The sequence below is a fragment of the Rickettsia montanensis str. OSU 85-930 genome (assembly GCF_000284175.1).
Classification (GTDB): Bacteria; Pseudomonadota; Alphaproteobacteria; order Rickettsiales; family Rickettsiaceae; genus Rickettsia; species Rickettsia rickettsii.
Genome location: NC_017043.1, coordinates 1,094,096 through 1,151,766, shown reverse-complemented (window position 1 = coordinate 1,151,766; position 57,671 = coordinate 1,094,096). Strand labels below are relative to the sequence as shown.

Here is a 57,671-nt window from a genome sequence, read left to right as displayed (position 1 = left end):
GCTATATATGCAATTGTTGTCTCGGCTATTTTACTAAATTCACTATTATTCATGATAACATCCCTTAAGTAAATAAAAATATACGCAAATCAACTTCAAAAAGAGCAAGGAGTCTATAAGGCAAGGAGCGGAGCATATACTTAATACGTGAGCACCACAGCTCTTATAAGACGACGTAGCCAATTTTTGAAGTTCATCGAGTAGATGGTTTTTCAGGATCAATTGCCGGCTCAGGTACTTTAATCAAACTTTTTCGATAAGTTTCAACGAATCTATTATGATCATTAAGATTGTTAGAAAAATTATGCCCGCCTTTACCGTCAACTACAAAAAATAATGCATCCGTTTTAGCAGATTTTACCACTGCTTCTAAAGATTTTAACGACGGACAAGAAATCGGACCGGGTGGTAAACCTTTTATATAATAAGTATTATAGGGTAGTTCTTGCAATAAATCTTTTTTTGTTAAAGCTCTTGCTAATTTAAATTTTCCTTCAGTCAAAGCATATATAGTAGTCGAATCGGCTTGTAGCTTCATATTTTTCTTTAAACGATTAATGAATACTGCTGCTATAATAGGCTTTTCTGCATTTGAGCCGGCTTCTTTTTCAATTATTGAAGCTAGCGTTAATACCTCAAGTCTAGTTTTTAATGGAGAATCCGGTGCAAGATTTTGCATTACTTTATCTAAATTAGCAGACATTAAATTTCTCATGTGATCAATTATCTGCTCTTTTTGATCACCATAAGAAAAAAAATACGTGGAAGGCATTAAAAAACCTTCAGGTATTATCCCTTTTATTTCTCCAAGTAATCGACTTTCTTCATTAATTTTCTTTATAACTTCACTAACTACCGTACCTTCCGGGACAACTATCTTATGTATTATAGATTTACCGCTTGCTAATATTCTTAAAGTTTGCAGAGGCGATATATTACGAGTAAACACATATTCACCGCTTTTAAGAGGTCTTTTTATAGAATAAATTTTAGCAATTACCTTAAAAATTCTTGGATATTTGATTACTTCATTAGAATAAAGTTTTGTAACTATTTGATTTACGGATAATTTAGGTTCAATAATTATCGTTTTATTTTGAGTAAGATTACCCGGCACAAAAATATAAAATATACTAAAATTCAGTAAAGTAATAAATATAGTTAGAGATACTATAACTAAAAAAAGTGTAGTTTTTAATAGGTTGTTTAACATAATAACTATTATTTTTATAAGGCTTAGAAATATTGATAAAACAATACCACAAAATATGGTTTTTTCTTGACATTTGAAATAACATATAGTAAAACTAACTTTTTTTTTGCTAAATCAATCAATAGTTTGAATATTTGGTAATTAAAATATTAAAATTAGATGACTAATGAGCAACAAATTAATAACGCAAACCAATTTACTATAACAATAGTATACTCCTGTAAAATGAAAAGTTAGAATTTTTATTACAAACAAAAAATATAAATCTTTATTCATAGTTCATATTACTATACCGGCGTTAATACTGATCTTATAATGGGCATTATATATTATGATACAAGATCACAATACCGATCTAAAACACGAAGAACATACTGAAAGGTTAAAAGCTTTACAAAATAAGTTAGGAAACTTATCCGGTTTCTTGACAACAATGCGTTCTGATAACAATGAGGAATACAAAAAAATTTCCAATGATTTAAAAATTTTAATGAAACAAATTAATACTATAAGAAAAAACATGGAAATATATTTTGTTATTATATTAATATTAATGTTTATTATAATTCAGAAAATGTTGTGGACCACCAGTTTCAAGTATTAATCTTTCTCTTTTAATAACTTTATTTTAGGTTCTAAGAACTCCTGTTTAATAATTTCTGCAGCTATATAAGAAGGTACAGCGTCATCTTGATCACCTGATACAAGCAAATTTTCCAAGCTAAGCTCATCGTGTCTAAATCTTTCTGAATTTAGCTGTAATCGGTTTGATTTAAATCCTAATTGCTGCAAAATTTTTTGGCTTTCTATTACCTGCTCATAAGCTTTTTTAGAATTAAATAATAACTCTTGAAGCTTATTACTAATAAGATTAGCTCGGCAATTAAATTGGACAAATTCCGGAATTATTTCTTTATCGGCTATAATATTTATCAACGTAACATATTTTATTTTTATCAATAGCCTGATAATAAAAAAGCTTATAAGACTAACTTTATAAGCCACAATCATAGGAGTACCGGAAGCTGCTATCTCTAAAGTATTAGTACCGGATTTTGCTAAAGCTACATCCGCAACAGCATAAGTTTTAAGTCTCTCACTTGAAAATAAATAATTAAACTTAACATCTTCTAGAAACGGTTTTATTATTGCCTCATGAGCAGGATGTACAAGAGTAAATATAACTTTAAGATTATTACAACTCTTGAATATTTCTTCAATAGAAGAAACAAAAACCGATAAATGCCTTAGAATCTCACCCTTTCTACTACCAAGAGTAACACACAAAACTCTCTCATTCTCATCTATTTTAAACTCTTCACGTAAAGCTATTTTATCACTATAAAACTCTTGCTCCATAATCGGATGACCTATATATCTACAATCAAGACCAACTTTAGTAAAATATGGAGGTTCAAACGGTAGTAAAGCAAATAAACAATCATAAATTTTAGCGTATTTTACTGCCCTACCCTCTTTATATGCCCAAACTGACGGTGCAACGATATGAATCATTTTCAGCTTTGGTAAAAGTTTCCTTACTCGCTTTGCCACACGATAAGTAAACCCTGGTGAATCTATGGTAATTAATAAATCAGCTTTACTATTTATTATATCCTCCACAGTTTTATCAATTAATTTTTTAAGCTTAAAAATATGAGGCAAAATTTCTACAAAACCCATTAAATTTATGGAAGTAATAGGAAATAAGCTTTTAAAGCTACCGGCTTCCTCCATATATTTGCCGCCAACACCAACAAACTGTACAGCATCATTCACAAAGCTTGATACAGGTGAATTTAGTTGTACTCCTGTATTGTTTTTTAAATGCCGCATTATACGACCACCTACAAAGTCTCCTGACACCTCACCAGCTATAAAGTAAATTTTTGTCATTAAAGATAGTTATTTTTTAAGGTTCTCAATTTCTGTTTGTAATCGCTCTATTTCTTTTATAGATACTTCAGTAATCTCATGTATTTCTTCTATCGAGTTTTGTTCATTAACATCTTTTTTGCTATTTTTATACTTTTTGTAACTTCGCCTTCTTGTATACCTTCTTGTTTACTTTTTTCCTTCCCTCTTCTATTCCTTTTGCCATATCTTGCTCTCTACCTTTTTCTTCAGCAGAAACTATATAATCACGCTCTTTATAGCTTTTATTCATATAGGCACGATAAATTATTTGCTCTTTAGGAGTAATCTTAAGTATATCAAGACGTCTTGCTACTTTCTTCATATATGGTGATTTAAAATCTTTCTTAACTTCAGAATGTTTTACTACATATAGCCATTCATCCAATTCATCTCTTATAACATCATTAAATAATGGTACTGATATTACAACATATTCTGGAAATACATTATATAAATCAAATATTTTACCTCTCATATCTCCCAAAGAAAATTTCATAGGGTGTTTTTTATCAACTTCTCTAAAAATAGTCTTACCGTGATATAAAGGTGCTTTCATATTATCAAAAGGAAAATACAATAAATTAATATGAAATATTTTTTTATAGTAGAATAATCCTCGCTCTTAAAAATACTATCAACTATTAATCTACTAGAATTAAAACAAGCTTTATGCATAAAAAGGTTTGTATAGGATTTATCTATTTCTACTACTATATTTATGCCCTTATTCATCTTCCACAATGACATCTGCTACGCTAGATTTTAAGCTATCATTTTCTTTATTACTGCCACTTTTTAGTAGGGCTTTTATTTTAACAGAACTATAACCAGCATCTTTAAGAATAGCCGAAATAAATCCCTCGACTATTTCATAATCCCCTTTATTTTTTAACAAATATTTTATAGCGTAATCAAAACTTATTATATTATAGTACTCATATCTTTTATCCTTAAATATATTGCAAAAAATGAAGACAGTATACGAAGATCAACTTCAAAAAGAGCAAGGAGTCCACAAGGCGAGGAACGCAGCGTATATTTAACACGTGAATGCCGAAGCTCTTGTAGGACGACGTAGCATTTTTGAAGTTGATCTTCGTATACATATTATTAAATTCCATTTTACGGTAACTCAAAACTTCCGCAATATGCACTTTCAAGACCTTATCAACATTCTCAAAATCGGCAATCGTGCGCGCTACTCTAAGTATTCGGTTATAAGCACGCAATTGATAAACGAAATTTATTTGCCTCTTCATTCAGTAAACCTTTACCTTCATCCGCAGGCATAGCGTAATCTATTAACAACTGCCCATCTAATCTGTTATTTGTTTTAATATTATAGCCCTCATATCTCTTTTCTTGAATTAAACGTACTTTCTCGACTCTTGCAGCTATATATTCAGATTCTTCCTCAGAGTTATCTACAATCAAGTCATAATTATAAACATTAATACTAGATACTTCTATAGGCAAATCAAATCTATCCATAATAGGTCCAGATACTTTCATTTGATAGTCGCTAGCACATATAAGAATCGCCTCAATAATCGCGTTTACAAGGATTCATAGCTGCTATTAACTGGAAATTTGCTGGATATTTTATATGAGCATTTGATCGTGAGATTAGTATTTCACCGTTTTCAATAGGCTGTCTTCATGCATCAATAACATGCTGTGGAAATTCAGGTAGTTCATCTAAAAATAATACTTCGTTATGAGCTAGCGTAATTTCCCTAGGTTTTACTTTTTTTCCGACACCGCCACCGACCATAGCGGCCAGTGAGCATGAATAATGTGGAGTTCTGCACGGCCTTGCTTTGGTAAGTTTACCGTCTAAAAATTTTCCTGCAATACTCGTAATCGTGCTACATTCTAAAATTTCTTTTGTAGACATTTTAGGTAGTATACCGGGAAGACAGGCAGTAAGTCTTGATTTACCGGTTCCGGGAGGACCGAACATTAAAAGGTTATGCCCACCTGATGCTACAATTTCTAAAGCTCGTTTAGCAATTTTTTGACCTTTTATATCTTTTAAATCGGGATAATTTATCGGCTCATCTTGTAGCTTAGCTTCCGGAGGAGTTAAAACTTGTGAACCTTTAAAATGATTTACTAGTTCAATTAAATTACCTGCAACAAGTATATTATCATTACCTGATCAAGCAACTTCCGAGCTGTTTTTACTTGAACAAATAAGACCTTTACCTCTAACAGAAGCCCCAATCGCTGCAGGTAAAGCTCCGCTTACCGGTAAGATTGAACCGTCTAATGATAGCTCTCCTATTATCAAATATTCCGCAATTTCAAGTTCAGGTAAAATATTCATTGCGGTAAGTATCGCACAAGCAATCGCAAGATCGAAGTGGCTTCCTTCTTTTACTAAATCTGCCGGAGCTAAATTTATTAAAATCTTTTTAGTAGGTAGTGCAAGCCCTATAGAAGGTAACGCTGCTTTAACTCGTTCTTTTGATTCAGCTATAGTTTTATCGGCAAGTCCTACTATAGTAAAAGCAGGGATACCCAGTGATATTTGTACCTGCACGTCAACATCGATAATATCAATTCTATTAAACGTTAGACTTGCTATATGCATTATCATGAAATCTTTCTTAAAATGCTATTTTGCTAGGTTGTAGATGTTATTGCATGGATACTACTAAATCGTCATTGCGAGCAGCCATAGGCTGCGTGGCAATCTCATGAAATAATAACAAAATCCTGAGATTGCTTCGTCAATTACTGACGTAATTTCCTCGTAATGATGAAAAATAACAATCTTATCTCAACCATTGATCGAAAAACATACTATAGAACAAACTTAGCTAAGTCAAGATTAGTTATTATTTTTGATAATTGATTTTCTACGAATTTATTATCGATAGTTATTTTTTTGCCTTTCATTTCACTAGCTTCAAAGCTTATATCCTCAAGCAAATTTTCAAGTATAGTATGCAGCCTTCTAGCCCCTATATCTTCGACTTCTAAATTAACAGTGATCGCATAATCCGCTATCTTCTCAATAGCAGAAGCATCAAATTCAAGACGCACGTCTTCAGTACCTATTAACGCCGAATATTGTTTTATTAAACTAGTTTCAGGCTCAAGCAATATTTTAATCATATCATCTTTGGTAAGCGAATTTAATTCTACTCTAATCGGTAACCTTCCTTGTAACTCCGGTAATAAATCAGAAGGTTTGGCAATATGGAAAGCACCGGAAGCAATAAATAATATATGATCGGTTTTAACCGGTCCATATTTAGTATTAATCGTCGTGCCCTCTATCAAAGGTAGCAAATCTCTTTGCACTCCCTCTCTACTTATTTCGGCATTTTTTGCCCCGGAACTACCAGTCGAAGCTATTTTATCAATTTCGTCAATAAAAACTATACCGTCATTTTCAGCTAAATTTATAGCTTGCTGAATAATTTTTTCTTGGTCTATTAATTTTTCTGATTCTTCAGGTATAATAATAGCCATAGCATCTTTAACTAGCATTTTTTTTGTTTTAGTCTTGCTGCTGCCAAGGGCTCGTCCAATCATATCGCCAAGATTAAGAACGCCCATAGATGCTCCCGGCATGCCCGGTATTTCAAAACTTCCACAGCCGACAGGTGTAGTATCAGCTACGCTAATTTCAATTTCCGTATCATCAAGTTCGCCGTTTAAAATTTTTTCTTTGAACTTTTCTCTAGTCTCACTACTAGAAGTTTTACCTACTAAACTATCTAATATTCTCTCTATCGCTTTTTCACGGGCACTAATATCTACTTTCGTTTTTGCTAAAGTTTTTTCAGTATTAACGGCTATTTCGACTAAATCACGAATTATTGATTCTACATCACGCCCTACATATCCAACTTCGGTAAATTTAGTTGCTTCAATTTTATAGAAAGGAGAACTAGTCAGCTTTGCAAGGCGTCTTGCTATTTCCGTTTTCCCGACACCGGTTGAACCAATCATTAAAATATTTTTCGGTACTATTTCATTACGTAAATTACCTTCTACTCTTTTACGACGACAACGATTTCTAAGTGCAATAGCAACGGCTTTTTTGGCCTTTTCTTGACCTACGATAAATCTATTAAGTTCATTCACTATTTGAGAAGGGGTAAGCCCCATAGGGTCTTTTTTATAAGTAGTTTTAGTAGCTTTCATACAACTTTTTCCATTATAATATTATGATTAGAAAATACACACAAATCTGCGGCTATATTCATAGATTTTAAAGCAATTTCTTCAGCAGTTAAATTATTCTCGTAAGACATTAGAGCGCGAGCGGCAGATAGTGCAAATAAACCACCTGAACCTATTGCTGCAACATTATTTTCAGGCTCTACGACATCACCGTTACCGGTTAAAATTAATATATGACTACGATCAGCAACAATCATCATTGCTTCCAAACGTCTCAAATATTTATCGCTACGCCAATCTTTTGCAAGCTCAACTGCACTTCTAAGTAAATTATGCTTATGTTGCTCTATCTTTACTGCAAGTTTTTCAAATAACGCAAGACCGTCAGCCGTAGAACCCGCAAAACCAGCAATAATTTTATTATTTGCTATAGTCCGAAGTTTTCGTGCTGTAGATTTTAGTACGGTATTACCATGCGAGACTTGTCCATCTGCTGCTATAATTATTTCTTCGTTCTTTTTTAAACAAAGTATTGTTGTGCCGTGTAAGGTTAAATTATCTGACATAATATAAAATTTATTGATATTAAGTTGTTAATTAAGTACTATTAGAATTACTGTTAAGACGAAGTTTAATTTGGAAAAGAGCAAGGAGTCTGTAAGCCGAGGAGCGGAGCGTATATTAATACGTGAGCATCCGAGGACTTACCAAGACGACTTAGCCAATTTTCCAAATTAAACGAGTATACTTGACTAATCCAATTTAATTAATTATTGTCCCTTGAATTTTCAAGGCTTAAACTTAAATAATGAATATATACGCAATATACATTAACTTCACACAAAAAAATAATAATTTTATTGTTATTGAAGAAGGTTTTTCATGGACAGCGGCTCTTTTAAGTATATTTTGGGCATTATACCATAAAATGTGGTTAGTTGTTGCTATTGCCGTAATAGCAAATATAATCGTTACGGCGATTAATATCGAAGAGTTAAAGTTTATATTTAAGATAGCCTTAATATTAGGCTTCGGCTTTTTTGCTTCAGATATTAGAGAAGATTATTTAAAAAGAAATAATTACCGACTAGAAGATATAATAATTGCCAACTCTAGAATTGAAGCTGAATTAAAATTTCTAAAACGTAGTATGCTTGTTTAACAGAAACGTAGTTTCATAAATATTAAATCGTCATTGCGAGCAGTCGTAGACTGCACGGTAATCCAGAAAAAAAATTAAAGAAATGCTAAAATTAGCATTTCTTACTGGGTTGCTTCGTCAAAACTTACATTTTTTACTCGTAATGATGGAAAATCAAGCCATGCAATAAAGCTTTTAACATGAATAAAATGATGTATAACAAAGAAAATGTTTTTGCAAAAATCATAGGTAAAAACCTTCCGGCAGAAATAATTTATGAAGACGAACAAATTTTAGCATTCAAAGATATAGCACCCGTAGCACCTGTACATATTATCGTTATACCTAAAAACGAATATATAGATTATGCCGATTTCATTTCTAAAGCTTCTACAGACGAAATAAAACATTTCTTTGCTAAAATTTCTGATATAGCAAATGAAGCGGGTTTAGATAAAGACGGTTATCGTTTAATAACTAATAAAGGCGAGAAATCGGGACAAACTATTTTTCATTTCCATTTCCATATTATCGGAGGTGAAAAACTCATCGGATTAATAAATAATGACTAAAAAATACAATATTGCAGTAATCGGAGCTACAGGAAATGTAGGGCGTGAAACTCTAAATATTCTAGCTGAGCGTAATTTCCCCATTAATAAAGTTTATGCTATAGCTTCAGATAGCTCTCTAGGGCGGGAAGTAAGCTTTGGAGAAAAAATACTACAAATTAATAGTTTAAAAAGTTTACATTTTGACGATATCGATATTGCTTTTTTTTGTGCAGGTTCAGAAGTTTCAAAAGAATTTATACCAAAAGCTACTGCTAGTAATTGTGTAGTTATCGACAAATCCTCACTTTTTAGAGTTGATAATCAAGTGCCGTTAATTGTACCTGAGGTTAATTTATCAACACTTAAAGAGTTTAATACTAAAAATATCATAGCTAACCCTAACTGTATCGTCATTCCGCTTGCAGTAGCATTAAAACCGCTAGATAATGAAATAAAGATTAAAAGAGTAGTGATATCTACTTATCAATCAGTATCAGGAGCAGGTAAAGCAGGAATGGACGAACTCTACGACCAAACAAAATCTAAATATATTTTTGGAGAGAATGATCCTAAGAAATTTCCAAAACAGATTGCATTTAATCTTTTTCCTCATATAGGTGATTTAAATAAAGATGGCTATACAAGTGAAGAAGCAAAAATTGCTTCTGAACTAAACAAAATTATAGGTAATCACTTTAAAGCTAGCGTTACTTCTGTTAGAGTACCGGTATTTATCGGTCATTCTATATCGGTTAACATAGAATTTAACGACAAAATTGATGCCAAAGAAGTCGAAGAAATATTACAAGATGCCGATGGAATTGTTACAATTTCTAATAATAATGACCTTGCGTATATCTCACCCGTTGAAGTAGTAGGCGAAGATGCCGTATATGTCTCCCGAATTAGAAATGACGTAAGTAAAGATAATACGATAAATTTATGGATCACATGTGATAACTTACGTAAAGGAGCAGCTTTAAACAGTGTTCAAATTGCTGAAGAATTAATTAATAATTATTTATAATATAACTAAATATGAATAATAAAAATAATAATCTAAATAAAAAAAACCCGCTAGTAATAGCATTAGGCGAATGTAGAACAGCTTTTTGGATAGTCTTTTGGTTTGCTTTTGTAATCAACTTACTAATGTTAATTACTCCTCTTTACTCACTACAAGTTCTTGATAGAGTCCTTGGAAGCGGTAATCTACAAACATTATTATTTTTATCAATAATAATCGCATATATTTATTTTGTTTACGGATTATTACAAATTGCTCGTTCTTTTACACTTATAAAGGTAGGAGAATGGCTTGATAGAACAGTAGCTCCCGTAATTTTTGCTTCTTCAATTTCTGCAGCTGCAACACGAGCAAATATGGGTTCTAGCCAATTATTACGTGATTTTCAAACCGTCAAAACATTCCTAACAAGTACCGGAATTAATACTTTATTCGATGCCCCTTGGAGCCTTATCTATATTGCGGTTATTTTTTCAATTCATCCATATATCGGTCTTATTACCGTTTTTGGTGCAATTATAATAGTTTCAACCGCTTTCTTTAACGCTGCAGCTACTAATAAAACACTCGGTGAAGCTACCGAATTTTCGATAAAAGGTATGACACAAGCCGATATTGCAAACAGAAATGCAGAAGCAATTGAAGCAATGGGAATGATGAAGAATGTTACAAAAAATTGGCATAAATTTAACATATTAGCACTTGATAAGCAATCGGTTGCTAGCTATCGTAACGGTGTTATTTCTAACTTTTCAAGGTTTATCCGTAATATAATGCAAATGGCTGTTACCGGAGTCGGTGCTTACATTGTTGTAAAATCTCACAGTGCAGATATGACTCCCGGTAATATGATTATGAGTTCTATCATAGTCGGTAGAGCTCTTGCTCCTTTCGATAATGCTATTGACTTATGGAAAAGTATTAGCGGTGCTATTAAATCATACAAAAACATTAATAATTTATTTAACACTTATTCTTCTAGAGACGAAACGATGCCAATTCCGAACGTTGATGGTCATCTTACTGTTGAAAATATTTATTATGCTCACCCTATACCGAAACATTTACCGCAACCTCCCGTACCGAAATATATCTTAAAAGGCGTTAGTTTTGCAGTACAACCGGGCGAAATTTTAGCAATTATCGGTCCTTCGGCTACAGGAAAATCAACTTTAGCTAAAATCATAGTCGGGGTATGGAAAGAATCATCAGGTTCCGTACGTTTAGATAGTGCTGAAATTTATCGTTGGAATAGAGAAGATTTCGGTAGACATGTCGGCTATCTTCCTCAAGGAATAGAACTTTTTAGCGGTAGTATTAAACAAAATATAGCTAGAATGGAAGAAGATGCCGATCCGCAAAAAGTTATTGAAGCAGCTAAAATAGCCGGAGCTCATGAAATGATATTAAGATTTCCTAACGGTTATGATTCTGATATCGGTCCTGCAGGCTCTAATCTATCAGGTGGTCAAAGACAGCGCATCGGGCTTGCGAGAGCTTTTTACGGTAATCCAAAACTCATCATTTTAGATGAGCCTAATGCTAATTTAGATGAGGCAGGTGAAGTTGCCCTTGCAAGTGCCTTAAAACAAGCAAAACTTAAAGGAATAGCAGTTCTTGTAATTTCACATAGACCATCCGTATTATCCGTTGTTGATAAAATTCTAATATTACAGGATGGAGCCATTGCAGTTTACGGAACGGAAGAAGAGATTCAAAAACACTTTAAAACTTTAAAAAGCGGTACAATTCATATTAATAACTAAAGTGTCATATCGTGACTTGATTGGCATTGTTGCGTGGCTTCCAAATCATCATTGCGAACGAACGTTAGTGAGCGTGGCAATCTCATGAATTCTATCGAGATTACTTCGTCAATTACTACGTCATGTCCTCGCAATGACGCAAAATACAAACAATGCTGACTAAATATAATAATGATTAAATATTATGCAGGACTTAAAACACAATAAACCTCAAATTACTCCGGAACAATTAAAACAATTATTGTCCTTAAGAGAAGATGCGTTAAACCTTAAAGGTCAAAGTTCTAAACGTAAAGCTTTAATAAATACTACATTAAAGAAAACCTCTCATGCTATAGAATTCTTATTAGTAAAACTTGATAGGTTTGTTAATTTTATTACCAAGAAAACCGATAAAGATCGTAATAACGTAGCCCAAGCTGCAAGGTCACCTATACTTTTCGGTATTTATGTTATGATCTTTTTAGTATTAATAGGCGGATTATGGGCGGCTCTTGCTCCGCTTGATAGTGGTGCTGTAGCTGTCGGTATCGTAATGCCAAGCACAAATAAAAAAACGATTCAACATCATGAAGGCGGAATAATCAATGCCATTTATGTGAAGCAAGGTGATAAAGTCAAAGAAGGCGATAAATTAATAGAGCTTGAAGAAACTAGAATAAAAAGCGAACATGAAAATATTCTTGGTCAGTACCGTAATTTTTTAGCAACTGAAAATCGTTTAATTGCCGAACGTGATAATTTAGAACAAATCGAATTCTCTGATTTTCTAATACAGGATATCAATTTACCGGAAGTAGCTAAAATAATTCATACGCAGGAAAATTTATTTAGATCTAGAAAAGAAGTATATAACTCAGAGAAAGATGCATTACATCAAAATATTGCTCAACTTGAGAAAAAAATTGAAGGTTTAGAAGCAAAAAAAGTTGCCGCCTCCAAAACTGCTGAAGTTTATCAAGACCGTTTAAAAGCTTTAAGAACGTTAAAAGAAAAAGGCTTTGTACAAAAAGCAGCCTTATTAGACCAAGAGGCAAAAGTTGCCGCTTCAAAAAGCGATGTTGCAACAACTGAAGCCGAAATAGCAGGAATACGCCATGCTATTACCGAAACTCAAATTAAAATTATAAATCAACAAAATAAATACACTGAACGGACTTTAACAGAGCTTCGTGAAGCTCAAGTACAAACCGCATCTCTTAAAGAAAAATATAATGCCCTGACGGATTCGCTTAATCGTGTGATAATCAGATCACCTGTTGACGGTATAGTTAATAATTTAAAATATCATACAATAGGCGGTGTTATAAGTCACGGACAACCTATTATGGAAATTTCGCCAACTAATGACCCATTAATAATAGAAGCAAGGGTATCTCAAAAAAACATTGACTCAGTACATGAGGGATTAGTTGCAAAAATACGTTTCAGTGCATTTAAATCAAGAACAACTCCAACATTTACCGGTAAAGTAGTAAGCATATCTCCCGATATCGTACAAGATGAAAGACAGCATCCGGGACAACAGCAAGATAATTATTATGTTGCAAGAGTTGAAATCGATATGGATGAATTTAACAAAGTTGCTAAGGTTAAAAATCTTGAATTACACCCCGGTATGCAAGCTGAGGTACAAATCGTAACAGGTACTAGAACACTACTTAGATATTTACTTGATCCCGTTACTGATACTGCATTTAAAGCTTTCAGAGAAAAATAGATAATTTGAAAATTTTAAGTTAGATAACTTTACGGAACCTAAATATTTTAACAATATTTATTAAAAATTCTTAATCCTTTATTGACTTTGAACCAAAAGAAGTATAGCTTATTTTGTAATCCAATTATATGTAAAGGTTATGTTAGGCTACGAGAAGGAACAAAGAAGTTTAAATACAGAACAAAAACAAGCAGTCGGATTACTTTCTATAGGTACATTTCTAGAGTATTTTGACCTTATGCTTTATGTGCATATGGCGGTGCTTTTAAATAATTTATTTTTTCCGGAATATGATCCTTTCACTTTTTCGTTGCTTACTGCCTTTTCTTTCTGTTCTACCTATTTGCTAAGACCTATAGGAGCATTAATATTTGGGTATATAGGCGATCATTTTGGACGTAAGATTGTAGTTGTTTTAACTACCCTATTAATGGCTATTACTTGTGTGATTATAGGCAGCATGCCAACATATGCACAGATAGGTATAACAGCCTCTTGGGTTCTTACTATATGTCGTATAATTCAAGGTATGTCAGCAACTGCAGAAGCACGAGGTGCAGAGCTGTACTTAACCGAAAATTCATCTCCTCCTATACAATATCCATTAGTCACAATTATAACTGTATTTTCTGCCGTAGGCACTACGGTAGCACTAGGTATTGCATCAATTTTTACTAATCAAAATATTTATCACCATGAATCAAGTTGGCGTATAGCCTTTTTCGTTGGTGCAACTATCGCTTTTGTAGGTACTATTGCAAGGACTAGTTTAAAAGAAGCAGATGCATTTTCAAATAAAAGAAACAAATTAAAACTAAGACTTCAAGAAAATAATATTATGCTTGAAGAAATTGACAAAGATATTCTAGATCAAAAAGTTCCAAACACCACTTCTATTTGGTATTTCTTTATCCAGTGTGCTAGACCACCGTGTTTTTATTTCGTATATATATATTGCGGTGATATATTAAAAAGAGAATGCGGATTTACTCCAAGTCAAATTATAAATCAAAATTTTTGGGTATCTATAATAGATTTACTCGGTATTATCGGTCTTGCATTTATTAGCTATAAAATCCATCCTTTAAAAATCCTAAAGGTAAAATTATATCTATTTTTTACCTCTCTCATTTTTTTTCCTATAATGTTAAATTATAACCCTACTCCTTTATATATTTTTATTTTTCAATGTTTAGCTGCATTATTCGTATTTGATCACGTACCAGCAGCTCCTATATTTTATAAATATTTTCCGGTTTTTAAGAGATTTACATATACTAGTATGCTAAGTGCAATAGCAAAATTATTTACTTATATTATAACGTCATTTGGTTTAGTTTATATTACCAATTATCTAGGATATTGGGGATTATTTTTAATTTTCATTCCGGTAGGTATAACTTTCTTTATGGGAGTAACTTATTTTGAGAAAATGGAAACGAATCGAAATTTATAATTTTATTAAAAGTAGAATTTATATTAAACTTTAAATTATTTTTATGACATTCAGCATATATCAGCTCTGAAACTGAAGGTATTTCAAGTATTTCACTTAACACTAAAAAGCTTTTTAATGTCTCTTTAATTATTTTATGAGCTTTTTCAGGCGATTTTGCTTCCAAAGTTTGTAAATTATGTATTCTATCAAAAAGTTTTATAAGAGCAGTATCGTATCTTTTTTGTTTAATTAATAAAATAAGACTTTTCTCACTACTTATTTTTCCCCAAGGTTTAATTCTAGTTAGACCTGTTACATGCCTTGCTACTTCTGCATCAAAAATATTGCTAATCATTTCTTCAGTAAGTGCAGTATCTTCAATAGTGTCATGAAGTAATGCAGCTTGTAGCATTCTAAAAGTAAAGAGTTTAGGCACTTCTTTTGCTACAAATTCCGCTACCATAATTGTTACTGCGATTGGATGAGAATAATAAGGGTCACCTGATTGACGCATTTGCTCACCATGATATTTACGAGCATAATAAATACCTTTTTTAACTTCTCTAATATCGATAGGTTGTTTTACTTGGGTATTTAAAAATAAAAGCCTTTCGATTAATTTATCTGAATATTTACAGCTTTCAAAATTTTTTTCCCAATATTCTATATCCTTCATCAAATCGCCCCATTCTATATATATTATTTTATTGTTTTTTTTATGATTATATTTTATATTTTCTTTTTAAAATCCAATTATTATTTATTAAAAATCTCTATATTTAATAATTTTTCTATTTTTAATGCTAAAAAATAACTATATATTAAAAATAGTTTTTTACAAAGGTTTATATGTCATCCTTAACTATCACCTACATTTTTCTCATTACAAAAATATTTCTTTTTCGTCTGTATGGCTGAGGAAGTATTCTTTCGAAGTTTTTACAAAGAACATTACAAAATCTTTTACCAAAACAGCAGATTTTAGCTGTTATTATAGCATCTTTAATATTTGGGATCGCACATTTTTCAAGGCGGACTAATATATATATAATATAGCTTTAAGCACTATATGCGGTTTTTTTCTATGGTTATGCATATATTATGCTCTATGATAGTTCATTTCGGTCTAAATTTATGCCATGTATTATTATTTACTTATCCTACTCTTAAAACTTTGTGAAATAAATGTAATTTTAATAGACAAAGTTATAGAGTTTTTTTATTTACAAATAGTAAACATAATAACTAAGTTTTATGAACAAAGACATCCCTACGGATTTTATTACCTTCAGAATATGAGTTAGCAAGCTCAGTAATGCTGCTTTGACCCTATTTTTAATAGAAGCAACCTTATTATTCTTGTTTGGTTATTGCTGCTACTGTTGTTTCAATAATGAGCAAAAAGATATGGGGCTTGAATTAATCGGTGATCACCACGAACATGATAAATAATATTTTTTAATTATTGCATGGTTCTTAATTTCATTCCTGCGAAAGGCCTGCCTACGTGACTCGAAAATAGTCATTGCGAGGAAATTGCATAGCAATTGACTAAGCAATCTCAGGAGTTTGTTATTATTTCATGAGATTGCCACGCAGTCTACGACTGCTCGCAATGACGGGGTGGTATCCACGCAGGCAATGCCCAACCTACAATTTACTTGGATCAAAGCTAAAATTAATCTCTTTCCAATGGTTAAAGCGTGCAGAGTCAAGGTTTTCGATAGGGCTTGCTTGCCATACCGCTCTAATTGCATTATCCGCCAAAGCTTCACAAACACTAGCCGGAATATTAGGACAGATTTTTTCGTTAACCTTTACCTGCTCAACATTACCTGCTTTATCTAGCGTAATACTAATAATGACTTTTACCTTATTATTACCTCTAACTCCTGCCGGTACATTACTCCAATGTCTTTCAATTTGTCTTTTTATCAAAGATGTTTCACTATCGGAAAGAGGCAGCCCATCCGTATAAACCCCTTTAGCTTCTTTTGCATTATCAGCTTTTTTTGACCTTTGATGCTTATTGGATTTTACATTATCCCCTTCCGAAGATTGCTCTAAATTCCTCAGCAAAGAATCAAGCTCATCGGTTTTAGGTTCTTTTTTCTTCACCTCTTTATGTTTCTCAGCCGGTTTCTTTCCCTCTTTCTTTTCTTCGGGCTTCTTCTTTTCTTCTGCTTGTTTTTTTTCTTCTTCTTTAGGTTTTTCTTCCTTTACTTCTTCTTTCTTCTCAGGTAACGCTTCTTTTGCTTCTTCAGACTTTGGTTCTTCTATAGGTTTTTTCTCTTCTATTTTAGGCTTTTCTTCCATTGTTTTAGCCTCAGGCTCTTTTGCTTTTTCTTCTTTAGGCAAATCTTGCGGTTCTTCTTTTGGCTTACTCTGCTCAGATTTTTTAACGTCTTCGTTTTCTATAGGGGCTTCTTTTTGCTTTGTCTGAGTGATAATATTTGATTTATCGCTAACAGGTAACATTTCAAAAGTTATAGTTTGCTCTTCCGGTAATTTTTCAAAAAGTGACGGCATACCGAATAGAAAAAAATATAAAAGAAGTAAGTGCAGAACAACAGAGAAGCTAAGGAAAACCGTAAAATTATCCTTATTTTGATTACTTTTCATTATTTTTAATATTTGAAATAAGAGCTACACGAGAAAAGCCAGCAGCATGAATTTCGGCAACTATCTCTACTACCTGTCCATAAGAAACATTTCTATCGCCTCTTACAAAAATTCTAGCATCCTTTTTTTCTTTAGTGATATTTGCAAGCTTGTCGGTTAAATGCATTCTTTCTATTGGAATTTCAAGTAAGAAAATTTTGCCTTTATTATTGATAGTAACAACCAAAGGCTCATCCTGACCTGAAATCGGTTTTGAATTTGTCTCAGGCAAATCCACGTTTACTCCTGAAACAAGCATTGGAGAAGTAATCATGAAAATAATTAATAGCACAAGCATCACATCAACAAGCGGCGTAACGTTAATTTCGCTAACTACCGCTCTTTTACTTTTTCTATTACTTCCGGCAAGCTTTATAGCCATTACATTTTTTCCTGATCAATTGCCTTAGAAAGTATAGAGTTTAACTCACTAATAAAATCTTCAATCTTATTATTGATAAGAGTAATACGGGAAATCAGATAATTATAAAAAATTACTGCCGGAATAGCTGCAAATAAGCCTATCGCAGTTGCAAGTAACGCCTCGGCAATTCCTGGAGCTACTACGGCAAGAGAAGTATTTTTTGAAGTAGCAATCGATTGGAAGCTATGCATAATCCCCCAAACGGTACCGAATAAACCTACGAAAGGAGCACTTGATCCAACAGTTGCCAAGAAGCTTAAATTTTTCTCGAGCTTTGCGACTTCCCTATTTTGAGCTAAGTACATTGCCCCCGTTATACGCTCTTTATGGTTGTTTTTTAAGCCTTCAGAAAGCCCTTTAGTGCTTAAGCTTTTACACTCATCCATAGCTAAGACAAAAATTAAAGCTAGCGGATTATTAACCGACCTCTTTATGCTTTCATATAATCGCTCTAATACTCCACCGGACCAAAACACATTTTCAAATGCCCGCATGCTTTTCTGCACTTGCACTAGCTTAAATATTTTATCCAAAATAATAGCCCATGACCAAATAGAGGCAATAAGCAACATCAGCATAACTGACTTACCGATAATGTCGGAGGAGCTTATTAAAGAAAAAATCGATAAATGATCTTGCGTAACGACTTCTAAACCGTCGCTAATATTAGTATCGGCACTCATTGAATATATATCATTTAAATTATTCTAAAATTAAATAATATATTCATATTTTATTTTTGTCATTAGGTTATGTGAAAAATTTTAGTAATTAATTTAGTATGGCTTTTGAAAAACACTTCAGTGTCATACCGTGGCTTGACCACGGTATCCAGAAAACAACTAAAAATACTAAATAATATTAGTATTTTTAACTGGATTCCGTGAATAAATAACGAGGTGACACATATTTTTAAACCATTAATTTAATATCTCTTGACCTACGTTCATTGTTCATATAAAATGCCGCTCTTAAATTTAACTTAAAGTTGTATGTAAAATTAATTCAATATTTAAAGAAACTTGAATCTATAGCTTTTGGCCCATGGCTTAATAAATACAAACAATTATTTACCTCAGACGAATCAGAAATTGAGCTGTTTGATATAATCATCCAAGCTCAAGAAAATAAAAAACATTTTAATAAAGAGTTATTTATATTATCTAATAACGTTATTGAAAGAGAGAAAATAGAAGAGATAAAGCAATCAGAAGTTGTTATTATTTTTTCTTCGGACTATAGAGCAAATTTATATTCTATATTTACTTGATTAACTAACTTTCAGTTGGAACAATATGCTAGATTTATATTAAATCTTCCAAAGAATTATAAGGACTATGAAGACTATTTTTTACAAGAAAAACAACAAGACGGATATTCAAAAATCAAAGCTTTTAATTTTAATAATGTTCAAGATAAGAAATTCTTAGCGAGAAAATATTTCAATTTATCAAAGCACGAACCATCAAATAATTCCCATTGTTTCAAGAAAATACTTTAAAATTGCAAAAATACTTAGAATATCCTTATGAATATAATACTGCAATTGATAAATCTAAATTTCTAGGTTCTGTAGATAGCTATTATAATTATTCTTGTGATAATATATAAAAATTATATATTAATAAAATAATCATTTATTAAGAAAATTAATATGCTGAAATCAGAAAATATACAAAAATCCGATAAAGCTCCTAAAGTTATACGTAAAGACACTTTTTTTAGACCTTATGGCCTTCCATCTTACTCTATTTACTATATGGATGACGGCACAACTATATATCGTGAATCTGAATCACCTCATCATTATGATAAAGTTAAAATGATAGGTCATGATACCGGATATTTTCATAAATATTTTACTGGATTTGGGTTTGAATAGACATTACTTAGAAAGAATTGCTTTGTGAGTTAATTTAGCCTCTCGATGTCATTCCTAGCTAGAAGCAGGAATCCAGTAATAAAAAGTTCATACACTGTAAGTTTTTAATAATAATTCTATGTAAAATTTTAAACCTTTCCTATCACATTGTAGCAGTTCTTAAGCCCAACTAATACTAAATTATATTCATGAAAAATGCAGAACCTTCAATTACTTTTAAGCTTGATATTACCACGGTTTATAACACCCCCAATATATTATCAGAAAGTAACATAAGAAATTTTAGAAAAAACTTTTCCGGTCTTGATGTAGTAGAAATGGATAAAAACTTTTCATCTATACCAACTGTTGGTGCCGCTATAGAAGTAATGCATTATATATTTGTAGTGAAAAATCTACAGTAAGTAGCAAGAAAGCTACAGAAATTAAGCATTCACTAATACATAAATTAATGCCTAATTATCCATATGAAAGTTACACAAATCATGAATTGTTGAAAAATTATGAAATAATACAGAGACCAGGCTTTTTTGAATATCAATTAGATGGTGAACTCATAAAATGGATGCCGGATAAAATCATTTCTATACCACCTGATACGCTAACCAAAATTCAAATAATGAGTCTTGCCTTTCAATGTAGTATATTAAATAGACACAATGATGCTGCTAAAGAGATATTTAAATGTATAATTGCAGCAATAAATCTATATTTTAATTACTTTGCAAAAGAAGTTGAACAATATAGCAAATGTGCAGAATATCTACTCCCCGTGCTAAAGCTTATTGAACCGGAATCTAAGCTTAAAATTACCCAAGCACTAGTACCGTATATAAAATCCAGCTTAGATTTGTCAGGTCAATTCTCTGATTTATTAATGGAAAATAAAAATTTTGAAGAGGCAAAAGCTTTACTTGAAGAATCTATTTTTTCGTTAAATACTAATACTGAAAATCAGGTTTTAGCCCAGTGGTATTATAGAACAGGTCGTGTTTATGAAGAAACCGGAAGCTATGATATGTCCACTAAATGTTATGAACATGCTTTTGTGCCTCTACCCACACATCCAACAGCAGCCTATCATTTATGGTCTAATTATAGAATACAAGACGAATGTGATAAAGCTAATGACTTAATACAATATGTGCCGGTAGAATATATAAAATACATTCTAGAAATGTTAACTAATCCATATGAAATTTCTTATAAGACGTTAGATGTAATTAAAAAAATACCTTAGTTCCTTTCTATTCATCAATATCTGATGGCTGTGAATACATGGCTTTTTATAACAGAATTTCTAATAAAAAAAAATTAACAAAAACCAGCAATCAATATTAACCGAAAAACTAAAAGCAATTAGTGATACCCCACACAACATACTTCTAGCATTCTCACTTGCCCTATGTAGTAAGCAATTTAAAACGGCTTCTGATCTTTTAAATAAGATACCTGAGCATAAAATAAATTTGTATGAAAAGGCTATTATAAATATTATAAAACTTCGGAGTTACGTGGACCCAAATTATACGTTACCTCAAAATAATACTCTAACGTCCAATGAAAAAGCAGAGGTTCTTAACGCCGTTAATACCGGTTTAATAGCAGATAACGAGACTAAATTAACTTCTGAAAAATCTGAAAAGATTTTCTAAAATGTTGAAAATGCTCTGCAAAATGATTCTTGCAATGAAAACACCTTAGAAATTGGAGTAGTTACCGCCTTATTAAATAATAACCCAAAAAAGTACAAGAATATGCAAGTAAATTAAGTCAAAAAAACAAGAAGGGATTATTGCAAGCTATTCCCCAGATAATAAGCAAATAGAAAACTTAGAACAATTAACCCTTCAACAATATTATCAACTAAAAAAGAAACATGAATTTTATCTAGCCATTCAAAAGATTACCAACTGCAATAATAATTCTTGGAATATTCCTAAAGAAGGTCAAATTAAAATTGATAATCAGGAAGTAACAAAAGGTACGGCTAAATTTCTTGACAAATATAGAGGATTTGATTGTTACGGTACAATGTCTAAAAAAATCTATAATACCTTTGATAAAAGTAAAGTTACCTCTTTTGTTTCTGCTTTAAAAAAAGGCACAATATATCACAAACACGGAGTAAACGGAGTTAAACTTATTAAGGAAAATGCTTTTAAAGCTAAGTGGGACTGTGATGACCGATTATGTACGAATATATTATATTTTAATGAACAAGGGTTATTATTAAATGTTGATGAGTATGGTAACCATGCTGAAGTAAAAAAGTTTATTAGCGATCATCATTTGGAGTTTTATAATGTGGAGTGATTAACTTTAAGATGCTGCTTTGTTGTATGACTCGATTTTTATCGTCATTGCGAGGAAATTGCATAGCAATTGACGAAGCAATCTCAGGATATTTGACGAGATTGCTACGCAGCCTATGGCTGCTCGCAATGACGTGGTGGTATCCACGCAACAACGCCGCCTCGCAATGACGACATCTATATTTAATGAGCAATGCCTAAAACTTAGGATAATTTTGTAGTAGAACTTAAATAATCGTTGCCGTATTTCTCAATATAATCATCATGTTTACCTTTAAAATCAACAATCTTTTTCCTATAGGAAAGAGCAATAATTCCGATCGTACGTTACTAATATTACCGTACCATCAAAATCAATTAGAGATTTTTTAAGAGCTTCTCTTGACTCTATATCAAGATGATTTGTCAGTTCATCAAGAACCAAAATATTACTTTTTTCTAGCATCATTTTAGCAAGTAATAATCTTGCCACCTCACCGCCGCTTAAACTTAAAATATTTTTATTTACTTCATCACTGCGAAATAATACTTGTCCGAGCGTATTGCTAATTGTATTTTCCGTTTTTTTTCAGATTGCTTTTTAAGCCAATCAATAATACTAATAATAATACTAATATTTTCATTAAGTAGCTCATGATGGTCTTGAGCGAAATAAGATATTTGCGATTCATATCCCCACTCATAGCTACCTTGATCTGCTGATATTTTATTCATTAAGATTTTTAATAAAGTAGATTTACCGATATCGTTTGCACCAATAATAATAATTTTTTCTCCTCATGATACGTTAAAACTAACTTTATTTAATATTTGCTTATTCTCAAAATCTTTAGTCATTTGATCAATTTTTAATACTAATTTTCCTGAATTGCTTAGCTGCTTAAATCTAAATAACGGACTAATGCTTGAAGATTTCTGTATATCCGGTAATTCTATTTTCGCTAACTGCTTTTCTCGGGAGGCACTTTGCCTTGCTCTCGTCCCTGCTCTAAATTTATCAACCCAAGCCTGCATATTTTCTATTTTCTTTTCTAAGAAATTTCGCTCGCTTAGCTTCTGAGCAGCTATTATCTGCTTTTCTTGCACAAAATATAAAAATTAATATTCCTTTAAAAGAGTTTTTTAAATAATTCTCAAGCCAATATATTGAAATAATATCAAGATGGTTTGTCGGTTCGTCGAGTAGTAAAATATCGGGATTATTAAATAGACTTTGTACGAGTAATACACGAAGCTTATAACCTTCTGACAACGCAGAAAGCGGCTCATAATGGTATTTTTCGGCTATTCCAAGACCTACAAGCAAGCTAGCTGCAAAAATTTCAGCAGTATAACCGTCATTATCGTATATTACCTGTTCAAGTTCACAAAACTTATACCCATCTTCACCGCTACATTCCTGCCGATTTAATATCTCTTCTTTTTCCTGTAAAGCTTTCCATAACTCCTTATTCCCTGCTATTACCGTATCTATAATTTTAGTATTTTCATAAAGAAACTGATCTTGTTTTAAACAGCCTATTTTGGAGTTTTCTGGTATGTTAATCTCACCGAAAGCTGGCTCTTCTTCCTTAGTTAAGACTTTGAAAAAAGTTGTTTGACCTGCTCCGTTGGCACCTACTAAACCATATCGTTTATTGTGTTTAATATGCAAATTTACATCAGTAAATAGTATTCTTGTACCATAACTCAGGCTAAATCGTTTATAATAATCATATTTTTAGATATCGTGGTTAAATGGTGTTATTGTATAGACACCTAATCGCCATTGTGAACAACTGCAGATCTTGTTGCATGACTCGTTTTATGTCATTCCAGCGAAGACGTTATTGCGTAGATACCGCCCCGTCATTGCGAGCAGTCGTAGACTGCGTGGCAGTCCAAAACAATAATAAAAAAATTCTGTAAATCAGAATTTTTTACTAGATTGCTTCATCAAAACTTACAGTTTTTCCTTGCAATGACGACCTGCAGTATCCACACAACAAGACCTATGCAGGCATAACATAAGAGCCATGCAGGCAATGCCGAGCTTGTGGCAAGATTCATAAATGCTTATTACTTAAAGCTAGTTTTGATGGATACCATGGAAGGTTCACAGTATAACAATAAAAAATCTTATTTCTTCAATAGCTCAAGAGCTTTTGCAAAATCTACTATATATTCTTCTTCTTTTTTTAAGTCTTTGATTTTTAAGTTATTATTCGCCTGCTCTTCATCACCTATAAAAATAATAAATTTAGCATTTTCATTAAAAATGCGTTGCATTCTTTTAGCTATTTTACCTAGTGGTTCTATGATAGTAGCAATATTTTCTGTTCGCAGTTTATCTACAATTTCTAAAGCATAGCAAATATTATTTTTGCCTATAGGTAATACAAGTACCGGCTTAACTTCAGATATATTATATTCCCGCATTAAAGCAATTCGCTCAATACCGGCAGCAAAACCGATAGCCGGCACATCATCGTTATTACCCATGATTTTAGCAAGCCCGTCATAACGTCCACCGGCTAGAATAGTAGATTGGCTCCCTAGCTTTTTTGTAGTGAATTCAAAAGCAGTATGGCAATAATAATCAAGCCCTCTAACCAAGCGTGGATTTATGCTATATTTCACGCCTAAAATATCTAGATACTTTATTAACTCCTCAAAATATTCTTTGGATTCATCAGTGTAATATTCAGATAAAACCGGTGCGTTTGCTATTATTTTCTGATCGGTCTCACTTTTAGAATCAAGTATCCGCATTGGATTTTTGGATAATCTTATTTTGCTTTCTTCTGATAATTGATCTTTAAAATCATTGAGATATTCTACTAATTTTTGCTGATAAACACTTCTTGATTCATTACATCCAAGAGAGTTAAGCTCTAAGGTAGTATCCTGCTCTATTTCGAGTGCTTTTAATATATCAACGGCTAACTTCAAAGTGTCAGCATCAGTAACTGCTCCTTTAGCACCGATATACTCATAATTTAGTTGGTGAAATTGTCTTTGACGCCCTGCTTGCGGTCTATCATAACGAAAAACAGGACCGGTAGAGAAAAACTTTAATGGTAATTTATGTTGTAATCCGTTTGAGATGAGGCTTCTTATAATACATGCTGTAAATTCAGGTCGTAATGCTACGGAATCATTGCTTTTATCTAAAAAACTATAGATTTCTTTGCTGATTACGTCAGAGCTTTCACCCATCGAACGGTTAAAGACTTTAGTATACTCCAAAATAGGAGTACTTATTTGTTTATAGCCGTACAATACTCCAACATCTCTTGCTTTGTTAATTATATAGTCGTGAACTTTATAATCATCCGGCAAGAGATCTTTCATTCCTCGGAGTGGTTGCAGCTTTTCAGTCATTTGGTTAATTTTGTTTTGTTGCGTGGATACTACTAACTCGTCATTGCGAGGAGAGGCAAAGCCTCGACGTGGCAATCTCAGGAATTTTGTACTACTTCATGAGATTGCCACGCTCTCTACGTTCGCTCGCAATGACGGATAGCCCCCTCTTAATTCTGCTCTTTTTTCATAAAAAACGATCTTATAATATATAAAACAAATATTGTAATAAACCAATATATTAATACACGACCTGCGGTTAATAGATTAAATTCACCGTCATATATTTGAATAAATAGTAAATATGCACAAGCAATTAAAATAAACGGTACGATAATAAATACTAAAGGACATCTAAAAGGTCTTTGAGCATCAGATAGCGTTACCCTAAATAATACCACTATTATTGTAACGGTTATATAATCAATAAGAGCTCCCATTGAAGTTAATTGCGTTAATAATTCCGTAGAACAAAATCCTCCAAGGATAGCGGCTAAAGAAGCAAATATTATAATCGTAATATACGGACTATCATATTTTGGGTGCAGCTTTGCAAAACTTTTCGGTAGTAAACCGTCACGTGCAATAGCATAAAAAATACGAGAAGTACCGTAAATATTCATCATCAACACCGTCATCATACCGCAAACTGCTCCAGTTGCAACAATAGCAGAGCCGATCTTGCTATTATTGATAGTTAAAGAATAAGCAAGCGGTTGATCGTTATTTAACTGATCAAAAGGTGCAATACCGGTAACAAGCCCTGCCATCGTTACATAAACTATAGTAGTTAGAACAAGTGAGCCAATAATACCGATCATTATATCGCGTTTTGGGTTTTTACACTCCTCAGCTGCGGTTGCAATCGTTCCAAAACCCGTAAAAGCTAAGAATAAAATAGACGCACCTACTAAAACATTACTAAAACCGAAAGGCATAAAATTACTCCAGTTAGTAGCATCAAAATGAGGGGCAGCAGCGAGTATAAATACGAATATTGCAACCATTTTTATGAAAACTAAAATTGCATTTAGTCTCTTACTATCTTTAGTACCTAAATATAAAATAAATCCAATAAATCCCGAGATTAAAAATGCCGGTAAATTTATTATACCGCCGTTTGTCGGTACAGTAGTTAATTCTTTCGGTAAATTGATTCCACCTGCTGCTAGTATTCCTTGTACGTAGCCCGACCAGCCTGCAGCTACTATTCCTGCAGCAACACCAAGTTCTAATATTATAACACTACCGATCATCCAAGCAAATACTTCGCCAAATGCTACATAGGAATAAGTATAAATACTTCCTGATGTCGGAAGCATTGCAGCAAGTTCAGTATAAACAAGCGCTACAAAGATACAGGTAATACCTGCAATCGCATAAGATAACATTACTGCAGGTCCTGAATATTTAGCAGCAATTATACCAGTAACGACGAATACGCCCGTGCCGATCATCGCACCAAGACCCAGTAATATTAAATCGAATGCTCCAAGCGTCTTGCTAAGACCGCTTGAGCTGCCTATCTCTTTTACTGATTCAAAACTTTTCTTCCTTAAAAAACTCATTAGTTTCTCCTGTTTTAGTGAGCTTATTTTTTTGTGAATTGTGTCATTGCGAGCGACTAAAAGGAGCGTGGCAATCTCAGGAGATCTAACTAGATTGCCACGTCGCTTCGCTCCTCGCAATGACGCAATTACCTTATCTCTCTAGTAATCCATCCGCCACCAAGTACTCTTTCGCCGGCATAAATAACGCATGCCTGCCCAGGGGCAACGGCTTTTTCTTCGCATAAAAATTTTACTTTCATTTTATCATCACCGAGTTTACTTATTTCGGCTAGACGCGGCGGTCTTGTCGAGCGAATTTTAACTGCTACTTCTAACTTTTCGTTATCTTTAATCTCATCTGCAAGCCAATTCACATCTCTAATGATAAATTCCTGCACGTTTAATGCGGACCCCGGTCCTACATATACTATATTGTCCTTAGGATCAATCTTTACTACATATAAAGGCTCATTATAAGCTATACCAAGACCACGACGTTGCCCTATGGTGTAGTTAATTATACCGCTATGCTCTCCTAGCTCAAACCCTTTTACGTGAATAATTTTACCGCTTTTACTGCTATTTGGACGTATTTTATTTATTATGCCCTTATAATTTCCGTCAGGTACGAAACAAATATCTTGGCTGTCTGGCTTATCCGCTACCTCAAGCCCAAATTTACTAGCAAGCTTTCGTGTTTCATCCTTAGTAAGCCCTCCTAGAGGGAAACGTAAATATTCTAATTGCTCTTTAGTTGTCGTAAATAAAAAATAACTTTGATCTTTTGTTGGATCAAGCCCTGTATGTAATTCCGCTCCATTATCACCGTTTATTTTTCGTACGTAATGACCGGTAGCAAGCTTATCTGCTCCAAGCTCTCTAACCGTTTTAACTAGATCCCCGAACTTTACCGATTTATTACATTGCACACATGGAAGCGGTGTTTCACCTTGTAAATAGCTATCGACGAAATTATCTATTACCGACTCTTTAAATTTGCTCTCATAATCAAGTACATAATGGGGAATACCTAGCTTATTTGCTACCATTTTAGCATCGTAAATATCCTGACCAGCACAACAGGCATTTTTCTTCCCTACTGCCATACCGTGATCATATAGCTGCAAGGTAATACCTATAACATTATGTCCTTGTTCATGCAGCATTGCAGCAACCGCCGAACTATCAACCCCGCCTGACATTGCGACAACTATAGTAGACTGCTTATCCCCTAAATTAATCATACCAACCTTAAACAAACAGCAGATTATACTAAATTTATAATTAAATTACAACACTATCTTTTAATATATTAAAATGCTATAATTGGCGTTGTCTAGTAATTATCGATTTCGTCATTGCGAACAACCGTAGGCTACGTGACAATCTCATGAAATAATAATAAACTCCTGAGATTGCTTCGTCAATACTTCGTATTTCCTCGCAATGACGATTTACTAATCCACGTGGGAATGACAAAATGCTTCAAATAATGCAAAAACTTATATGTTATTTAAAATATTATACAAAACAGTTATTAAATTAGCTCTAATTTATTTCATACTGATTATTTTAGAATATGCACGTCAAGGTTTTATTAATGACTTATCGTTACAAAAAGTAGATTTATCTATTCAGAATTCCATAAAGGAACCAATTTATTTAGTTTCTTATGCCGACGGTCCGGAGTATGTTTATCGTAATCAAAATGCAACCACTCATTATGCAATTAATAAAGGTATAGACTTCATATTTAACTATAAGAAAAAGCACATAAATCAAGCGTTTATAGAAAAAAACCAAGAAATTTTTAATGAACCTGCAGGAGCGGGGTTATGGCTATGGAAGCCTTATATTATACTTGAAACAATGAAAAATGCACCAGAAGGAGCTATTATAGTATATTTAGATTCAGCATTTGTTATTAAAAAGCATATCAGTAATTTAACAAATCTTTTAGGCGATAATGACATATTACTGGTACATGATCGCAATCGTAAAAACGGTAGTTTTGTTAAAGGCGAAACTTTTGCTTTAATGGATTGCCTTACAGACGAATGCAGAAATGACGATCACATTTGGAGTGCCGTTATTATTGTGCGTAATACCAAGCTTTCTCGTTCTTTCATTGAAAAATGGCTAAAAAGTTGTGAAGATATTAGAATTCTTTCAGGCAAAGATTATAATATCCATCCTAATTACGATGAATATAAATGGCATCATTCCGATCAATCGGTACTTAGCCTTATATATCATAAAAATCCACAATCGGTTAAAGTAATAGAATATGAAGAAATAACACCTTCTTTATATTGGTTCCACCGTAAATATTCAAATAGCTCACCGTTAAAACCTTGGTATAGCATATACGGTATAGATCCTATAATTAATTTTAATACTAACGGCAAAGTTTTACCTTCTACCGCCCTTATAAATACTCCGCCGATTGTTAGACTTCGTAAATGGGTTATCAAGTATACTCAATGAGCCGGTGTTGTTGCATAATTCCAAAGCCGTCATTGCGAGCGACTAAAAGGAGCGTGGCAATCTCATGAAATAATAATAAACTCCTGAGATTGCTTCGTCAATTACTTACGTAATTTCCTCGCAATGACGACATCTCTCGTACTTTAAAAAAACTATAAGATAAAGTAAGTACTTTAATGTCTTGCATTTCAGGGTCAAGCTCAAAATCCTTATCTATATAAAATGTAACCGGCATTAAGACTTTTTCGCCGGCTTTTAATAATTGTTCTTCAAAACAAAAACAATGAATTTTTACGAAATATTTTCCTGCTTTATTTGGAGTAACATTATACACGGAAGTACCTATTATATCGTTATCGCTTAGATTCTCCGTTTCATAGAACACTAGAGTATTCTGCCCCGGAACAATTTGCACTCTTTGCTGCCTTGGAATAAACCGCCAAGGTAAATCTTTATCAACATTAGCATCAAACTCGATAATTATAGGTTTAGTGCCTTTTACCTTAGAATATACACTCACCGTTTCTTTTGCAGTAGTGCCACCATATCCTGTAACTTTACAGAATAAATTATAGATAGGTACGGAAGCAAAACTGAGTAACACCATACTAATTATTAATCCCAGCAAGGAAAAAGCTAAATTTTTATTGGATTTTTTAGACATTATTTGATTTTATTTAAAAATATTCTAGAAAAAGTTTATTTTAGATCATATATGTGTTAGTATAAAAAAAATAGTTTTTAAGGTTAGTATGACTAATAATATTAATGTATTAGCAATTTCTAGCGAATCAGGATTTTATAGCTACTTACAGAAAATCAATAAAATTCCTTCACTTACGCAAGAAGAAGAATTGTTATTAGCAAAATCCTATTTAGAAGGGAATGATTTACAAGCTGCACATAAATTAGTAACAAGCCATCTTAAACTTGTTGCAAAAATTGCAAGCGGCTATAGGACTTACGGTCTTCCTATTACCGAATTGGTTTCAGAAGGTAATGTAGGTTTAATGCAGGCAGTAAAAAAATTCAATCCCGAACTTGGTTTTCGCCTATCAACATATGCGATGTGGTGGATTAAAGCAGCCATACAAGAATATATATTAAAATCTTGGTCATTAGTAAAGATGGGAACAACGGCCGCACAAAAAAAATTATTTTTTAGTCTTAATAAAGTTAAGCATAAAATTACTAATTTATACTCAAGGTCTATTACTACCGATGATTTTGCACAAATAGCAGATGAGCTAGGCGTTTCGGTTAATGAAGTTTCTGAAATGAATACTAGAATTTCAGGTCCTGATTTATCGTTAAATAACTCTATAAATAGTGACGATGCAGAATCCGGAGAATTAATAGAACTATTACCGGAAACACGCCCTACTCCTGAAGCTATGGCTATTAGTAAGCAAAATTCTAACAGTAAAAGGCAGTTACTATCAAATGCTATGAAGATTTTAAACGATAGGGAACTTCGTATTTTAACAGAGCGTAAATTAACGGATACTCCTAAAACTCTAGATATTCTAAGCAATGAGTATAATATTTCTAAGGAACGTATTAGACAAATAGAAAATACGGCTTTTGAAAAAATAAAGAAGTTTATTTTAAACCATAGTAGAGAAGTAGCTTAAGCCTTATTGGACTGTCATCCTGTGGCTTGACCACGGTATCCAAAAATAACTAAAAATACTAACAATGTTAGTATTTTTAACCGGATACCGCGATCAAGTCGCGGTATGACAACAGGAAAACGATTCACCCAACAATGCTTTCGTAGAAATGACATTAGTTCAGTACACCTGACCATTCTGGATCAGAAGCATCTGCCGGTGTCATAATTTCTCTTTCATTATGACCTGTTAGATCAATTGCAAAAATTTTGTTTTTTCCCGGAGCTTTAGCGCTCGACGGCCAACCTTTAGCAAACATAATAACTCGTCCGTTAGGCGACCAACAAGGACTTTCAACTAAATATCCGCTTGTTATTATCCTTTCACTATTCTCATCATCTTGGGGACATGCTTTCATAATTCCGATATTAAAAGTTTTTCCTCCGTCTCCTCTAGTAATCTTAGTAAATGCTATATAGTCTCCTCTAGGCGACCAGCTAGGAGCTGCGTAAGAACCACTGCCAAAACTAATACGCTGAACGTCACTTCCGTCTGAATTCATGATATATAATTGAGGCACACCGTTTCTATCGGAATTATATACAATTTTTTTACCGTCCGGTGAATAGCTAGGAGAGGTATTAATACCGAATCCGTCAGTTAATTTATGAAGCCGTTTAGTAGCAAGGTCGATTTCATAAATATGCGTCGAGCCGTTTTTAGCTATCGACATTACAGCTTTTCTACCGTCTGGTGAGAATCTAGGAGCAAAAGATATACCGGAAAAATCACCTACTACACTTTCTTTGCCTGTTTTTAAATCTTTTTCATAAACGAGTGCTCTTCTTTTAGTAGCATATGAAACGTAAAAAATCTTATCCGCCGAACGAGCAAATCTTGGGGTTAAGACTAGTGACTTTCCATTGGTAAGGTATTTATTATTAGCCCCGTCATAATCCATCAAAGCAATTCTTTTTATTTTCGGTAAAGAGCTGCTTTCTGATACATACACTATTTTAGTGTCAAAATAACCGGCATCACCGGTAATTTTTTCATAAATTTTATCTGCAATTTTATGTGCTGCTCTTCTCCATAGATTTTCCGGTACTTCAAGAATTTCACCGACGAGCTGTTTTTCAAGCAACGTATCCCATAATATAAAGCTAATTTTAAATCTACCGCTTTCTAGTTTTTTAACTTCACCGTTTACTAAAAGACTAGCATTAATTTGACGCCATGCAGCAAAAAGCGGTTTATATTCTATTCCTGTCTTCTCTTCTATAAAAGAGGCAGCAGAAATAGGACGGAATAACCCCGAAAGCTTTAAATCATTAGAAATAACTTTAACCATATCGTGACCTAATACATCAGCGGCAGAATTATCGGCATCAAATTTATTGACCGCTATAGGTGTCGGGTCAGCTCGCCCATGCTCAATGTTTATTGTTTCAAGTGCATAGCTGGTAAAGCTAAATAATAGTGATAATATAAAATATATAATATTTCTCACTTAAAATACTCCTTTTTATCAAATTCCGTTATGGTTGTTGTATGTCATTCCTGCTTTCGCAGGAATGACATACATTACCCAAAAATCTTCATCAGTTCTTCCCATTCTCTCTTAGTCATATTACTAGTTTCATGGGTAACTTTTTCACCGTTTATCATTCTTTTAATTACATCCAAACCTTTACGTGAAATATTTGCTCCCTGCAAACGATATTCTTCAAAAGCTTCATAAGCAAAAGGAACCCAAGCTTTGACTATCTCAAGCATCTTTTCAGCATAAACTCTAATTTCATATTGAGCGTGAGGGTCGGCTCGCAATCTTAAAAAATGAAGTAAATTATGTAAATTAATCTTCCAATACCATTCCGTATAATAATTTAAAGTTAAATTCATACGAGCAAGCTCTCTTGCTATCCCTGTGACGTTCTCATCTATAATATTACCCTCTTCATCGGCATTCATCAGTTCCTTATAATGCCCGTAGCACTGTCTAGCATCTTCCTCTAAAATTGCAAGGACCTTTTCAGCCACTTCTTTCGGTAAGCTATCCCCTTCCCTACATTGTTTATTTACAGCAGATTGGGAAGCAATATTTGCCGGCTCAGGTAGATAAAATTCATTACCTAAAATAGAATACCTTGCCGAATATTCGTTAACGCTAGCTGTTCTATGCCTAATCCATTGCCTTGCAATAAATATCGGTAGTTTAATATGGAACTTGATATCACACATCTCAAAAGGAGTGGTATGATAATGACGAAGCAAGTAGTTTATCAGCCCTTTATCTTGGTTTAATTGCTTCGTACCCTTACCGTAAGAAACACGAGCTGCTTGTACTATAGCACTATCATCCCCCATATAGTCGATAACTCTAATAAAGCCATAATCTAACACTTTTATAGGCTCATATAAGATTTCTTCAAGTGCCGGGACTGTTACTCTTTTTGTGGTGTTGTGCATTCTATTTATCCTTTATGTTTTTCTTTAAATTAACCTTTCCAATGTCATTCCCGCAGAACGTTGTTGCGTACATCCCGATGTCATTCCTGCGAAAGCAGGAATCCAGCGTAAAGCGAGATAAATCGAGCTTTTAAAAAGCTTTAAAGTATTGGATTGGATTCCCGCTTCCGCGGGAATGACATCGATCCTTAAGTTGACACCCATACACTTCTGCAGGAATGACATAAAGTTATGGAAAATAACTATATAAATTCTTACCGTTTCTTTTTAGCCATAATTTTGCCGGTTGGTATTCGTTATATATATCCTCAACTAGCTCCCAAAAATTTTTACTATGGTTCATTTCTTTTAAATGTGCCATTTCATGAGCTACTAAATATTTCAGTACTTCAAAGGGAGCAAAAACTACCCGCCAATTAAAAACAAGATTCCCTTTGCTACAACAACTCCCCCAACGGCTAACATTTTCCATTATTCTAATATTGGAATAAGTCAAATTATGTTTTTTAGATATATTCTCTACTATTATTTTTATTTCTGCTAATAATTTCTTTTTAAGGAATACTTCTATACTAAGTTTTTTTAGTACCTGACTACAATACACTTCTAACGTAGAATCATTTAATTTTATCTGATTTTTAGACGAATCAATATGTATTATTTCATAAGATTTACCCAAAATAGAAATCTTATCTTCATCTTTTGGTATCGCAGTTACATTACGACGTAATTTTTGCCTAACCCAATATTCTTTACTTAACAAAAAATTATGACCTTTTTCGGCTTCTACCTTAAGAGGTAATACAAGCTCTGCACCTTTAGACGTAATGCGGATGGCTATATTTTTAGCTTTGCTACTCCTTCTTACTATAACATTTTGAGGTTCACCATATTTGGTAAGAGTAATAAAATCTTCCATTTAAAATTCTATATACTTATTAGGATCAACTGCTATTTTATTTTTACGCATAGCAAAATATAATTTATGTTCTACATGTCCGATAACACTATTTCTAACAATTTTATCACCTTTCTTCAGTAATAAATCATCTAAACTCGCATATGCTACTTCTAGATCGTCTTTATCTAATTTAACTATTACTAAATTACCGAATTGCTTATTGTAACCTGAATATATTACCGTTCCTGCAGCTATCGATTTAACTTCACTATATCCTTTAGCTGCAATATCTATCCCTTTACTTTTACCTGCTTTAAACTCGGTAATAACTACCCCATTTAACGGTTTTACAAAGTTTAATTGTTCTATCGCTTCTTCATCTTCGTCTTCATTCAGAGACATAGGAATCTCAATATCATCATTATCATCTTCTATAATTTTTGCCTTTGGCTCTTCGAGTCTACCGCTAACTTTTTCTGACACGGGATTGTCTTCCATAGTTCTTTGAACTATCATGCCCTCATCGTGATCTAGTTCGGTAGAATCATTATTTGCAGTAACATCTCCTACTTTATACTCAATTGGAGCCGGTAGCTGATCAACACAAGCAACTAAACAAAAACATATAACGATACTAAGTACAACAGGATGTTTCATATATTTAACAAAACTATTATTTACATTAGAAAACAAATCTTACATAGTATATAATTTTTATCATTATTTTCCATCAAAAAATTAACTATGAAAACTTATAATATTGTCATAGCTAGTGATCATTCAGGTTATGAGCTTAAGTCTGAAATTATCAATTATTTAAAGCAGAAATCTCTAAAGATTTATGACTGCGGAACAAATAATACACAAACCGTTGATTATCCTGATTATGCTAAGAAAGTAGTAGATATTATTATTGAAAAATCAGCACCTATCGGTATTTTAATTAGTGATACGGGGATTGGTATGTCTATAGCTGCGAATCGTAGCTCGGAAATAAGAGCTGCTTTGTGCAACGATATATTAACTGCCGAAAATGCTAAAGCTCATAATGACGCTAATATCTTGATACTCGGAGCAAAAACCATAGACCAAAAAATAGTATTTGATATTATAGATAAGTTTTTAACTACCCAATTTGAAGGCGGCAGACATAGCACCCGCCTATCAAAAATAAAATAGTTGTATAAACTGTTAAACATTGTTATTATCCGTCATTGTGAGGATGGGCAAAGCCTCGACGTGGCAATCTCAGGCATTTTGCACTATTTCATAAGATTGCCACGCTCCTTGCAGTCGCTCGCAATGACGATTCGGTATCCATGCAATAAAGCCAAACTATAATATAAATTATGCTGCTTAATATGAATCTTCAAGAGTTGAAACAAAAATATAATTACGATGTTGCAACGAAAATGATGCAGCAATATCTAGACATTAAATTTGCTCATTTAGATTGTTTACTACTATTTAGAATGGGTGATTTTTATGAAATGTTCTATGAAGATGCAATTCTAGCAAGCAATGTACTTGGCATTGCTTTAACAAAGCGCGGCAAAAACGGCGAAGAAGAAATTGCGATGTGCGGAGTACCTTATCATGCCCTTGAGAGTTATTTAACTAAGTTAATTGAAGAAAATTATAAGGTTGCTATTTGTGATCAACTAGAAACACCTGAAGAAGCAAAGAATAGAGGCGGTTATAAAGCGGTAGTTACTAGGGATGTTACACGTATTATAACTCCGGGAACTATAATTGAAGAAAATTTAATTGCTTCAGCCGAACCTAATTATTTAGCAAGTCTCGTAATACCGAAAAATAAAGAAACAGCTAGCCTTTGTTATGTTGATCTTTCTACTTCCGAAATTGTTGTAGTTAATGTACCGGAAACGGAAATTCTTAATGAGCTGGCTCGTTTAAAACCTCGTGAAATTCTGCTTAGCGAAAATCTGAGATCTTCTAATCTTGCGGATAGTATTTTCAAACAATTAAATTTTCGTATTACCTATCAAGTTGATAGTTTTTTTGCGATTAATAAATGCGAAAAAATCATTTTAGATTTTTATAAAATGAAAGATATTAAAGGAATCGGCGAGATATCTAGTAGTCAAATTTGTTCCATAGGTAGCGTTTTAGAATATTTATCGTTAACGCAAAAACAAAATATTCCTCATTTGCCAATCCCTAGAATTATCAATTTTCATAGCTATATGACTATTGATTTCTCTACTAGACGCAACCTTGAAATTGTAACAAACTCACAAGGCAGCTCGCAAGGAAGTTTATTAAGCACCCTTAATCATACGGTTACTAAACAAGGCGGACGTTTACTATATAATTTTCTTTCAAGTCCTTTAACCAACATTGCTAAAATAAATCATCGTTTAAATATTACCGAGTTCTTTTATTCCAACTTAGAAATAGTAAAAAAAATTAGAGAACTTCTAAAAAAAACTAGTGATATAGAACGCTGCTTAACACGTATTACGATGAACAGAAGTTCAGGTCGTGATTTACTTAGCATTAAATATACTTTAGAAACGGCAACGATTATTAAAGGAGTATTCTTTGACGCTTACGGTTTTAATTTACCTGATTTTATCGAAAAAATTATTAAACCTCTATCAGGCGATGCAGAATTATATAATTTAATAGACGAAACAATACGAGAGGATGCACCGAATAATTTAAATGACGGAGGTATAATAAAACATGAATATCATCCGAAAATAGCTCAATTACATGATTTAATTAATAACGGAAAATTACATATTGAAAAGCTAAGAGATCAATATCGCAAAGAAACGGGAATAGACAGTTTAAAAATATCTCATAATAATGTTATAGGGTTTTTTATCGATATCACCGCTAAAAATGTTAATAAAATCCTTGATCCCAAATTTATTCACCGTCAAACAACGGTTAATCATGTTCGTTACACTACTGCTGAACTACAAAAGCTTGAAAGTGAGTTAGTCAATGCTAAAACCTTAGTAATAAGCTTAGAAAAAGAATTATATGCGGATATTTGTAGCCAATTAATCGAAAAAGCTTCCTATTTACGAATGCTTGCAAGCTCCTTAAGCTGGCTTGACGTATTTTGTAATTTTGCTTACATCGCTGATGAATATGATTATGTTAAGCCTAAGTTTACCGATGATTTAAGCTTTGATATCGTTAAAGGACGGCATCCTGTAGTAGAGAAAGCACTACAGCGAGAAAGCAAAAGCTTTGTATATAATGATTGTCATTTATCGGAGCTTGAGCGTATTTGGTTAATTACCGGTCCTAATATGGCAGGTAAAAGTACTTTTTTACGTCAAAACGCCATTATTGCAATTATTGCTCAAATAGGTTCGTTTGTGCCGGCAAAAAGTGCTAAAATAGGGGTAGTCGACAAAATATTTAGCCGAATAGGTGCTGCCGATGACTTAATTAAGGGACAATCGACCTTTATGGCAGAGATGCTTGAAACCTCAGCAATTCTTGCTCAATCTACAAAAAACTCACTAATCATACTTGATGAGGTAGGTAGAGGCACATCCACTTATGACGGGGTATCTATAGCATGGTCGGTGCTTGAATATATTCATGATAAGCTGAAATGTCGCTGTTTATTTGCAACGCACTATCATGAGCTAACCGTTATGAGTAATTTCCTGCCGGCTTTGCAAAATTATACTATTGCTATTGAGGAGTCAGGTAAAGATATTCTATTTTTACATAATATTATATCAGGTGCTGCCGATAGGTCCTACGGTCTTCATGTTGCGGCTCTTGCCGGTCTTCCTGCGAGTGTTATAAACAGAGCTGAGCAGATTCTGCTTAAATTTGAAAAAACTTCTACAGGTAAAGGAAAAAATATTTTATCAACGGAATCAAATAATTTGAGTTTGTTTAATCTTGAACCTAATAAAACTACTATAAGCAGCAAATTAGATGAAAAATTCAGCACTATCGATCCTGATAAACTATCACCTAAAGAAGCACTTGAGTTAATTTATGAGTTAAAGGAGTTGGTTTGATGCGAGTTTGGCAATGCCTGCGTGGATCAGTTTTTTCATCATTGCGAGGAAAAACTGCAAGTTTTGACGAAGCAATCTCAGGAGTTTGTTATGATTTCATGAGATTGCCACGCAGCCTACGGCTGCTCGCAATGACGATCTAGTCTCTATGCAACCTTGCCTCCCTTTCCAACCAATATTTACTACAGGCAAAAAAATTAGGATTAGCGAAACTTTCTTTACCGTAAGTAATTTCTTGTCCATGCGTATCTAAAATATTACCACCGCCGGCTTTAATTAAAGCATGACCTGCCGCTATGTCCCATTCCATAGTTTGACCGAATTTTGGATATATATCAGCTGCTCCTTCAGCAATTAAGCATAGTTTAATTGAACTGCATATTGCATTTATTTGACCGAATGAATACTTACTTAAAAATTCTTTAGTAGCTTTATTTGAATTATAAAAACCTATTACCGCATTAAGCTCTTCATGTTTAGGTTCATGATTAACAAATATTTCTTTAGAATTCTGTTCGATTTTTAACCGACCGTTTACATCGGTATAATATAGCTTTGCTGTTTCAGGGTGATATATAAAGCCGATGGTTGGAAAACCGTTTTCAATAAGCCCTATATTGACCGTATATGTACTTTTACCATTTACATAGCTCCATGTCCCATCAATAGGATCGATTAACCAAAAAGTATCACTGCTGAATATAGGTAGCGGCTGCTCTTCGCATACTATAGCTATTTGAGAGGTTAAGGTTTGTAGAGTTTGATAAATTATTTTACTAATTTCCTTATCGGCATTAGTGACTACTGACCCATCTGACTTAATATCAGTCAATATTCCTGCCTTTTTTATATCTAGTGCAATCTTGCCGGTATTAATAATTAAATCTTTTAAAGCATTAATTAAATTGTCATTCATAATTATTTATTTAACATCTTTGCAGCTGTATCATCTTCTAACCACTGACCGGTATTTAAAAACGTAGATTGCTGCAACTCAGCGATTTGATGATCAGGTGACCCAGGTAACATTTGCCACCCCAAATATTCAATTCCATAATATCCTATATCAACCATACTTAAATAAGAGTCCATATTTTCTAAATCTTTTTTATTATTTGCAAAAATTACTATTTTTTTAGGTTGTTTCGGTATAATTTTTAAGAACTCTATAAGAGCTTTTACTCTATTTATATTACCGGTAAATATTATACCTAAATAAAAAATAGGGGCTTCAGCATCGCTTGGATTAAATCTAAATACATCTTTATCATTAACTTTATTAGTAAAATTAATATTGAGTCTGTAAAGTAAGGTATATAACCATCTTTCATAATTTTCAATTAAATTACATGGGGCCGTTATTTCCTGAAGACCTAAAACCGTTGCACCTTGCTGTTTCATCTTATTAATTAAATCTACCCATTTAGATTCAACAAGCATCATTTGACGCTGCACTATCAATTTTGCAATAGTTTTATTAACTGATGCGTTATCCGCTGCAAGACTATATAAATGTTTAGTAAAATTTATATAAGAATTATCCTGATATCGAAATAATTTGGATTTCGGTGTTATGATAGTATTATCTATATTTATAAGTACCAGCGTATCTGCATCTATCTTCGGTAATAAGTTTTTCATTGTTACTGAATCTACGGAATAAGTAGGAATAATTTGACCGTAGCCCGCATACGAAATAACTAAGCAAAGTAAACTCAATAAAACTTTATTTATTCGTGTCATAAGGATTTTTACCTTTTGCATTATTATTCTTTAAAGGTGGATTATTTCTTTTTAGCTTATTTATTTGAGGTATTAAATCATTAATCAGTTTAGTATAATATGCAATATCTTTGTTTTTCGGAGTATTTTTATTACTATAATGATAACCAATAAATAATATATTAGAACTATAACTACTAAGTTGCAATTCCATTGAGCTTAGCAATTCTATGCTACTACTAATCATTATAAAGCATTTCGGTATAAAATTCATTTGAACAAGGAAATTGAGCATCATTTCCGCTTCCGATATATTATTACTCGTCAATATACCCTTATAAAATACCGGATAAGTATTAGCAAAACTGTCTAAATTATTAAAAATAATATAATTATTGTTTGGAAAACTATTTGAAAAATCAATATCGAAATTTTTCTTTAAATAATCGGCAAACCATATCTCAAATTTAGGAATATTATTAAAATTACCGGTAAACCCATCATTTACTGCTATTATGGGGATTTTACTATTACTCATTTCATTTACAAAATTTGGAAAATCAGATTCTTGTAATTCTTTCTTATAGCTATCATTAGTTAAAATCAATTGATTTATATAAATAGCTTTTAGATTTTTATTAATATTACGTAAAAGAGGAGTTAGTGTAAGATAAATGTCTTCATCAAGCTGTTCAACGATAGGCACTAAAGACTTAAACAAAAATTCATCTAGAACCGTTACTACTAATAAATCCTGAGGTACATAATTTTTATTATAATTTTCTTTAAAATCTTGTTTTATTTTATTTAAACTATCCACTTCTATAATTTCTGCACAAGCTATAGAAGCAATAAATAATATTAGAATAAATATATATTTTTTAAACATTTATGATTTCCATTTTTTTAAAGGCAGCATGTCACCCTGTGATTTTCTATGTCATTCCTGCGAAAGCAGGAATCCAGTACTTTAAAGCTTTTTAAAGATTTTACTTTAAAAGTGAAACAATATAATAAAAAAATCTTTGCAATCAAGATTTTTTTAGCCTGGATCCCTGCTTTCGCAGGGATGACATCACTGGCTTTTCGAAAACTATCCGGTACTATAACAAAAAAACCCTAATCACTAAAATTATACCTAATATTTTTTCTAGCAGAACTTATATCTTTTAAACGTTCACAAATCTTTTCAAAGACTTGTTTAGGCAAGATATTTGAAGCATTAATTTGTAAAAACTTATCGTCTTTTAATTTAATCGAAAAAGAAGGCTCTTGAAATTCCGGCCCATCAATTTCTCTAGCAATTTTTATATAATAACCGATTATATGACTATTGTAATAATCACTTTTACTAATCATTTTCTTAGCTATTTTATTAATCTGCATGTCAGTTTTAGCAGTATAAGTAACCGTAAGGGCAATACCTAGCATAAGACGCTGTCTATGACTAAAAGGAATATCTGAAGATAATATAAATTCCGAAACAAAATTTGCTCTGAGCGTTTTATCAATATTTTTATTGTATTGCGCTAGCATTATAGCGAGTTCAATAATAATAAGAGTCGTGGCATCGGAATTAATTAAAAGATATTGTACTGCTTCAATATATTTTTCAATTTTACATATATTTCTATCAAATTTTACTAATCTCTTCACCCTCTCATAAATAATATCTTTTTCTGTTTCATGAGACGGCAACGAGTCAAATCTTACTCCTTCTTTTAAACCGTAATTTGAGATAATAATTTTTTCCGGTGAAAATACCTTAATCATTGCTTTTATTACTAAAACTGCATTATAATTTATGGCTTTCTGCTCGTAATAACTCAGCTTTAATTTATCAATTTGCGATAATTTCTCTAAATATAACTCAAACTCTACACGATTTATTTCAAAATTATGTAAATTTTTAAGGGGATAATTTATAGACTCCATGTATATACGGCTCATTAGACGTAATGCACCGCCAATTAAATATAAATTAGGATAATGGGCAGCTCCAAATTCTTCCTCTAGCATTTTAGTAATCAGCCCGACATCACCAAAATTGCTACTAGCAATAATTGTTGTACCAAGCGGCAATGATTTTAATTTACCGACTTTTTTATTTCCAATCTGTGCAAGCTCAAGACTTCCACCTCCAAGATCGGCTACAATACCGAAAGCATCACTAATACCGGAAATTAATCCGGCAGCAGTTAAATAAGCTTCACGTTCACCTGAGATAATTTCAATATCAATATTGAATCTCTTTTTAATTATAGCTTTGAATTCATCTGCTTTAGGATGCCCCCTAAGTATAGCTGTTGCAACACATCTAATATTAGTAACGGACAGTTTGGTAAAAATATGAATAAGATATTGTAGAGATAAATATGTTTGATGTTTTACGTCTAAATTATCTAAATTAAGTAAATTTGTAAGATAATTTCTAAATTTATAATTAAAAATTTCCGGCGCTCCAAGCTCATCACTTTCATAAACTACAGCTCTTAAAGCATTTGAACCAATATCAATAATAGCTGAACGCATTTTTGGATCTTACTCATTATTTTCCGGAACAGTTATTGTTTCGGTCTCTTCAGAAGCCTCATTATTATTTGCCCTAGGATCAAAAGGTACTTGAGTAGGTACAAAAGTCGGCGGTAATAATCTACTAGTAAAAAACTTATCTTCGTAATACTTAATTTTACGAGATTTTATAGGCGGAAAGGATTCTATTAAAACAATTTGCTCATCTCTCGGTAACTGTATTACTTCTTGAGGTAAAAGTAAAGCTCTTTGAACCTGAGAAACGTTTTGGGTTCTAGTAGAAATATTAAGATCAAAAAATAAAGGTTTACTAAATGATCTTTGTGCTACCGTCTTATTACCGACAAGCTGCGATATTAAATTTGCCGTTTCATAGTTATTAGCGGCAAAAGTAATACGATATGTTGCATTAGATAAGAAAGAATTCATCCCTGCATCTTCATATGTTCCTTTTAACTGCTGCGTATCTTGAATAATTAAAAATAAACGAACTCTATAACCTCTAAAATAAGCTATACCGGCTTTAAAAGTATCCATCTTCCCAAGCGTCGGGAACTCGTCAAGTAAGAACATTACTCCATACGGCTCTTCCTTTAAATCCGGCATTTTGCGGCTTAAAAATTCTGTCGCCTGCTGATAAAACACCTGCATTAATTTTTGTAAACGCTGTATATTATCGGGTGTTAACCCTACATATACGGTTGTTTTTACTTTTTTAAATTCTTGTATATTGAAATCAGAAGATGCTGTAGCTGAATCAATAAGTGGATTTGCCCATAATTCAAGCGATGAGTTCATTGTAGATATTACACCGGAACGCTCTTTATCGGCTTTTTGCAAAAATGCAGCAATATTCATATATGCAACAGGATGAATTACACCACCAAGCGTATCGAGTACGACCGCTAGATTATAAACTACGTCGTCACTCCTCATAGTACGCACTACTTCACCGAAAGATTTAGTTTTAGTAGGATCGGCTATTAAATATAGAGTTACGCCTAAAAATAAGCTTCGTGCCTCATTATTCCAAAAATCCTTTTCCGGCATTATAAGATTTGAAATTTTTTGAACGTCATCAACCATTTGACCAGGCTTAGTACTAACCCAATCAATCGGATTATAACAATGAGTAACACCATCAGGATTAGAAGGCTCCCATACAAAAACTTTCTGCCCTTGCTTCTCACGCCAACCACTTGTCAACCCGTGATTTTCGAGCTTTATGTCATGCACTACTACCGAATCACTCCAAAATAACAAGTTAGGTATCACAAACCCTACACCTTTACCTGAACCGGTAGGAGCAAATAATAAAGCATGCTGGAACCCATCTGCAACAAAATATCCACCGGCATCAACACCGATCAGCATACCTTTCTTAGATCTAAGACCTGCAGCCTCTATATCTGACGGATTAGCCCAGCTTGCATCCCCATATACTTTTTCATCTTGTTTGAAAAATTGTAATGATTTTATTCTTTCAAAATTTTTAATGTAAAATATTATAACAATAATAGCCGGACCGAGAAGAGAGGCAAGTAGCTTCAATTTTAAATAATTATAGTCGGCAATTTTTAACTGCCCCCAAACGTTAATAAGCCAGTAAGCCCACTTATAAGCAATATTTATAGCATTTATATCTATACCTAAAGCTCCAACCTCATTAGTAAAAGTTGCAACAAATGCACCGCTTATCCAAATGGTACAAAAAATAACAACCGGATGAATTATAGCATGACCGAATACATTTCTAGTAACTTTAAGTATCTTATGCAATTCCATGAATTGATATTCCTAGTTTATTCTTATATATTAGTTTTTGCGTGGAGTAATTTTTACGTCATTGCGAGCGACTAAAAGGAGCGTGGCAATCTCAGGATTGTGGCCTGAGATTGCTTCGTCAATTAATTCGTAATTTCCTCGCAATGACGTTTTTAAACCATCCCCTCAGCGTTCTTGTTCTTCTTATAATATACTTCCGAAACATATCTTTTCCCGCCGCTACCGCGTTTTAACTGCACAACGATATCGACAACGGTTAAAATATACTTCTTTACTTCTTCAGGCGGCATACCAAGATCTGCTTGCATAACCATAAGCTTTAACTGCTCAATAGCCATAGCGGGACTATCAGCATGCAGTGTTGATATTGAACCGGGGTGACCTGTATTAATAGCACGCAAAAAACTGAAAGCTTCCTTACCTCGAAGCTCACCTACTATAATCCTATCTGGTCTTAAACGCAAACAGGCCTCTATTAAATCTTGAGTAGTAACATTTGCACGCCCCTGTCCTCCTTTGGAAGCCAGTAAATGCACTCTGTTAGGATGGCTTGATAGCACAACCTCACGAGCATCTTCTACAGTAATTAATCTTTCTATTGCAGGTATTTCAGTAAGTGCCGCATTAGTAAAAGTAGTTTTACCGGTTGAAGTACCGCCACTAATTATGATATTTTTCTTTGAAACAACTGCATGTCTAATAAATTCTTTAATCTTTTTTTCAGCTAAGAAATTATTTAAAATTACTGCATCTTCATCTACTAAACTCTCTGTTGCAGTATCATCAAATGCCCCCATTTTAGCATATTCATCTAAAGTTAGATTCATACCGCTAGGCTTTCTTATAGCATAAATGATTTGTCCTATCTCACAAGCAGGAGGAAATACTATTTGAATACGGTAGCCATTCGGCAAAGTTGCCGAAAGAAGCGGTTTTTCTTCTGAAATCATCTGTTCGGTAGATTGAGCAACTAAACGCCCTAATGCAAGTAGATGTTCGCTATCCAGTTCCGGTATTTGCTTAGAATATATATCGCCTTTTTTTTCAACCCATGCTTCTCCGGGCTTATTAACCATAATTTCGTTAATACCGTCTTCAGCAAATAAATTTTTAAAAGGAAGTAAAAACGTCTCTAAGGCTGCAAATTCTTCATTCATTTCATTACCTTCGATTTTAATAAAACGGCTTTTGGGAATTTATAATCCTTATTAACGTATATTCTAACCGGCGTACCTTGATTAACCGTTGTCGTCGGCTTAAACTGCTGCTGAGTTATCATATTTTGTACAACATTCGTCACATCCGTAAAAGCTTGAGTAGAAGCTTGTTGTGCTTGCGTCGGAGTTGATGCTATAGAGGTAGTAGTAAGCAAACTTGAAGCTGCCGTATTAACTGCCTGTACTAAGGTTTGAAGTCTCTGCTCAGCAGTATTCGCTGAAGAAGCAGTTTGTGCGGTTGTACATGCTTGAGTCATAGTAGTATAAGCAGTCGAAGTTTTATCGGTAATAGCAGCAAGTATATTAGTACAAATTGTAACTATCCTAGTATTTGCATCCATAGCGGTATTAGACGCAATAGTTTGAGCAGTGTTTAACAATTGTGTTGCCGTAGCACTATTGGTAGCCGCTGCCTGAGAATTTATAGGAGGCGGTACTAACTTATCAAGGACTTTAGCAAGCCCTATATTAAAGCCGGATCGTAATACGGCATTTGCAAATTGTTCTTTATATTTATTATCAACTCTTCCTTGTAATCCCGGTCTACCTAAATTATCAACTGCAGGTGAGTCAAATTCTATAGTATAACCGTTAGTTAAATCGATTCTATCCCATATTATAGAAACTCTACCGTAACTATCTGACGAAATTGAGGTTGCATATTTACCGAATATTTTTGACCCTTTCGGTATCAATATAACTTTATCTTTCTCAGAAAATACGTCTCTACTAATAATGGCTCTTATTTCACCGCCGAGATCACTATTTATTGCCGTCTCAAGGACTGCATCAATTAATTTACCGCGTCCGAGAACCAAAGACATATCACCGCGATCTTTAAAGGTCGCTTCTGCCGTAATCTGTTCCGGTGTTTTTTTAGGCTCTACACCACCAATTAACACTATAGCTGATTTTCTTTTTGCTTCACGACGTTGCTTCTCTGCATCGCTCTCAACTAACGTTCCTGCAGTCGAAGGCAACGAAACCGGCGGCAATGGAAGCGTTTTGTCTTTATTCTCTTCTACAGGAGTAGTAAGAGGTAAGACCGGTGGAACTTTTACTACCGGAGGAGGAGGCAGTGGAGGAGCGGTGGGCGTCTCAAGCTTAGGCGGATCAGGTAACCTTGGAATCTCCGGAATATTATCATCAACCTCCGTAACAGGTTTTATAATATTACTCGGTATCTGAGTCTTCGGTATTTCTTCTTTTTCAGTACCGAAAAAAAGAGTATAAAAAATATATATAAAAATACCACAAATTACGACTACTATCGCAATACTCTTATTAAAGCTAACCGAAACTTTTGATAATTCTCTTTGTACTTCAGGAGAATCTGCTCCTGATAAAGAATCGGTATTATGATTGTTATTTTGCTCTTCAGCCATATCTAAATTATATTAGTTAAAGTGTTTTTATTGTCATTGTTGCGTGGATCGGTTTTTCCGTCATTGCGAGGAAATTGCAGAGCAATTGTACGTCCGCAATCTCAGGAGTTTGTATTATTTCATGAGATTGCCACGCAGCCTACGGCTGCTCGCAATGACGTATCTACGCAGAAATGATATCGATTAAAATCTTGCCATGTAATTACTATTTTTCTTAGGGTAGTAAAATTTAATTACATATACTAAATCCCTTTCGTTACCCATCATAAGTTCCGTAGAAGCGATATCAAATTCATATATTCTTTTATTAGTTATAATAGTCATATTTGTACGAATATCTTTTTCAAGAGGCTTAATAAATAATCTATTTGCCAAAGGAGTTATTTTCCAAGCATAAGCATCCCCAAGAATTATATTTTGGATTTCTTCATTTTTAGCAAATTCTATATGCGATTGAAAGCCAAAATGCAAAACCAATAAATAAACTTCATTTGGATTATATATATAAGTTTTTATCCTATTATCTTTAGTTATAGATAAATCATCTACATAATTATTACTACTATTATATGGATCATCTACAAGTGGACATTCTCGTTGTACTGTAAAACCGCTTAATAATATAAAAACTAAAAAATAAAATCTAACTATTGTCATCGTCTACCCTATATCCGTTAACTTGAAACCCTACCGGATTTACATCAAGTTCTGAATCTATTAATTGCATAGGCACATAAGCATAACTTACTACCGCTATTTTATTATAAACTAATTGGTTGCCTGATGTTTCATTTACGGAAAATCTAACTATATATTTATCTGCTGCGATTTTTGACCATGATTTTATTACTAAAAATGTAGTATTCTCTTCTTTATATTTTAAAGTAGGATCAAAATCTTTATTTCTTATATAGCCAAGATAATTGTAATAAACACTGCTTGTTGAAAATAATCTTATTGTCGTACGAGCTATCGTCGCAAAATCAACCGGATTATATGTTTCTCGTGCCGTTATGTATTTCTTTATAAAATACCTTGTAAGAGACTCATTCGCCGTTAACACCGGTGATGAAATAGGTTCTACCACCAAGGCACGTCCGGTATTACTATTAAGCTGAATAACAAAAGGATCAAACTGTTTAGATTTTACTACAAATGCTATTACTAAAGTTGATATAACCATAAAAATGGCTAGTAGTATTATTAATATGATAAGCAAGTTACGTTGAACAAGTAACTTATCAGATCGCTCTTCATACCAATTCTGAGTAATTTTTAAAGGATTAGCCGATTTAATACTTTCCTGCGTTTGTGTACCTCCTGAACCGCTTTGCGAGTTATTACTTGCTTTAAAGAAACCAAATATATTATTCATATCAAAGGTATTTTTATTATTACATTGTTATTGTGTAAAACTATTACTTTTATGCTATATTTACTGAATTAACAGGTCTTCTTATACAAGGATTTACGCTTACACTCGAGCCATCATCTATATCAGCAGAAACGCACGGGCTTTTAATTTCATAAGGAGCTGAAGGGGTACATGACAACAATTGAGCAAGCATAATTAATACTAATAGAAGCTTTAATGATTTTAACATTCCAATTATACATTATCAAATTATCTTGTTACTATTTTAAAATTACCTTACTATACAATAGTTCACAAGCATTTTTTGAAAAAATCTATTTATAAATATAAAAAAATATTAAAAAGATTGTAAACTATTACTCTGAAGTAAATAAAGAGTAGTTATACGAAGTTCAGCTTGGGAGCAGAGCGTATACTTAAATACGTGGTTACCTGCGGACTAAAGACATTGTCGCCAATTTTGCAAGTGAGACGAGTATAACATAATAACTACCATCAATAATTGTTATTGTATAATTTTAATTTATAATTTATTTTAAAGTTAAACAACATTTGGTATTGTAGCAACAATATAAACTTATTTTATAGCTTAAATAACATTAAATTAACAAATCATAATCATATTATAATAGTTATGATAGAGTTAAAACAGAATAATAATTAGATATTAATCTAGTAATTATGGACCCATTAACCAACGCAATACAAGAATATATAAAATCCGGCGAATATTTTATTGACGCAAGAAAATGGTATAATTTTAAGTATATCTTACCGTTAAGTCATAGAAGTCTTCTGCTTTTAATATGCACGATTTTTATCTTATTATTAACCTTAATTTGTATAAATATCAACATGTTGCTACCAATAAACAAAAAAGTAAGTTATTTAATAAAAGATGATGGCGAAAAACAAGCTACCGTTACTAATACTAAACATTCAACATTAGCAAATCCTTATATCTCTGTTGCAAATATTATGCTTCAGAATTATGTAAACCAACGAGAAGAATACAATTACGATGTATTAAAAGAACAATTTACCTTTATCAAAAATGCTTCTACGAGTATTGTTTATATGCAATTTGCTAATTTTATGAATATTGATAACCCATTATCACCGGTCATGAGATATCAAAAACTATATAGACGCTCAATTAATATATTATCAACTAAAAATATAAACGATAACGAAGCAGTTGTTACTTTTGAATCATTGGCAAAAAATAGTACGGGTGCAATTTTAGAAAATATGGTATGGGAAGCAAGAATCGGATTTATAATGGATTCTATCAGTACAAGTATATCACCTGGTATGCCGTTCAATTTTACCGTTACTAGTTACAAGCTAAAGTTATTAAGGAATAAAAATCAGAAATAATATGAAGCAACTAATAATATTTTGTACTTTTATAATACTTACATTAGATGTATTTGCTCTTACTATATCACGACCTCTAGGTCGAGACCCACGTCTAAGAGTTATGACTTATAACCCTGACGATGTTTTCAAATTCACAGGATATTACGGCTATCAAGCAAGTATAGAACTAGCAAAAGACGAGGAAATAGTAAGTATTTCTATGGGAGATACTACTTCATGGCAAATAGTACCTGCCGGTCATAGGATTTTTATTAAACCGATGGAACCGGATGCTACTACTAATATGACTTTAATTACTAATAAACGGACTTACTTCTTTGAACTATATGCCGCCGAAACTCTTGATATGCGTGATCCTGAAATGGTCTTTAACGTAAAGTTTCTTTATCCGGATGACGAAAATGACAATATGAGCGGTCATATGCAAACTTTTTCTGCTGCCCTAGCAAGTCCCGATCTGACTCATCCTGAAAAATACAACTTTAATTACTATATTAGCGGTAGCGAAGAAATAGCTCCTATTAAAATTTTTGACGACGGCGAGTTTACTTATCTGCAATTTAGAGATAAAAACTCTGAAATTTCCGGTATTTTTGCTGTAGATGATTCACTTCGAGAATCTTTAGTAAATTATCGCCTTGCTCAAGATAATCCTAATATGGTGATCCTTGAACAGGTTTTTCCTAAGCTCGCTATACGTAAGGGCAAAAAAGTTACATGCGTATTTAATCAGTCTTTCAAAGCGTATTAATGTCTACCAACGTCATTTGCAAGCGACTAAAAGGAGCGTGGCAATGACGACGAAACTGATTCGCGTAACAATGCTTTTCTTACAATAACAATATAATAATTATGCATCATTTAATATATTTCTTTACCTTGATCTTACTAACTAGCGGCTTATTTGTAATGCTTACAAGTCATAATTATATTCATAAAATTATTGGGCTTGGAATCTTTCAAAGTTCGGTGTTAGTATTTTATTTAAGTATCGGAAAAATTAAAACAGGCGGTGTACCTATTTTACAAGAGGGCATCACTACTTACACTAGCCCTTTGCCTCATGTATTAATGCTAACTGCTATAGTAGTTGGGTTTGCTACTCTTAGCGTAGCTTTAAGTTTAATATATCAAATTTATAAACATTTTGGTACAATATCAGAAAATGAAATTAATTTTGATAAATGATTCTAGCTAACCATGTCCCTATCATACAAATATTATTCCCTTTATTCGGGGCTTTACTCTCAATAATATCTTTTCGCTTTATTACCTTTGCACGAATAATTACTACGATTTGCATTTTATCTAGCCTTTTGGTCAGTGTTTATGGATATAGCATTATACAAAATACGGAGCTATCTTACACCATGGGAGGATGGACTTCAAAAATAGGAATAGAATATCGGCTAAATGCACTAAACCAAGCTATTATTATTTATCTTAACTTGGTTTTATTATTCTTTTTAGTTTTTTGTCATAAGATTACTAATCAAACTATCTTAAAACATATAAACAATAATAGAAAATCTTTATTTTACGGTATATTATTATTCTCTCATACGGGCTATTTAGGGATGATTGCTACTCACGATTTTTTTAATCTATATATATTTATAGAGATTTCGGCACTTAGTAGCTATGTCCTGATAGCCTCAGGTAATAATCCAAAATCTTTAATCGGAGCTTTTGATTATTTGATAATAGGTAGTATCGGTGCAACTCTTATTCTTATATCTATAGGATTTTTGCTAAGCATTACGGGTAGTTTGAATATGGCAGAAATTGCAGCTTATTTACAAGAACATACTAATTCCCGTATAATCACTATAGCTATTGGTTTTTTCTTAATAGGTGCTATTTTAAAAACAGCTTTTTTCCCTATGCATTTTTGGATGATGAGAGCTTATAATAACACGGCCTCAGTTATTTTAGTATATTTAGCAGGGATTTCTACTATAATAGGAATATATGTAATATATAAATTTACTTATATTATTATAGGCTATGAGACAATTAAAACGGCTATTACAAATTTTATAAAACCTATCGCTTTAGCTACTCTTATTATAGCCCCGTATTTTGCTTACCAAGCAAAAGATTTCAAGAATATTATAATTTATTCATGTTTCACTCAAATAGGTTACGTATTTTTATTATACGTAACCGAAAACGGTATAATAGTTTTACCAAGTTTATTACTTGTGGATAGTATAAATAAAATAGCTCTTTTCTTGATAGATGCTTATAATGAAAGCTGTAAAAGAGAACCTAACAAAGTTTTAATAATAATCGCTATTATTTGCAGCTGTGGCTTACCTATCAGTCCATTATTTTTTATCAAAGTAAATATTCTTGAATTATTATTAACACAAAATCTACTATTAGATTTTATTATAATTTTACTTAGCTCCGTAGGATCGTTATTTTACCATTATAAAATGGTACTATTGTCATTCCTGCGAAAGCAGGAATCCAGTAATTAAAAAATATAAACACAGTAAGTTTTAAAAACTAAAAGCACGATTTATCTCGCTTTTTCTGGATTCCCACTTTTAGCTAGGCATGACATAGAAAGCCATACAGGTAATGCTCTAACCATACTATCAAAAAAAGTACAACAGCTTATCATGATTACACAATTTACTACTCCGAGTCTTTTGATTCTATCAACTTTGCTAGTTGGTGCATTAAACTTAACTAGCCCGTATGCCACTCAAAAAGATAGCTTTATACGTAATTTTTTACTTATTACTATCGCTATTTTTTTCTTCGGTAATATTTTAATTATAGACTGGTTGTTTTTAAAAGGTATTAGAGCAGGATTTGAATTTAATATATTTGGTAATTACTCTATAGGATTCCATCTTGAACCTTTAGGTCTTATTTTCTTAAGCTTAATAGGCTTTTTATGGATTTGTGCTTTACTTTACACTCCTAAATATCTTGCTATTAATAATATAGACTATTCTTCTAGATTCTTATTTTTCTTTAACTTAACTATTCTGATCGGTGTTTTAATTGCTTTATCTAGCAACTTATTCACGATGTTTATTTGCTATGAGCTTTTAACTATTTCTACAGCTTTTTTAATAGGACATACCAAAAATAATATAGTACTTAGCGGGTTATATAAATATCTAAAAATTCTGATGATTTCTGCCACAATATTATTTTTACCGGCAGTGATAATTATTTATACTAAAGCCGGTAACGGAGATTTTGCAAGTGGGAGTTTAGTAGAAAATTATTTTTCCAAAAACCAGTCAATTATTTTATTGTTAATGTTTATTTGCGGTATTGCTAAAACTGCAATTTTTCCGGTGCATTCATGGCTTCCTGCTGCAATGGTTGCACATTACCCCATTAGTAGTTTGCTGCATGCCGTAATAGTGGTTAAAACCGGATTATTTTGTATTTATAAAATCCTATTATATATATTCGGTTTATCGTATTTACAAATGATATTTGCCGAGTTTAACTGGTTAATTTTTATACCGATAGTAAGCATATTTTATAGTTCAATCAAAGCCCTAGACACGGATAATATCAAAAAAATACTCGCCTACTCCACTATGAATCAATTAAGCCTTGCATTGCTTAGCGCTTTCATGTTAACACCTAAGGCACTTGGAGCCGCAATACTCCATTTAGTTTCACATTCTTTTACAAAAATCTGCTTATTTTATAGTATGGGAAGTATTTACAGTTTAAAGAAAGCCAATCAAGTACAGAATTTACATGGTACATCCGAAGAATTTCCTTTAATTTCTTTTATTATATCTATCTCTTCATTATCATTAATCGGTATACCTATCTTTAGCGGATTTATTAGCAAATTCTCAATATTACTTGCCGCAAGCGAACAGAATCAAATCATTGTTATGATTGTCGTAATAGCTAGTAGTATATTCTCAAGCCTTTACCTGCTCAAAATATTAAGCTCTATTTATAAACCTTCTTTAGTAGAATCTAGCGTAACAAAACCACTCCCCTACTCTATGCAAATTAGTATAATAATGTGCTGCTGTGCCGTAACTCTTTTCTATTTTATTCAAATCTTAATCAGAGAATTTTTAGCTTATATTACATAAACATATTTACATAATTTACACATAATCATATAATATGTATACTGCAGATACTTCAAAAGTTGGAAGTCAAATAAGCAGTGCACCTGCACAACGTAATAGTACGTGAGCACAGGTGAATCCCGAAATTTGACGTACCAAATCTTGAAGTATCAAAGGTATAAATATGGTAATTATTTTTGAGGATAAATATGGCACAAATTATTAGAGCAACAGAATTTGTACGATCTTTTTCAGATATTATGAATAGAGTTTACTATAAAGGCGAAAGCTTTGACGTTCAAAAAGGTAATCATATCGTAGCAAGGATTACACCTGCAGAAATCAAGCCTTCTGTAGCAGTAAGAGACTTAGAGGAAGCTTTTAAAAATGGTCCACATCTTGATCCTGAAGATGCTGATCAATTCATGAAAAATCTCGAAAAAATAAGACGCAATACTAAACAAGATATTAAAAAATTGGTTGAAAGATGGGATTAATTATTGATACTGCTATAATCATAGCTTTAGAAAGAGGAAAGGTCAGTACTAAGCAATGGTCACATTACGGTCAGGCTTATATTAGCCCTATTGTGTTAACTGAACTATTAATAGGAGTAGATAGAGTCGAGAATGAGAATAAACGTATAAAATGTTTAGCTTTTATAGAATACGTAAAAAGTCTGTTTACTATATTACCCTTCGGTATTGAAGAAGTATATACATGTGCACGTATTATTCATGATTTATACACACAACGTATAACTATAGGAACTCATGATATGCTTATTGCAGCAACTGCTATTACAAAAGGTTTTCCGATATTAACTCTAAATGTAAAAGACTTTAAAAGAATCCAGGGACTAGAGGTTTTAACAGTTTCTTCTAAAGATTAAAATGTTTATGCAAAATACCAAGTGTACATTTCCGCTTACTAATTTTGAGCTTATGTTTGATTTTCACCCACAAAATCAGCTAATAGCTCTAGCATTTCTAATTGTTACTGCTATCTTAAATCTTTATACAATTTCCCAAAATAGAAAATTAGAATGCTTGATAGGTAGTTTATACTGTTTATCCTCTATTATATGCGTATTTGCAGCTGATTTTATTTCCATGATAATCTCGCTTGAATTCATGACGATTTTTGCCTGCATAATTATTTTTTGTGACCAATTAAAGATAAAACCGGCACGTCAATATTTCCTCACCCATTTATTCAGCAGCGGGCTAATCTTAATCGGTATGACTCTTCTAATCCAAACAACAAGTAATACGACTTTTACTTCTTTAACGGAATCAGTAAATAATTTTGAGTTACCAGCAATATTCATACTTGCAGGTTGTTTAATTAATGCCTCGGCTATTTTTGTAAACGGCTGGGTGGTTCATTGCTATCCTATAGCTTCAAGTAGCGGTATTGTATATTTAATTAGTTTTACTACTAAAGTTACTTTAATTATCATTTTAAAGTTATTTAGCGGTCTTGAGATATTAAAGTTTTTTGGGATATCAATGATCATTTACGGATTAGTATTTTCTCTAATTGAAAAAAAACTTAAACGATTAATATGTTATCTTACCGTATCACAGCTTGGTTTTATATTAACGGCTATTAGCATAAACTCTCCAAATATAGCTTATCTTATTACAAGCTTTATATTCATACATATATTATATAACGGGTTATTTGCTTTATATTTCGCTTATATGGAAGATGAGTATGATATTAAAAATTACCAAGATCTTCAGAATACTCAAATTAATTTTATTTTATTAAGCGGATTTGTTATTAGTATATTGATCTATACATCTATACTGCCTATTAGTTCTTCTTATATTAAAGATGAAATAGCTAATATTTTAAATGAGAATAGTGTAATGCTATTTTCCAAGATAGCGACTTGTACCGTATTATTTGGGTTGTTGATGGAGAGTGCTACGTCATTCCTGTCTCTCTTTATGTCATTCCTGCGAAAGCAGGAATCCAGTAAAAACCTTAAAAATAAAAGCTTTATAATATTTCTGGATTCCCGCCTTCGCGGGAATGATATAAGAACTATAACCTACCTCTCTTTCTGCATCATAACTTTATGCATATGTTTATTCTACCCTATTCAAATATCACATACTGCTAACTTTAAGCTAGTTATCCTTGCAATCTCACTGTTATTGGCTTTAATATTTAGAAAAATACCACGCATTTCGACAGAAAACATAAACCTTGACCTATACCAATATATTGAAAAATTTATATATTTCAGTATCGATAAATATAAAGAAACGGCAGACAATAACGAAGATGCGACAGAATATCTTAATTTTAAGGTTATTTGGGATAATATTTTAAGTAAAATATCTGCTTGGCATAATCAGCAAACTGCTATATTGATTGTATTATTCCTATTAATTAGTTTGATTTTAACACTACAATAATTCGATGTCATTGTTGTATAGATACCAAAATCGTCATTGCGAGAAGAAACTGTAAGTTTCGGCAAAGCAATCCAGTAAAAAATTCTGATTACAGAATTTTTTTATTATTTTACTAGATTGCCGCGTCGCCTACGGCTCCTCGCAATGACGACTTTAGGCATAACAACACAAAAAAATAAAAAACATGAAACCACCAATAACAGACAAACAAAATTACAGCTTTGAAGTTCACGAAGCAACAATAAACGATGATTATCACTGGCTGCGTGATCCTAAGTGGCCAAATGTAGAAGACTCTAAAATTTTAGATTATTTAAAAGCTGAGAATCAATATACCGAAAATTTCTTTGCCGATCTGCAAAATGATAAGGAAAAGATTTTTGAAGAATTAAAAGGACGGGTTAAATTAGACGATGAATCGGTTTATGTTAAGAACAAAGATTATTACTATTACCATAGAGTAGAGGAGAATAAAAATTATCCGATATATTGCAGAAAGCATAATAATATAGATTCAGCGGAAGAAGTAATATTAGATGTCAACCTGCTTGCTCCAAATAGCGGTTTCACTGATGTTGCTACAGTTGCAATGTCACCTGATCACAATTTAATGGCTTATAGTGTTAATTTTACAGGTAATGAACAATACAATATCAAAATATACAACCTTAAAGAACAAAAATACTTACCTGATGAATTAGGCAATGTACAGCTAAATCTCGATCGCTTCAGACAAGATGAATTTCAGGAAGAGCCTGCGGAACGTACAAATGTACGTGAGCATATGCGAATGCCGCAAAATTCGCTTGTATCAAGCGATCGAGATTTAGCTGTAGCTCCTACTATAATTTGGCATGAACACTTAAACGGCTTTTTCTATATTACTATTAATGAGAATCAACGCTGGGATAAGGTAATGTTTCACCGTCTAGGTGAAGAGGTCACTCAGGATAAATTAATATTCGAGGTAAAAAACCCTCTTCATTTTATCAGCTGCGAGAAATCAGCAAGTCATGAATATATTTTTATAAATTCAGGCGATCATAATGAAAATGAAATTTACGTAATTTCTATGCAGGATGATAGTTTTACGCCTAAATTAGTACGAGCTGCAGAAAACAAAATATTCTATGAAATAGAATATAATGGCGATTATTTTTATATTAAAACTAATTATAAAGCTAA

The 57,671-nt window shown here is 32.7% G+C and carries 62 protein-coding genes and 7 pseudogenes (2 of these 69 running past the window's edge); 31 read left to right on the top strand and 38 right to left on the bottom strand.

Annotated elements, in window-relative coordinates; translation table 11 throughout:
- Positions 1 to 53 carry the 5' portion of an iron donor protein CyaY gene (gene cyaY, locus MCI_RS06210; RefSeq protein WP_014410136.1) on the bottom strand. The gene continues 259 nt to the left of window position 1, outside the view, so 53 of the gene's 312 nt are visible here — the first part of the coding sequence; it begins with the start codon at positions 51 to 53; its stop codon lies off the left edge, out of view.
- 140 nt (positions 54 to 193) lie between these two features.
- Entirely contained in the window at positions 194 to 1,213 is a 1,020-nt protein-coding gene (gene mltG / locus MCI_RS06205) for an endolytic transglycosylase MltG (RefSeq protein ID WP_014410135.1), read from the bottom strand.
- A gap of 331 nt (positions 1,214 to 1,544) precedes the next feature.
- On the opposite strand from mltG, the gene MCI_RS06200 reads away from it, so the two are divergent.
- Complete coding sequence (locus MCI_RS06200) at positions 1,545 to 1,817, top strand: hypothetical protein (protein ID WP_014410134.1); 273 nt, start codon at positions 1,545 to 1,547, stop codon at positions 1,815 to 1,817.
- Here the strand turns inward: MCI_RS06200 and lpxB are convergent.
- The 9 genes and pseudogenes from lpxB to hslV all read right to left on the bottom strand — a co-directional run bounded on the left by lpxB (position 1,814) and on the right by hslV (position 7,836).
- A complete protein-coding gene (gene lpxB / locus MCI_RS06195; RefSeq protein ID WP_014410133.1) occupies positions 1,814 to 3,109 on the bottom strand; it encodes a lipid-A-disaccharide synthase in 1,296 nt (431 codons plus the stop codon). The genes MCI_RS06200 and lpxB overlap by 4 nt on opposite strands.
- 9 nt (positions 3,110 to 3,118) lie before the next feature.
- A pseudogene (locus MCI_RS06190) lies at positions 3,119 to 3,707 on the bottom strand (hypothetical protein).
- A 147-nt stretch (positions 3,708 to 3,854) separates the two neighbouring features.
- Positions 3,855 to 4,025 carry a hypothetical protein gene (locus tag MCI_RS10695; RefSeq protein WP_014410130.1) on the bottom strand — a complete coding sequence of 57 codons (171 nt, stop codon included), beginning with the start codon at positions 4,023 to 4,025 and terminating at the stop codon, positions 3,855 to 3,857.
- Between the two features lie 55 nt (positions 4,026 to 4,080).
- Positions 4,081 to 4,389, bottom strand: coding sequence for a hypothetical protein (locus MCI_RS10690; RefSeq protein WP_269479124.1), 309 nt, complete (start codon positions 4,387 to 4,389; stop codon positions 4,081 to 4,083).
- Entirely contained in the window at positions 4,346 to 4,642 is a 297-nt protein-coding gene (locus MCI_RS10685) for a hypothetical protein (protein WP_269479123.1), read from the bottom strand. Before MCI_RS10685 ends, MCI_RS10690 begins: the two co-directional genes overlap by 44 nt.
- A gap of 31 nt (positions 4,643 to 4,673) precedes the next feature.
- Positions 4,674 to 5,111: pseudogene (locus MCI_RS10095) on the bottom strand (ATP-binding protein); the annotation flags it as partial.
- A gap of 180 nt (positions 5,112 to 5,291) precedes the next feature.
- Complete coding sequence (locus MCI_RS10090) at positions 5,292 to 5,732, bottom strand: magnesium chelatase domain-containing protein (RefSeq protein ID WP_083837137.1); 441 nt, start codon at positions 5,730 to 5,732, stop codon at positions 5,292 to 5,294.
- Between the two features lie 206 nt (positions 5,733 to 5,938).
- Positions 5,939 to 7,291 carry an ATP-dependent protease ATPase subunit HslU gene (hslU, locus tag MCI_RS06165; RefSeq protein WP_014410129.1) on the bottom strand — a complete coding sequence of 451 codons (1,353 nt, stop codon included), beginning with the start codon at positions 7,289 to 7,291 and terminating at the stop codon, positions 5,939 to 5,941.
- Positions 7,288 to 7,836 (bottom strand): ATP-dependent protease subunit HslV, encoded by a 549-nt coding sequence (gene hslV, locus MCI_RS06160; protein ID WP_014410128.1) that lies wholly within the window; start codon positions 7,834 to 7,836, stop codon positions 7,288 to 7,290. Before hslV ends, hslU begins: the two co-directional genes overlap by 4 nt.
- 70 nt (positions 7,837 to 7,906) lie before the next feature.
- Between hslV and MCI_RS08045 the strand changes: the two genes are divergently transcribed.
- The 7 genes from MCI_RS08045 to MCI_RS06130 all read left to right on the top strand — a co-directional run bounded on the left by MCI_RS08045 (position 7,907) and on the right by MCI_RS06130 (position 14,934).
- Positions 7,907 to 8,008 (top strand): palindromic element RPE5 domain-containing protein, encoded by a 102-nt coding sequence (locus MCI_RS08045; protein ID WP_014410127.1) that lies wholly within the window; start codon positions 7,907 to 7,909, stop codon positions 8,006 to 8,008.
- A 70-nt stretch (positions 8,009 to 8,078) separates the two neighbouring features.
- Complete coding sequence (locus MCI_RS06155) at positions 8,079 to 8,432, top strand: DUF2628 domain-containing protein (protein WP_014410126.1); 354 nt, start codon at positions 8,079 to 8,081, stop codon at positions 8,430 to 8,432.
- Positions 8,433 to 8,623: 191 nt separating this feature from the next.
- Entirely contained in the window at positions 8,624 to 8,983 is a 360-nt protein-coding gene (locus tag MCI_RS06150; RefSeq protein ID WP_014410125.1) for an HIT domain-containing protein, read from the top strand.
- Entirely contained in the window at positions 8,976 to 9,992 is a 1,017-nt protein-coding gene (asd, locus tag MCI_RS06145; protein ID WP_014410124.1) for an aspartate-semialdehyde dehydrogenase, read from the top strand. The genes MCI_RS06150 and asd overlap by 8 nt, the downstream gene beginning before the upstream one ends.
- 11 nt (positions 9,993 to 10,003) lie before the next feature.
- Positions 10,004 to 11,758 (top strand): type I secretion system permease/ATPase, encoded by a 1,755-nt coding sequence (locus MCI_RS06140; RefSeq protein WP_014410123.1) that lies wholly within the window; start codon positions 10,004 to 10,006, stop codon positions 11,756 to 11,758.
- A 184-nt stretch (positions 11,759 to 11,942) separates the two neighbouring features.
- Complete coding sequence (locus MCI_RS06135; RefSeq protein WP_014410122.1) at positions 11,943 to 13,478, top strand: HlyD family type I secretion periplasmic adaptor subunit; 1,536 nt, start codon at positions 11,943 to 11,945, stop codon at positions 13,476 to 13,478.
- A 139-nt stretch (positions 13,479 to 13,617) separates the two neighbouring features.
- Positions 13,618 to 14,934, top strand: a complete 1,317-nt coding sequence (locus tag MCI_RS06130; protein WP_014410121.1) for an MFS transporter — start codon at positions 13,618 to 13,620, stop codon at positions 14,932 to 14,934.
- Here MCI_RS06130 and MCI_RS06125 read toward each other — a convergent pair.
- Positions 14,885 to 15,592: an HD domain-containing protein gene (locus MCI_RS06125; protein ID WP_014410120.1), complete on the bottom strand. Its 708-nt coding sequence runs from the start codon at positions 15,590 to 15,592 to the stop codon at positions 14,885 to 14,887. The genes MCI_RS06130 and MCI_RS06125 overlap by 50 nt on opposite strands.
- A gap of 248 nt (positions 15,593 to 15,840) precedes the next feature.
- Between MCI_RS06125 and MCI_RS10680 the strand changes: the two genes are divergently transcribed.
- The gene (locus tag MCI_RS10680; RefSeq protein WP_410526319.1) at positions 15,841 to 15,972 is read left to right on the top strand and encodes a type II CAAX prenyl endopeptidase Rce1 family protein; all 132 of its coding nucleotides are present in this window, start codon (positions 15,841 to 15,843) and stop codon (positions 15,970 to 15,972) included.
- Between the two features lie 198 nt (positions 15,973 to 16,170).
- Positions 16,171 to 16,368 (top strand): annotated as a pseudogene (locus MCI_RS10675) (hypothetical protein).
- 198 nt (positions 16,369 to 16,566) lie between these two features.
- Here MCI_RS10675 and MCI_RS06120 read toward each other — a convergent pair.
- The 3 genes from MCI_RS06120 to tolQ are packed head-to-tail and all read right to left on the bottom strand — an operon-like array spanning position 16,567 to position 18,684.
- Complete coding sequence (locus MCI_RS06120) at positions 16,567 to 17,538, bottom strand: energy transducer TonB (protein ID WP_014410119.1); 972 nt, start codon at positions 17,536 to 17,538, stop codon at positions 16,567 to 16,569.
- Positions 17,528 to 17,959: a protein TolR gene (gene tolR / locus MCI_RS06115; RefSeq protein ID WP_014410118.1), complete on the bottom strand. Its 432-nt coding sequence runs from the start codon at positions 17,957 to 17,959 to the stop codon at positions 17,528 to 17,530. The genes MCI_RS06120 and tolR overlap by 11 nt, the downstream gene beginning before the upstream one ends.
- Positions 17,959 to 18,684 carry a protein TolQ gene (gene tolQ / locus MCI_RS06110; RefSeq protein WP_014410117.1) on the bottom strand — a complete coding sequence of 242 codons (726 nt, stop codon included), beginning with the start codon at positions 18,682 to 18,684 and terminating at the stop codon, positions 17,959 to 17,961. The genes tolR and tolQ overlap by 1 nt, the downstream gene beginning before the upstream one ends.
- Positions 18,685 to 18,989: 305 nt before the next feature.
- On the opposite strand from tolQ, the gene MCI_RS06105 reads away from it, so the two are divergent.
- The 6 genes and pseudogenes from MCI_RS06105 to MCI_RS10565 form a co-directional block, all read left to right on the top strand.
- Complete coding sequence (locus MCI_RS06105; protein ID WP_014410116.1) at positions 18,990 to 19,271, top strand: hypothetical protein; 282 nt, start codon at positions 18,990 to 18,992, stop codon at positions 19,269 to 19,271.
- A gap of 384 nt (positions 19,272 to 19,655) precedes the next feature.
- A complete protein-coding gene (locus MCI_RS06100) occupies positions 19,656 to 19,883 on the top strand; it encodes a hypothetical protein (protein ID WP_014410114.1) in 228 nt (75 codons plus the stop codon).
- Positions 19,884 to 20,071: 188 nt separating this feature from the next.
- The gene (locus MCI_RS09165; protein WP_198002906.1) at positions 20,072 to 20,287 is read left to right on the top strand and encodes a hypothetical protein; all 216 of its coding nucleotides are present in this window, start codon (positions 20,072 to 20,074) and stop codon (positions 20,285 to 20,287) included.
- 47 nt (positions 20,288 to 20,334) lie between these two features.
- Positions 20,335 to 21,123, top strand: a complete 789-nt coding sequence (locus MCI_RS10085) for a hypothetical protein (protein WP_232202651.1) — start codon at positions 20,335 to 20,337, stop codon at positions 21,121 to 21,123.
- A gap of 38 nt (positions 21,124 to 21,161) precedes the next feature.
- A pseudogene (locus MCI_RS10080) lies at positions 21,162 to 21,655 on the top strand (hypothetical protein).
- Positions 21,651 to 22,070 (top strand): annotated as a pseudogene (locus MCI_RS10565) (hypothetical protein); the annotation flags it as partial. The pseudogenes MCI_RS10080 and MCI_RS10565, both read left to right, overlap by 5 nt.
- A gap of 159 nt (positions 22,071 to 22,229) precedes the next feature.
- On the opposite strand, the pseudogene MCI_RS08665 reads toward MCI_RS10565, so the two are convergent.
- The 8 genes and pseudogenes from MCI_RS08665 to mnmA form a co-directional block, all read right to left on the bottom strand.
- Positions 22,230 to 22,375 (bottom strand): annotated as a pseudogene (locus MCI_RS08665) (polysaccharide polymerase); the annotation flags it as partial.
- A 118-nt stretch (positions 22,376 to 22,493) separates the two neighbouring features.
- Entirely contained in the window at positions 22,494 to 22,694 is a 201-nt protein-coding gene (locus MCI_RS10365) for an ATP-binding cassette domain-containing protein (RefSeq protein WP_041404127.1), read from the bottom strand.
- A gap of 8 nt (positions 22,695 to 22,702) precedes the next feature.
- Positions 22,703 to 22,918 (bottom strand): hypothetical protein, encoded by a 216-nt coding sequence (locus MCI_RS10360; RefSeq protein ID WP_332248945.1) that lies wholly within the window; start codon positions 22,916 to 22,918, stop codon positions 22,703 to 22,705.
- A 57-nt stretch (positions 22,919 to 22,975) separates the two neighbouring features.
- Complete coding sequence (locus MCI_RS09145) at positions 22,976 to 23,284, bottom strand: hypothetical protein (RefSeq protein WP_232202650.1); 309 nt, start codon at positions 23,282 to 23,284, stop codon at positions 22,976 to 22,978.
- Positions 23,196 to 23,852, bottom strand: coding sequence for an ATP-binding cassette domain-containing protein (locus MCI_RS10070; protein WP_041404124.1), 657 nt, complete (start codon positions 23,850 to 23,852; stop codon positions 23,196 to 23,198). The genes MCI_RS09145 and MCI_RS10070 overlap by 89 nt, the downstream gene beginning before the upstream one ends.
- A 464-nt stretch (positions 23,853 to 24,316) precedes the next feature.
- Entirely contained in the window at positions 24,317 to 25,561 is a 1,245-nt protein-coding gene (hisS, locus tag MCI_RS06055) for a histidine--tRNA ligase (RefSeq protein WP_014410111.1), read from the bottom strand.
- A gap of 149 nt (positions 25,562 to 25,710) precedes the next feature.
- Positions 25,711 to 27,108, bottom strand: a complete 1,398-nt coding sequence (locus tag MCI_RS06050; RefSeq protein WP_014410110.1) for an amino acid permease — start codon at positions 27,106 to 27,108, stop codon at positions 25,711 to 25,713.
- Positions 27,109 to 27,236: 128 nt separating this feature from the next.
- Positions 27,237 to 28,334 (bottom strand): tRNA 2-thiouridine(34) synthase MnmA, encoded by a 1,098-nt coding sequence (gene mnmA / locus MCI_RS06045; RefSeq protein ID WP_014410109.1) that lies wholly within the window; start codon positions 28,332 to 28,334, stop codon positions 27,237 to 27,239.
- A 262-nt stretch (positions 28,335 to 28,596) separates the two neighbouring features.
- Between mnmA and MCI_RS06040 the strand changes: the two genes are divergently transcribed.
- A complete protein-coding gene (locus MCI_RS06040) occupies positions 28,597 to 29,577 on the top strand; it encodes a hypothetical protein (protein WP_014410108.1) in 981 nt (326 codons plus the stop codon).
- A 97-nt stretch (positions 29,578 to 29,674) separates the two neighbouring features.
- Here MCI_RS06040 and MCI_RS06035 read toward each other — a convergent pair whose 3' ends face one another.
- Positions 29,675 to 30,241, bottom strand: a complete 567-nt coding sequence (locus tag MCI_RS06035) for a cytochrome c oxidase assembly protein (RefSeq protein ID WP_014410107.1) — start codon at positions 30,239 to 30,241, stop codon at positions 29,675 to 29,677.
- Between the two features lie 88 nt (positions 30,242 to 30,329).
- On the opposite strand from MCI_RS06035, the gene rpoH reads away from it, so the two are divergent.
- Positions 30,330 to 31,211: an RNA polymerase sigma factor RpoH gene (gene rpoH / locus MCI_RS06030; protein WP_014410106.1), complete on the top strand. Its 882-nt coding sequence runs from the start codon at positions 30,330 to 30,332 to the stop codon at positions 31,209 to 31,211.
- A gap of 154 nt (positions 31,212 to 31,365) precedes the next feature.
- Here the strand turns inward: rpoH and tolB are convergent, their stop codons facing one another.
- The 4 genes from tolB to MCI_RS06005 all read right to left on the bottom strand — a co-directional run bounded on the left by tolB (position 31,366) and on the right by MCI_RS06005 (position 35,253).
- Complete coding sequence (gene tolB, locus MCI_RS06025; RefSeq protein WP_014410105.1) at positions 31,366 to 32,700, bottom strand: Tol-Pal system beta propeller repeat protein TolB; 1,335 nt, start codon at positions 32,698 to 32,700, stop codon at positions 31,366 to 31,368.
- Positions 32,701 to 32,774: 74 nt separating this feature from the next.
- Positions 32,775 to 33,659, bottom strand: a complete 885-nt coding sequence (gene thyX / locus MCI_RS06020; protein WP_014410104.1) for an FAD-dependent thymidylate synthase — start codon at positions 33,657 to 33,659, stop codon at positions 32,775 to 32,777.
- 229 nt (positions 33,660 to 33,888) lie between these two features.
- Entirely contained in the window at positions 33,889 to 34,578 is a 690-nt protein-coding gene (locus tag MCI_RS06010) for a M48 family metallopeptidase (protein ID WP_014410102.1), read from the bottom strand.
- Positions 34,579 to 35,253 (bottom strand): M23 family metallopeptidase, encoded by a 675-nt coding sequence (locus MCI_RS06005; protein WP_014410101.1) that lies wholly within the window; start codon positions 35,251 to 35,253, stop codon positions 34,579 to 34,581.
- A gap of 51 nt (positions 35,254 to 35,304) precedes the next feature.
- On the opposite strand from MCI_RS06005, the gene rpiB reads away from it, so the two are divergent.
- Positions 35,305 to 35,739 (top strand): ribose 5-phosphate isomerase B, encoded by a 435-nt coding sequence (gene rpiB / locus MCI_RS06000; RefSeq protein ID WP_014410100.1) that lies wholly within the window; start codon positions 35,305 to 35,307, stop codon positions 35,737 to 35,739.
- 182 nt (positions 35,740 to 35,921) lie between these two features.
- Complete coding sequence (gene mutS, locus MCI_RS05995; RefSeq protein ID WP_041404257.1) at positions 35,922 to 38,582, top strand: DNA mismatch repair protein MutS; 2,661 nt, start codon at positions 35,922 to 35,924, stop codon at positions 38,580 to 38,582.
- 139 nt (positions 38,583 to 38,721) lie between these two features.
- Here mutS and MCI_RS05990 read toward each other — a convergent pair whose 3' ends face one another.
- From MCI_RS05990 to MCI_RS05980, 3 genes are read right to left on the bottom strand one after another with little or no spacing between them, the layout of a single operon-like run.
- Positions 38,722 to 39,498: a 3'(2'),5'-bisphosphate nucleotidase CysQ gene (locus tag MCI_RS05990; protein WP_014410098.1), complete on the bottom strand. Its 777-nt coding sequence runs from the start codon at positions 39,496 to 39,498 to the stop codon at positions 38,722 to 38,724.
- A 2-nt stretch (positions 39,499 to 39,500) separates the two neighbouring features.
- The gene (locus MCI_RS05985; protein WP_014410097.1) at positions 39,501 to 40,346 is read right to left on the bottom strand and encodes a DUF2608 domain-containing protein; all 846 of its coding nucleotides are present in this window, start codon (positions 40,344 to 40,346) and stop codon (positions 39,501 to 39,503) included.
- Positions 40,309 to 41,193 (bottom strand): DUF2608 domain-containing protein, encoded by an 885-nt coding sequence (locus MCI_RS05980; protein WP_014410096.1) that lies wholly within the window; start codon positions 41,191 to 41,193, stop codon positions 40,309 to 40,311. The genes MCI_RS05985 and MCI_RS05980 overlap by 38 nt, the downstream gene beginning before the upstream one ends.
- Before the next feature lie 48 nt (positions 41,194 to 41,241).
- Here MCI_RS05980 and MCI_RS10670 point away from each other — a divergent pair, with 48 nt between their 5' ends.
- On the top strand, positions 41,242 to 41,427 hold the full coding sequence (locus MCI_RS10670) for a hypothetical protein (protein WP_014410095.1): 186 nt from the start codon (positions 41,242 to 41,244) through the stop codon (positions 41,425 to 41,427).
- Here the strand turns inward: MCI_RS10670 and MCI_RS05970 are convergent.
- From MCI_RS05970 to MCI_RS05940, 7 genes are all read right to left on the bottom strand, one after another.
- Entirely contained in the window at positions 41,424 to 42,836 is a 1,413-nt protein-coding gene (locus MCI_RS05970; protein ID WP_014410094.1) for a Ppx/GppA phosphatase family protein, read from the bottom strand. The genes MCI_RS10670 and MCI_RS05970 overlap by 4 nt on opposite strands.
- A gap of 9 nt (positions 42,837 to 42,845) precedes the next feature.
- Positions 42,846 to 44,621 (bottom strand): type IV secretory system conjugative DNA transfer family protein, encoded by a 1,776-nt coding sequence (locus tag MCI_RS05965; RefSeq protein ID WP_014410093.1) that lies wholly within the window; start codon positions 44,619 to 44,621, stop codon positions 42,846 to 42,848.
- 152 nt (positions 44,622 to 44,773) lie between these two features.
- Complete coding sequence (gene virB11, locus MCI_RS05960) at positions 44,774 to 45,778, bottom strand: P-type DNA transfer ATPase VirB11 (RefSeq protein WP_014410092.1); 1,005 nt, start codon at positions 45,776 to 45,778, stop codon at positions 44,774 to 44,776.
- The gene (locus MCI_RS05955; RefSeq protein ID WP_014410091.1) at positions 45,775 to 47,223 is read right to left on the bottom strand and encodes a TrbI/VirB10 family protein; all 1,449 of its coding nucleotides are present in this window, start codon (positions 47,221 to 47,223) and stop codon (positions 45,775 to 45,777) included. The genes virB11 and MCI_RS05955 overlap by 4 nt, the downstream gene beginning before the upstream one ends.
- Positions 47,224 to 47,406: 183 nt before the next feature.
- Positions 47,407 to 47,880, bottom strand: coding sequence for a TrbG/VirB9 family P-type conjugative transfer protein (locus MCI_RS05950; protein WP_014410090.1), 474 nt, complete (start codon positions 47,878 to 47,880; stop codon positions 47,407 to 47,409).
- On the bottom strand, positions 47,867 to 48,598 hold the full coding sequence (locus MCI_RS05945; RefSeq protein ID WP_014410089.1) for a virB8 family protein: 732 nt from the start codon (positions 48,596 to 48,598) through the stop codon (positions 47,867 to 47,869). Before MCI_RS05945 ends, MCI_RS05950 begins: the two co-directional genes overlap by 14 nt.
- Positions 48,599 to 48,647: 49 nt before the next feature.
- Complete coding sequence (locus MCI_RS05940; protein ID WP_014366024.1) at positions 48,648 to 48,827, bottom strand: DUF2706 domain-containing protein; 180 nt, start codon at positions 48,825 to 48,827, stop codon at positions 48,648 to 48,650.
- A gap of 452 nt (positions 48,828 to 49,279) precedes the next feature.
- Between MCI_RS05940 and MCI_RS05935 the strand changes: the two genes are divergently transcribed.
- The 10 genes and pseudogenes from MCI_RS05935 to MCI_RS05895 all read left to right on the top strand — a co-directional run.
- Positions 49,280 to 49,978: a virB8 family protein gene (locus MCI_RS05935; protein ID WP_014410088.1), complete on the top strand. Its 699-nt coding sequence runs from the start codon at positions 49,280 to 49,282 to the stop codon at positions 49,976 to 49,978.
- Between the two features lies 1 nt (position 49,979).
- Entirely contained in the window at positions 49,980 to 50,732 is a 753-nt protein-coding gene (gene virB9 / locus MCI_RS05930; RefSeq protein WP_014410087.1) for a P-type conjugative transfer protein VirB9, read from the top strand.
- Between the two features lie 101 nt (positions 50,733 to 50,833).
- A complete protein-coding gene (locus tag MCI_RS05925; RefSeq protein WP_014410086.1) occupies positions 50,834 to 51,169 on the top strand; it encodes a Na+/H+ antiporter subunit C in 336 nt (111 codons plus the stop codon).
- The gene (locus MCI_RS05920) at positions 51,166 to 52,467 is read left to right on the top strand and encodes a proton-conducting transporter membrane subunit (RefSeq protein ID WP_014410085.1); all 1,302 of its coding nucleotides are present in this window, start codon (positions 51,166 to 51,168) and stop codon (positions 52,465 to 52,467) included. The genes MCI_RS05925 and MCI_RS05920 overlap by 4 nt, the downstream gene beginning before the upstream one ends.
- A gap of 144 nt (positions 52,468 to 52,611) precedes the next feature.
- Positions 52,612 to 54,075, top strand: a complete 1,464-nt coding sequence (locus MCI_RS05915; protein WP_014410084.1) for a proton-conducting transporter membrane subunit — start codon at positions 52,612 to 52,614, stop codon at positions 54,073 to 54,075.
- A 34-nt stretch (positions 54,076 to 54,109) separates the two neighbouring features.
- Positions 54,110 to 54,188 (top strand): annotated as a pseudogene (locus MCI_RS10665) (mannose-1-phosphate guanyltransferase); the annotation flags it as partial.
- Between the two features lie 75 nt (positions 54,189 to 54,263).
- On the top strand, positions 54,264 to 54,551 hold the full coding sequence (vapB, locus tag MCI_RS05910) for a type II toxin-antitoxin system antitoxin VapB (protein WP_014410083.1): 288 nt from the start codon (positions 54,264 to 54,266) through the stop codon (positions 54,549 to 54,551).
- Complete coding sequence (vapC, locus tag MCI_RS05905) at positions 54,542 to 54,946, top strand: ribonuclease VapC (protein WP_014410082.1); 405 nt, start codon at positions 54,542 to 54,544, stop codon at positions 54,944 to 54,946. Before vapB ends, vapC begins: the two co-directional genes overlap by 10 nt.
- 1 nt (position 54,947) lies before the next feature.
- Positions 54,948 to 56,486, top strand: a complete 1,539-nt coding sequence (locus MCI_RS05900; protein WP_014410081.1) for a proton-conducting transporter membrane subunit — start codon at positions 54,948 to 54,950, stop codon at positions 56,484 to 56,486.
- Positions 56,487 to 56,670: 184 nt separating this feature from the next.
- Positions 56,671 to 57,671 carry the 5' portion of a prolyl oligopeptidase family serine peptidase gene (locus MCI_RS05895; RefSeq protein WP_014410080.1) on the top strand. 1,186 nt of this gene lie beyond the right edge of the window, so the window shows 1,001 of its 2,187 coding nt (coding positions 1-1,001); it begins with the start codon at positions 56,671 to 56,673; its stop codon lies beyond the right edge, outside the window.

Coding starts and splice junctions, on each gene's coding strand:
- mltG (WP_014410135.1), bottom strand. CDS start 1,213: ATGTTAAACAACCTATTAAAAACTACACTTTTTTTAGTTATAGTATCT.
- MCI_RS06200 (WP_014410134.1), top strand. CDS start 1,545: ATGATACAAGATCACAATACCGATCTAAAACACGAAGAACATACTGAA.
- lpxB (WP_014410133.1), bottom strand. CDS start 3,109: ATGACAAAAATTTACTTTATAGCTGGTGAGGTGTCAGGAGACTTTGTA.
- MCI_RS10690 (WP_269479124.1), bottom strand. CDS start 4,389: ATGAAGAGGCAAATAAATTTCGTTTATCAATTGCGTGCTTATAACCGA.
- MCI_RS10685 (WP_269479123.1), bottom strand. CDS start 4,642: ATGAAAGTATCTGGACCTATTATGGATAGATTTGATTTGCCTATAGAA.
- MCI_RS10090 (WP_083837137.1), bottom strand. CDS start 5,732: ATGATAATGCATATAGCAAGTCTAACGTTTAATAGAATTGATATTATC.
- hslU (WP_014410129.1), bottom strand. CDS start 7,291: ATGAAAGCTACTAAAACTACTTATAAAAAAGACCCTATGGGGCTTACC.
- hslV (WP_014410128.1), bottom strand. CDS start 7,836: ATGTCAGATAATTTAACCTTACACGGCACAACAATACTTTGTTTAAAA.
- MCI_RS06155 (WP_014410126.1), top strand. CDS start 8,079: ATGAATATATACGCAATATACATTAACTTCACACAAAAAAATAATAAT.
- MCI_RS06150 (WP_014410125.1), top strand. CDS start 8,624: ATGTATAACAAAGAAAATGTTTTTGCAAAAATCATAGGTAAAAACCTT.
- asd (WP_014410124.1), top strand. CDS start 8,976: ATGACTAAAAAATACAATATTGCAGTAATCGGAGCTACAGGAAATGTA.
- MCI_RS06140 (WP_014410123.1), top strand. CDS start 10,004: ATGAATAATAAAAATAATAATCTAAATAAAAAAAACCCGCTAGTAATA.
- MCI_RS06135 (WP_014410122.1), top strand. CDS start 11,943: ATGCAGGACTTAAAACACAATAAACCTCAAATTACTCCGGAACAATTA.
- MCI_RS06130 (WP_014410121.1), top strand. CDS start 13,618: ATGTTAGGCTACGAGAAGGAACAAAGAAGTTTAAATACAGAACAAAAA.
- MCI_RS06125 (WP_014410120.1), bottom strand. CDS start 15,592: ATGAAGGATATAGAATATTGGGAAAAAAATTTTGAAAGCTGTAAATAT.
- MCI_RS06120 (WP_014410119.1), bottom strand. CDS start 17,538: ATGAAAAGTAATCAAAATAAGGATAATTTTACGGTTTTCCTTAGCTTC.
- tolR (WP_014410118.1), bottom strand. CDS start 17,959: ATGGCTATAAAGCTTGCCGGAAGTAATAGAAAAAGTAAAAGAGCGGTA.
- tolQ (WP_014410117.1), bottom strand. CDS start 18,684: ATGAGTGCCGATACTAATATTAGCGACGGTTTAGAAGTCGTTACGCAA.
- MCI_RS06100 (WP_014410114.1), top strand. CDS start 19,656: ATGCTGAAATCAGAAAATATACAAAAATCCGATAAAGCTCCTAAAGTT.
- MCI_RS09165 (WP_198002906.1), top strand. CDS start 20,072: ATGAAAAATGCAGAACCTTCAATTACTTTTAAGCTTGATATTACCACG.
- MCI_RS10085 (WP_232202651.1), top strand. CDS start 20,335: ATGCCTAATTATCCATATGAAAGTTACACAAATCATGAATTGTTGAAA.
- hisS (WP_014410111.1), bottom strand. CDS start 25,561: ATGACTGAAAAGCTGCAACCACTCCGAGGAATGAAAGATCTCTTGCCG.
- MCI_RS06050 (WP_014410110.1), bottom strand. CDS start 27,108: ATGAGTTTTTTAAGGAAGAAAAGTTTTGAATCAGTAAAAGAGATAGGC.
- mnmA (WP_014410109.1), bottom strand. CDS start 28,334: ATGATTAATTTAGGGGATAAGCAGTCTACTATAGTTGTCGCAATGTCA.
- MCI_RS06040 (WP_014410108.1), top strand. CDS start 28,597: ATGTTATTTAAAATATTATACAAAACAGTTATTAAATTAGCTCTAATT.
- MCI_RS06035 (WP_014410107.1), bottom strand. CDS start 30,241: ATGTCTAAAAAATCCAATAAAAATTTAGCTTTTTCCTTGCTGGGATTA.
- rpoH (WP_014410106.1), top strand. CDS start 30,330: ATGACTAATAATATTAATGTATTAGCAATTTCTAGCGAATCAGGATTT.
- thyX (WP_014410104.1), bottom strand. CDS start 33,659: ATGCACAACACCACAAAAAGAGTAACAGTCCCGGCACTTGAAGAAATC.
- MCI_RS06010 (WP_014410102.1), bottom strand. CDS start 34,578: ATGGAAGATTTTATTACTCTTACCAAATATGGTGAACCTCAAAATGTT.
- rpiB (WP_014410100.1), top strand. CDS start 35,305: ATGAAAACTTATAATATTGTCATAGCTAGTGATCATTCAGGTTATGAG.
- mutS (WP_041404257.1), top strand. CDS start 35,922: ATGAATCTTCAAGAGTTGAAACAAAAATATAATTACGATGTTGCAACG.
- MCI_RS05990 (WP_014410098.1), bottom strand. CDS start 39,498: ATGAATGACAATTTAATTAATGCTTTAAAAGATTTAATTATTAATACC.
- MCI_RS05985 (WP_014410097.1), bottom strand. CDS start 40,346: ATGCAAAAGGTAAAAATCCTTATGACACGAATAAATAAAGTTTTATTG.
- MCI_RS05980 (WP_014410096.1), bottom strand. CDS start 41,193: ATGTTTAAAAAATATATATTTATTCTAATATTATTTATTGCTTCTATA.
- MCI_RS10670 (WP_014410095.1), top strand. CDS start 41,242: ATGTCATTCCTGCGAAAGCAGGAATCCAGTACTTTAAAGCTTTTTAAA.
- MCI_RS05970 (WP_014410094.1), bottom strand. CDS start 42,836: ATGCGTTCAGCTATTATTGATATTGGTTCAAATGCTTTAAGAGCTGTA.
- MCI_RS05965 (WP_014410093.1), bottom strand. CDS start 44,621: ATGGAATTGCATAAGATACTTAAAGTTACTAGAAATGTATTCGGTCAT.
- virB11 (WP_014410092.1), bottom strand. CDS start 45,778: ATGAATGAAGAATTTGCAGCCTTAGAGACGTTTTTACTTCCTTTTAAA.
- MCI_RS05955 (WP_014410091.1), bottom strand. CDS start 47,223: ATGGCTGAAGAGCAAAATAACAATCATAATACCGATTCTTTATCAGGA.
- MCI_RS05950 (WP_014410090.1), bottom strand. CDS start 47,880: ATGACAATAGTTAGATTTTATTTTTTAGTTTTTATATTATTAAGCGGT.
- MCI_RS05945 (WP_014410089.1), bottom strand. CDS start 48,598: ATGAATAATATATTTGGTTTCTTTAAAGCAAGTAATAACTCGCAAAGC.
- MCI_RS05940 (WP_014366024.1), bottom strand. CDS start 48,827: ATGTTAAAATCATTAAAGCTTCTATTAGTATTAATTATGCTTGCTCAA.
- MCI_RS05935 (WP_014410088.1), top strand. CDS start 49,280: ATGGACCCATTAACCAACGCAATACAAGAATATATAAAATCCGGCGAA.
- virB9 (WP_014410087.1), top strand. CDS start 49,980: ATGAAGCAACTAATAATATTTTGTACTTTTATAATACTTACATTAGAT.
- MCI_RS05925 (WP_014410086.1), top strand. CDS start 50,834: ATGCATCATTTAATATATTTCTTTACCTTGATCTTACTAACTAGCGGC.
- MCI_RS05920 (WP_014410085.1), top strand. CDS start 51,166: ATGATTCTAGCTAACCATGTCCCTATCATACAAATATTATTCCCTTTA.
- MCI_RS05915 (WP_014410084.1), top strand. CDS start 52,612: ATGATTACACAATTTACTACTCCGAGTCTTTTGATTCTATCAACTTTG.
- vapB (WP_014410083.1), top strand. CDS start 54,264: ATGGCACAAATTATTAGAGCAACAGAATTTGTACGATCTTTTTCAGAT.
- vapC (WP_014410082.1), top strand. CDS start 54,542: ATGGGATTAATTATTGATACTGCTATAATCATAGCTTTAGAAAGAGGA.
- MCI_RS05900 (WP_014410081.1), top strand. CDS start 54,948: ATGTTTATGCAAAATACCAAGTGTACATTTCCGCTTACTAATTTTGAG.